Below are 55,362 nucleotides of genomic sequence, written 5' to 3'. Positions count from 1 at the left end.
CAGTCCGCCGATGCGGGTTCGATGCAGTGCTTCGACATGGTTGCCGACCGCGGCGAACATGCGGCGCACCTGGTGGTAGCGGCCTTCGGTGAGCGTCAGCTGCGCATGGCGCGGATCGACGGCGTGCAGGTGGGCCGGCGCAAGCGGCGTCTGCTCCGATTCCAGCATCAGCGTGCCGCTGGCGAAGAGCGCGCCTTCATCGCCGCGCAGATCCTGCGCCAGCGTGGCGTCGTAGACCTTGGGCAGGTTGGCCTTGGGCGAAATGATCCGGTGCAGCAGGCCCCCGTCGTCGGTCAGCAGCAGCAGGCCACTCGTCTCGCGGTCCAGTCGTCCCACCGTGGACAGCACCGGCGAACGCTCGCGGAAACGGGGCGGGAACAGGTCGTAGACGATACGGCCGGTGTCCTTGGTGGAGCAGGTGTAGCCCACCGGCTTGTGCAGCAGCAGCGTCAGGCCGGGCGCGGGATCGAGCGGCTCGCCGTCCACGCGGATGTTGTCGTGGTCCACCGGATCGTCGGCATACAACACCTCGCCGGCGGCGTCGGTGATGCGGCCTTCGCGGAACATCCACTGCACGTCCTTGCGGCTGCCATAGCCGAGGTTGGCGATGTGCTTGACGATCTTCATGCGCTCACCGCCTCGCCTTCACCGCAGCGATGACCTTGAAGCCGTCGCGTTCCCCGGCCACGCGCACGTCGCCGAAGCGCTCGTTCAAGGTCTGCTCGTACGGCAGGTGGCGGTTGGCCACCAGCCACAGGCGCCCGCCCGGCTTGAGCGCGGCGGCCGCGGCAGTGATGAAGCGCTGACCGATGTCCGGACGGTCCGCACGACTTTGCGTGTGGAACGGCGGATTGCTGACGATGAAGTCGTAGCGCTGCGGCAATCCCGCGGTGACGTCGTGCCAGTGGAAATCGAGCGCCGCGGACGCGCCGGCGTCCGCCAGGTTCGCCTTCGCCAACGACAATGCCCGCGCCTCGGCTTCGTACAGGTCCAGCGCGGTGATGGCGGGATTGCGCGCCAGCAGCGACAGCGACAGGAATCCCCATCCCGCGCCCAGGTCGGCGCCGTGTCCGGCGATGTCCGTCGGCAGGCATTCGACCAGCAGCGCAGAGGCCGGATCGATCCGGTTCCAGGCGAACACGCCAGGACGGCTGAGATAGCGGCCGTTCTCGATCCGGCGCGGCGCATCCAGCGAGGACCACTGCGCGAGCAGCGCGTCATCGACGCTGTCCGCGCGCTTGCGCGTCCAGAACGTGCGGCAATGGAACTTGGTCAGCGTGCCGGCCAGGCCCGCGAGCTGCTTCAGGTCGGTTTCGCCCGACTTGGCGCCCTCGTTGTTGGTCATCGCGGCGACCACGATCCCGTCGGGCGCCGCCAGCTGCACCGCGCGCGCAAGCAGTGCGCGCGCTTCTTCGCGCTGGCGCGGCGGCAACACCAGCACCAGGGCATAGCGCGCCGCATCGGCCGCCGCATCGGCGACGACGCGCAGACCGGCGCGTTCCAGCAGTTCGGCGTCCGGGCGGAAACTCTGCTCGCATACCAGCTGCGACAGCGGGAACTGGCGCAGCGCAGCGCCATCGCGCGCGCGCAGGAACAGCACCGGCCCGGACGGCCAGGCGAGCACGCCCTGCGCGAAGGGCAGCATCAAGGCATCAAGAGCGGGATCGGAGAAAGGAGAGGCCACGATGCGACGCGCAGGCAGGGAATGAGGCGCCATTCTAACGGCAGCCACTCGCGACCGATTCCATCGCCGCCGGTCGGGCCTCGAAAATAAAATGAAAAAAGTGTTGCGCATCGCAAACAAGCGGCGTATCGTGCGCGCCCGTCGGCCACGTGGCCGTTTTTTCAGCAATCGAATTCTTCCCATGAAGCCCGCCTATTCCTTCGACAGCAAGCCCGCCCTGCAGCCATCGCGCTGCGGCCTGGCGCTGCGTGCGAACGGCTGCGACCTGCGCGATATCGAACGCGCACGGCACCTGGACTTCTGACATCCGGCTGACTCCCTGGGAGATCGGCCACCCCGATCTCCCGAGGAACGCGAACGCCCTCGGGTCGCCATACCCGGGGGCGTTTTGTTTTCAGCGTTCGCGGAGGATGCGCATGCATCGAGGTTCGTTTCTTTCCACCACGGAAATTCCTTTCCGCCCTGGGGCATCCGGGTAGCGCGCGTGCGCGCCCCGATGTAGGGGCGCGGCTGCGACTGGCGCATGTGCGCTGCGTCGTGATGCCCCGACGCGGGCTGCATGTGGAGAGAACACCAGCAAGGGCGCGTCGCGCCCGAACGGATTGCCGGTTGGCGACAGCCGGCAATGGGGGATATCGATCGAACACGCTACAGCGGTACGGGCTAGCGTCCCGTCCGGTGCGCGCGGCGTTGCCGTGGCGTATGCCGAAGCGTGGAAGACGGTGTTCCTCGAGCGGACGGAAGCTCAGAGGCAGAGCAGCGGCGTATGCCGTTGGCCACCGGTTCGAATCCGGTTCGTCCACCCCTGGATAGCTCAGATGGGTAGAGCATCGGACTACTAATCCTACGGTCGCGGGTTCGATTCCCGCTCCAACACCAGACTGTAAATCTGGAACCAGGGACGCACGTCCCACCCAGGAAACGCCCCGTGCGGCGTGTCGTTCTTCTGCGATGGATTGCGGTTAGACGACGCACGCAGCGGGGTCGAAGCCGGCACCGCGCCCTCGACGCGGAGGCGCGCGGCGTTCGATGCGATCTTCGGATCGCCTCGTCGCTGCCATGCCTCCGCCGGCAGCGCCGGTTGTCCGCATCGCCTCCGTGCAAGGGCGTTTCCACCTTCTTCCGCTGATCGCGAATCGCGATGGGCACCCTTCGTCGCGGGATTCGATCCACCGCGACGATCCGTTGGATCCGGATCGAACCACCAGAGCCAACAAGGAGAACAACGCCATGTTCTGGACCAAGAGGGTCGTGATCGGTGACGGCGAGCGCGGCCTGGTGTATCGCAACCGTCGGTTCGAGCAACGGCTCGCACCCGGCGTGTACCGTTGGTTCGACCCGATGGGTCGGATCGAGGTGCGCACCTTCAACATCGCAGCACCGGAATACGCCGGCCACGACGTCGACGCGCTGATCGCGCGCCTGGGCGAGCGGCTGGGCGACACCTTCGTGCTCGCCGACATCGGCGTGGAGGAGGTGGGCCTGGTGCTGAAGAACGGCAAGCTGGAAGACGTGCTGCCGCCCGGCACGCGGCGCCTGTACTGGATCGGCCTGGTGAAGGTCGAGGTGCAGGCGGTGACGCTCGCCACGCCGGACGTGGACGCCGCCGTCGCGCGACGCCTGCGCCAGCTGGGTGCGTTGTCGAAGCTGGCCATGGTGGCCGATGTGCCGGCGGAGTTCGCCGGCCTGGTGTTCATCGACGGCAAGCTCGAGCGCACGCTCGCCCCGGGCAGCTACGCCTTCTGGAATTTCCAGAAGAACGTGGTCGTGGACATCGTCGACCTGCGCGTGCAGGCGATCGAGGTCTCGGGCCAGGAGCTTCTGACCCGCGACAAGGTCAGCCTGCGCGTGAACCTGGCCGCCAGCACCCGCGTCACCGACGTGGTGGCGGCGCGCACCAAGGTCGCGAAGGTCGGCGACTTCGTCTACCGCGAACTGCAGTACGGCCTGCGCAAGGCAGTCTCCGCCAAGACGCTGGACGAGCTGCTGGGCGACAAGGCCTCGCTGGACGCCGACATCTTCGCCTACGTGCGCGGCCAGATGGCCGGGCTCGGCGTCGAGGTGCTGGGCGTGGGTGTGAAGGACGTGATCCTGCCGGGCGAGATGAAGGAGATCCTCAACGGGGTGGTGCAGGCGGAGAAGACGGCGCAAGCCAACGTGATCCGCCGCCGCGAGGAGGCGAACGCCACGCGTTCCCTGCTCAACACCGCGAAGCTGATCGACGAGTCGCCGGTGCTGATGCGCCTGAAGGAGCTCGAGGCGCTGGAGAAGGTCACCGAGAAGATCGACAAGCTCACCGTGTTCGGCGGCCTGGATGGCGTGCTGAAGCAGCTGGTGACATTGAAGTAGCAAACCGTGGCGGCCGCATGGACGCGGCCGTCGCGGTCCACAAGGATGAAAGGACGACACATGCGCAACGACATGTTCAAGGTCATCGTGGAGCGGCCGCGACGCGGAGGAAGTTACGCCCGCGAGCGTGCGCCGCACGCCAAGGACGAGGGCGCGCCGATGCAGGAAAGCCTGCGCTGGCGCCACCGGCGCCGGAAATGGCTCAACGAGAATCTGCGACCGCTGGAACGCTACCTGGACGGACAGGTCGGCAAGCCCTGGGACAAGGTGTATTCGGAGATCTGTGCCGGCATCGATCGGCGAAGCACCGTGCAGCAGCACATCCACCAGCACCTGGCCGATTTCGTGGCGATGCGGCTGTCGATCATCGATGGCCGGTTGCACTGGCTCAAGGGCTGGGGACGACCGACGCCGTTGGCCGACCGCTGGGCACCGAAGCTCTACGTGGATCCCGCGACGGGACTGCTGCGCCGCAATCGCGAACGCGAGCGGCTTCGTCGGCAGGAACGGGTAACGTGGTCGATGCTGGAGCAGACGCCGGACCGCATCGACCTGGGGCCGCTGCATCAGCTGCACCGCCTGCAGGGCATCTGGTACGAGGTCGAGTTGGCCTTGATCCCGCCCGCCGGTCGTGGCCGAGGCGTCACCGACGTGGTGCGAAGCTGCACCGTCGTGGCCTACGGCCATCGCGGCGCAGGGCGGCACGTCGTCCAGGGCGACCGGGCGCTCTATGGCAACGACGAGGTCTACGCGCGCCACAAGCGACAGCTCGGCACACGCGAACTGCGCGTGCATCGACTCCACAACACGCAATGAAGAAGATCCGTCCGGGGCGCAGATGCTCGCGGACGAAAGGAAAAGGAACATGAGCACTACGTTTGAACTGCTGCACGCCGAGGGCAGCACCACGCCGATCAAGGGCTGGGTGCGCGGCGTGCCCCTGGACCAGGGCGCCCACGAGCAGCTGCGGAACATCGCGGCCGTCCCGTTCGTCGGCCCGTGGGTCGCGGTGATGCCCGACGTGCACCTGGGCAAGGGCGCGACGGTGGGCTCGGTGATCCCGACGCGCGGCGCCATCATCCCGGCGGCGGTCGGCGTGGATATCGGCTGCGGCATGGCCGCGGTGCGGACCACGCTGCGCGCGAAGGACCTGCCCGACAACCTGGCGCAACTGCGTTCGAGCATCGAGCGCAGCGTGCCGGTCGGCAACGGGCGCGGTGGCGAGCACTGGAAACTGCCGGACAGCATCCGCACGCGCATCACCCAGTCGGGACTGGAACCACGCCTGGAGGCGATCAAGCAGAAGCACCGCAAGATCCGTACCGACAAGCTGGACCGCCAGATCGGCACGCTGGGCGGCGGCAACCACTTCATCGAGATCTGCCTGGACGAGGCCGATGCGGTGTGGGTGATGCTGCACAGCGGTTCGCGCGGCACCGGCAACCTGATCGGCAACTACTTCATCGAGCGGGCGCGCGAGCAACTGGCGCACCGCGTGCTGGGCTTCCACCTGCCGGACAAGGACTTGGCCTTCTTCATGGAAGGCGAGCCCTTGTTCGACGACTACGTGGAAGCGGTCTCGTGGGCGCAGGACTACGCCCGCGAGAACCGTGAAGCGATGATGTCGCGTGTACTGGCGGAGATGCGCCACCGCCTGCCGAAGTTCCAGTTGGAGAAGATGGCGGTGAACTGCCACCACAACTACGTGAAGAAGGAAACGCACGGCGGCGTGGACCTGCTGGTGACCCGCAAGGGCGCGGTGAGCGCGCGCGCAGGCGAGCTGGGGATCATCCCCGGCAGCATGGGCGCGAAGAGCTTCATCGTGCGCGGCAAGGGCAATGCGGACAGCTTCCACAGCTGCAGCCACGGGGCCGGCCGCGTGTTGAGCCGTACCGCGGCGCGCCAGCAGATCACCCTGTCGCAGCACCGCGAGGCGACGGCGCACGTCGAATGCCGCAAGGATGCCGGCGTGATCGACGAATCGCCGGCCGCTTACAAGGACATCGACGCGGTGATGTCGGCGCAGAGCGATTTGGTGGAAGTCGTCCACACGCTGCGCCAGGTGGTGTGCATCAAGGGGTGAGCTTCGGCTCGCCCCTTTTTTTATGACCGCTCTTGTGGGAGTGGTGCCGGCATTGCCGGCACCACTCCCACACCAGCCATACGCTTCAGCCCTGCAACTCGCGCAGCGTCACCGACGGTGGCGCATCCAGCACCTTGCGCGTGGCGAACAGGCCCGCGCCCAGCGCCGCCAGCATGCCCAGGCCGCCGCCGATCGCAGCGAGCTGCCAGTTGGCCTTCCACGGCAGGTCGAACACCTGGGTGGCGACCACACCGGACAAGACCGAGGCCGCGATGGCGGCGACCAGACCCGCCAACAGACCGATGGCAGCGAACTCCGAGGCCTGTGCCAGCCGCAGCTGGCGCCGGCTGCCGCCGAGCACGCGCATCACCCCGCCTTCCAGCAGCCGCTCGTCCTGGCTGGCGCTCACCGCGGCCATCAGCACCAGCAGGCCGGCCGCGAGCGAGAACCAGAACACCACCTGCACCACCTGCGAGACCTGCTCGGCCGTGCTGCGCACCTGGTTGAGCACCGCCTCCACGTCGATCACCGAGAGGTTCGGGAACTGGCCCACCAGCTCGCGCGTGAAAGCGGCATCGCCGGTCGGCACGCTGACGGCGGTGATGTAGCTGGCGGAATAGCCATCGAGCGCGCCCGGCGACGCGATGACGAAGAAGTTGGGACGGAAGCTCTCCCAGTCCACGCTGCGCAGGCTGGTGACGCGGCCTTCGAAACGCTGGCCGGCGATGTCGAACGCCACCTGGTCACCGAGTTTCCATCCCAGCGCCTCGGCGAAGTCCTCTTCCACCGACAGTTCCGGCGAGGACGGCGTGCGGTCGGTCCAGAATTCACCGGCAGTCACCTTGTTGTCGTCGCGCAGCGTCGCGGCCATCGACAGGTTGAACTCGCGCTCGGCACGGCGCTGCGTGCGCTCGTCGGCGTCCTCGTAGTCGGCACCGCTGGTGGGCTTGCCATTGAGTTCGACCAGGCGGCCGCGGATCATCGGGTAGAGATCGACCGCCGACAGTCCGCGCGCCTGCATGAAGGTCTTCACCGGATCCACCTGGTCCGGCTGCACGTTGATGATGAAGCGGTTGGGCACATTGGCCGACAGCGCCAGCTGCCAGCGATCGAGCAGGTCGGTGCGCACGAAGGTCAGCAGCAGCAACGCCATCAGGCCGAGGCCCAGCGCGGATACCTGCGCGATCGACGTGCCCGCACGCCGGCTGACATTGGCCAGCCCGTAGCGCAGGCTGCCGCGCAGCCGCGAGCGCAGGCGCCGCACCAGCAGGATCAGCAGCCACGCCAGCAGGGCAAGCACGGCGAGCGTACCGACGATGCCGACCAGCATCGCGGTGCCGAGCGTCGGCGAGCCCGCCTTCCACCACAGCAGCGCGCCCAGGCCGACGAAGCCCGTCAGCGCGACCAGCCAGGCGCTGGGCTCCGTGCGGTCGAGGTCGCGACGCAGCACGCGCAGCGCCGGCACCCGCCGCAGCGCCAGCACCGGCGGCGCGCCGAACGCGAGCAGCACGATCATGCCCACGCCATACCCCTGCAACGCGGGCAACAGGCCCGCCGGCGGAATGTCGATCTTCAGCGATTGCTGCAGCCAGCTGCCGATGCCCCACTGCAGACCGAAGGCGATCAGCACGCCCACCGTGCACGCGGCCAGGCCCAGCAGCACCAGCTCGCCGACATGGATGCCCACCAGCGTGCGTTGCTGCGCGCCGAGGCAACGCATCACCGCGGTGCCGGAAAGGTGGCGTTCGCTATGGCGGCGCGCCGCCATCGCGACCGCGACGGCGGCGAGCACCACGGAGACCAGGGCCGCCAATCCCAGGAAGCGACTGGCGCGATCGAGCGCGGAACGCACTTCCGGGCGCGCGTCCTGGATGGTTTCCATCCGCTGGCCGCGCGCGAGCTGCGGCTTGACCTTCGCGGTGAACGTTTCGACCGCGCCGGCATCGCCAGCGACCACCAGGCGATAGCGCAGGCGGCTGCCCTCCTGGACGAGGCCGGTGGAAGGCAGGTCGGCGAGGTTGAGGAAGACTTTCGGCGCGACGTTGAAGTAGTCCAGCGCCGCATCGGGCTCCTGCGTCACCAGCGCGGCCAGGGTCAGCGTGCGCGTGCCGATGCCGATCGCATCGCCCGGTTTCGCTCCCAGCGTCTCGGCGCCGGCCTGGCTGATCCACACCGTGCCCGGGGCGGGAACGCCGACGGCATCGTGCTCCGCAGCACCGGCGCGTTCGACGATGCGGAAGCTGCCACGCAGTGGAAACCCTTCGCCCAGCGCACGCAGGTCGCCGAGCGACAGCGATTCGCCGGCGCGCACCATGCTCTGCATTTCCTGCGTCTCGGTCACGCGCAGGCCGGGTGCGTGCGCCAGCGCGCGCAACGCGGCCGTCGGCGGCGTATCGCCACGCACGACCACGTCGCCGCCCAGCAGGCGGTTCGCTTCGATGGCCAGCGCGCGCTCGGCGCGATCGGTGACGAAGCCCACCGAGGTCACCGCCACGACGGCCAGCACCAGCGCGGCGAACAGGATGCGGATGTCGCCCGCCACCAGGTCGCGGCGCAACTGGCGCCAGGCCAGCGCGAGCGTCCTCATGCGGCGTCGCCCTGCAGGCGCCCGGCATCCAGGCGCAGGAGGCGCTGGCAACGCTCGGCGAGATGGTCGTCGTGGGTGACCAGGATCAGCGTGGTGCCGGCATCCGCATTCAGCGCGAACAGCAGTTCGATGATCGCCTGGCCGGTGTGCGTGTCGAGGTTGCCGGTGGGCTCGTCGGCGAACAGCAGCGAGGGACGGGTGACGAACGCGCGCGCCAGCGCCACGCGCTGCTGTTCGCCGCCGGACAGCTGGCGCGGGTAATGGCCCAGTCGCTGGCCCAGCCCGACCTTTTCCAGGATCTGCCGCGCGGGCCCGTCCACGTCCGCATCGCCGCGCAGTTCCAGCGGCAGCATGACGTTCTCCAGCGCGGTCAGCGACGGCAGCAGCTGGAAGCTCTGGAACACGAAGCCGACCTTGTCGCCACGCACGCGCGCACGACCGTCCTCGTCCATGTCGGAGATGCGTTCGCCATCCAGGGTGACGGTGCCGGCGCTGGGAACATCCAACCCTGCCAGCAACGACAACAGCGTGCTCTTGCCCGAACCCGATGCGCCGACGATCGCCACCGTATCGCCGTGACCGATGCGGAAGCCGATGTCGTCGAGTATCGTCAGTTCGCCGCCGGGCAGCGGTACATGCTTGCCCAGCCCCTGCACGTCGAGGACGGCGCGTTCGGTGGTGCGGGCTTCAGTGTGCAGTCTGCTGGCGTCGGCCATGATCGTCTCGTCGGTCATTTCGTGAATCATCGGGAGCACGGATTAAATGTTTCTTAATTCAAGCAGGTATGGGGCCGAGCGCGCGGGCATGCAATGGGTCATGGGCGTGGCCCTGCTTCTGCTCGTCGCATTATTCGCACGGCCCGGCGCAGCGCAGAATGCGCAGGCCGCACCCGCGAAGGGCGCGCGCACCATCCTGGTGATGGGGGATTCGCTGTCCGCCGCCTACGGGCTGGCGCCGGCGCAGGGCTGGGTGGCCCTCACCGCCGATCGTGTCGGCAAGACCCGGCCGGGTTGGCGCGTCGTCAACGCCAGCATCAGCGGCGAAACCACCGCGGGCGGTGCCGCCCGCATCGCAAGCGAACTGCAGCGCCATCGTCCGGCGGTGGTCGTCATCGCACTGGGTGCGAACGACGGCTTGCGCGGGCTGCCGCTGGCGCAGACCCGCGCCAACCTGGCGAAGATGATCGCGGCCGCACAGGCGGGCAAGGCCAAGGTCCTGCTGGTGGGCATGCGCATGCCGCCCAACTACGGGCCGGACTACACGCGCGGGTTCGAGCAGAACTACAGCGCACTGGCGAAGCAGTACGGCACCGCCCTGCTGCCGTTCCTGCTCGAGCCCATCGCACTGGACCGCAATGCCTACCAGGCCGACAACCTGCACCCGGTCGCCAGCGCGCAACCCACGTTGCGCGACCATGTCTGGAAGGCCCTGGACCCGTTGCTGCGCTGACTTCGCCTCGCCTTCACGCCGGCGTCTTCACGCTGGCGCGTGACTTCCTACCCACGCCCGATGCGATGAATCCCGCCACACTTGGGCGCATGTACCAGCACATCTCGGACACCGCGAACGGCTACGGACTGGCCACCTTCGTGAAGGCGCGCGCGGGTCGTCGCGAAGCGCTGGTCGGGGTGCTGACCGACATCTCCCGCCTCGTACACCAGAGCGTCGGCTGTCTCGACTACACGATCAGTCGCGTGCCGGAGAACGAGGACGCCGTCTTCATCACCGAGTACTGGAGCGGCCGCAGCGAACACCGCGCCATGCTGGAACTGCCTGGCATGTTCGAGCTGCTGGACCGGTGTGCGGAACTGATCGAACGATTCGAACAGACGACGCTGGAACCCGTCGCCTGAGGGCGGAATCTTGGCCGCGGCGTAGGATTTTTCCTACGCGAATTCGCGGCGTCCGCCGAATGTGATACCTGACACCTTCACGCACAGTAGGCCCGCCGGTTCCCTGCCCGGCGCTGCTACTGGAGTACCCCATGCCCCGCCTGCTCTTCACCATCGCCGCCGCCGCCAGTGGCTGGCAGCTCTACGAGGGTCAGTACGGCCGCAACTGGTTCGACAACCTGGGCGACGCCCGGGAGAACGCGAAGCTGCTCGCCGCCACCCTGCACCAGCACCACGGCATCCCGACCGCCGTCGTCATCGAGATGCCGAGCAACGAGGCCATCCTGCTGGCCCGGCACGGCTGATCCCGCTTACGCCGCGAGCCCCGACAGCTGCCGCAGCGCCTGTTCGAACGTCTCCGGCGGCTGTCCGCCCTGGACCAGGTGGCGCCCGTTGAAGATCACCGACGGCACCGCCTGGATGCCATGCTGCTGATAGAACCGTTCGCGCTCCCGGACCTCCGCGGCGAACCTGTCCGTCTCAACGATGCGCCGCGCCTCGTCGGCATCCAACCCCGTGCTGCCGACGATCGCGACCAGCGTATCGCGGTCGGACACGTTGCGGCCCTCGCCGTGGTACGCCTGCAGCAGCGCGCGCTTCAATGCATGTTGCTGCGTGGTGCCCAGCTCACCCGCCCAGTACAGCAAGCGGTGCGCGTCGAAGGTGTTGTAGATGCGGTCGCGCTTCTGCAGATCGAAGTGGAACCCCAGGGCCTCGCCACGCTGGCGCAAGGCTTCGCCGTTCTGCGCCAGCTGCGCAGGCGACAAGCCGTACTTGCGGCCCAGATGGTCAGCGATCGATTCGCCCTCGGGCCCCATGTCCGGGTTCAGCTCGAACGGCTCGAAATGCAGTTCCACCTGCAGGCCGTCGCCGATGCGGGTAATCGCGGTTTCGAGCGCGGCCAGGCCGATGGCGCACCAGGGGCAGGCGACGTCGGAGACGAAATCGATCTTCACGGGCTTCGACATGCGGGCGACCTCACTCGCTCGTGTTCTTGTAGACGCGGCCCTGCTTCATCACGAAGCCGACGTTTTCCAGCACGGCGACGTCCTGCAGCGGATCGCCGTCCACGGCGATCAGGTCGGCGGAATAGCCCGGCTTGAGCACGCCCACGTCCTTGTCGATGCCGAACAGGCGCGCGTTGACCACGGTCGCCGAACGGATCGCCTGCAGCGGGGTCATGCCGAACTGCACCATGCGCGAGAACTGGCGCGCATTGAGGCCGTGCGGATACACACCGCCATCGGTGCCGAAGCCCATGGTCGCGCCTGCCTGGTGCGCCTTGCGGAAATTCTCGCGCTGGGTGGCGCCCACGCGGCGCTCCTTCTCCAGCGATTCGGGCAGGAAGCCGGCTTTCTCGCCCTCGCCGAGGATGTATTCGGTGTTGTAGATGTCCATCACCAGCACGGCGCCGTTCTTCTTCGCCAGCGCGATGCCTTCGTCGTCGATGAAGCTGGCATGCTCGATGGAATCCACGCCGGCGAGCAGCGCATTGCGGATGCCGGTGGCGCCGTGCGCGTGCGAGGCGACCTTGCGGCCCAGCGCATGCGCCTCGTCGACCAGCGCCTTCAGCTCTTCCAGCGAATACTGCGGCGCGCCGACCTCGGTGCCCTTGGACAGCACGCCGCCGGTGGAGCAGGTCTTGATGAAGTCGGCACCGAACTTGACGTTCTGCCGCACCTTCTGCCGCGCGGCCCACGGACCGTCGGCCACGCCCTCGCCCACGGCCTTGTATTCGGCCGGCAGCAGGTTGTTGTCGCTGCAGTGCCCGCCGGTGATGCCGATGGACACGCCGCCCGCCAGGATGCGCGGACCTTCGACTTCGCCCGTGGCGATCGCATCGCGCAGGGCGACATCGGCGTAACCCGGCGAACCGGGCACGCGCACCGTGGTGAAGCCGGCCAGCAGCGTGGTGCGCGCATTCTTCGCGCCCTTGATGGCGGCGGCCGGCAGCGAGATCGCCAGGCGCCGGTAACCCTGCAGGTCGGCATCGCCGTGCAGGTGCACGTGCGCGTCCATCAGGCCCGGCAGCACGGTCTTGCCGGACAGGTCGTGCACGGTCGCACCGGCCGGCACGGGTGTCGTCGCGGCGGGACCGATGACGGTGATGCGCGCGTCCTCGATGACGATGGCCTGGTCGGTCAGCGTCCGACCGGATTCCACATCCAGCAGGCGTCCCGCCTTGATGTAAGTGGTGGCCGCGAACGCGGGCGCGCAGGCAACGGACAGGGCGGCGGCGAGGACACTCACCATACGAGCGTGCAGGCGCATCGGGACTCCGGACAGGAAAGGGGCCGCGCGACTCTAGCAGCCGCACGCATTCGATGACGAAGCAGGGCGGGCGATCCCGCCCTGCGCGCGGACCTCAGACCGGCGTGGGGTTGCGGTAGGCGAAGCCCGCCTGGTGCCAGTACGGATACGGCTTCGGCCGCTGGCTTGCCGCGTCCAGCTTCGCCACCTGTTCGGCCGTGAGATTCCAACCCACCGCGCCCAGGTTCTGCTTCAGCTGCTCCTCGTTGCGCGCCCCGATCACCACGGTGCTGACGGTGGGCCGCTGCAGCAGCCAGTTCAACGCGACCTGCGGGATCGACTTGCCGGTTTCCTGCGCGACCTCGTCCAGCGCATCGACCACGTCGTACAGATACTCGAGGTCGACCTGCGGCCCGGCATCGTTCGCGGTCTGCGACTGCAGGCGGCTGTTCTCGGGCAGCGGCTGGCCGCGGCGGATCTTGCCGGTCAGGCGACCCCAGCCCAGCGGACTCCACACCACCGCACCCACGCCCTGATCGGCGGCGAGCGGCATCAGCTCCCATTCGTAGTCGCGGCCGACCAGCGAGTAATACGCCTGGTGCGCCACGTAGCGCGTCCAGCCATGGCGATCGGCGGCGGCCAGCGACTTCATCAGATGCCAGCCGGAGAAGTTCGACACGCCGAGGTAGCGGATCTTGCCCGCCTTCACCAGTGTGTCGAGCGTGGACAGCACCTCTTCCACCGGCGGACGCGCGTCGAAGCCATGCAACTGGAACAGGTCGATGTAGTCGGTGCCCAGCCGCTTCAGCGCGGCATCGACGGCGTTGATCAGATGATGGCGCGAAGACCCGACCTGGTTCTCGCCCTCGCCGAAGCGGAAGGTGGCCTTGGTGGAGATGAGCAGGGAGTCGCGCGGGCGGCCCTTGATGGCCTCGCCGAGGATTTCCTCCGCGGCGCCCTTCGAATAGACGTCGGCGCTGTCGAACATGGTCAGGCCGGCGTCGAGGCAGATGTCGACCAGGCGGCGCGCTTCGGCCACGTCGGTGCTGCCCCAGGCGCTGAACAAGGCGCCCTGGCCGCCGAAAGTGCCGGTACCGAAGGACAGGACGGGGACGCGCAGGCCGGACGCGCCGAGGTAACGGTATTCCATGAGGGGGAGTTCCTGAAGCGGGGGAGTGCGCCATTGCACTCCCCCGCTCCGCCAGCGGCAACCCCTGGCGGTGGAAAACTTTGTTGCTTGCCGACGAAGACTCAGTTCGGGCTGGCGGCAGGCCGCACGATGACTTCGCTGACGTCCACGTCGTCGGGCTGGTCCACCGCGTAAGCGATGGCGCGCGCAACGGCCTCGGCGGGAATCGCGACCTGGCGGAAATCCTCGAGCCACGCCTTGATGCCGGCGTCGCTGGTGGTTTCGGCCAGTTCGCTGGTAGTCACGCCGGGCGACACCACGGTGACGCGCAGCTTGTCGTGTTCCTGGCGCAGGCCTTCGGAAATGGCCAGCACTGCATGCTTGGTGGCGCAGTACACCGACGCGCTGGGCCACACGCGATGGCCGGCCGTGGAGGCGACATTGATCACCTGGCCACCGCCCTGCGCCTGCATGACCGGCAACGCGGCGGCGATGCCATGCAGTACGCCGCGGATGTTGACGTCGATCATGGCGTTCCATTCGTCGATCTTCAGCGCGGCCAGCGGCGACAGCGGCATGACACCGGCGTTGTTGACGATCACGTCGAGCCGACCGTACTCGGCCTGGGCGAACGCCACGAACGCTTGCACGTCCCCGAGGCGGGTGACGTCGAGCGCACGGCAGCGCGCGCTGCCGCCCGCAGCGGTGATCTCGCCGACCAGCCGCTCCAGCCGATCGGTGCGGCGTGCACCGAGCACGACGTGGGCGCCGCGGCGGGCGAGTTCGCGGGCGGCCGCTTCGCCGATGCCGCTGCTGGCACCGGTGATGGCGATGACTTTTCCTTCGATTCCGGACATGGGGGTGACCTCGTTTGGGGGAAGCGCGGCACGGGCGTGCCGCAACGGGGCGCAGTCTCCGCCCGCCGGTCGCGGCGCCGATATCCGGTTCCTCCGCGATCCTTGCCTGATCCTGCCGACGCCCCGTTGGAGGCATTCCATCCCGCGGCACGCTGCGTAGACTCGCCTGCATCCCCCAAGCCCGTAGCGACGGCCCCTCCCATGACCGACACCGCTTCCGCCCATGCCGACCGCCTGCGCGAACTCGCCGGCCTGATTGAACGATCCACCGGCGGCGACGGCCTCCACGCGACCGCGATCCCGGCGCTGCAGTTCTCCCGCCTCAGTGCGCCGATGCCGCTCCCGATGCGGGGCGTGCAGGAGGCCGCGCTGTGCCTGATCGTCCAGGGCGCCAAGCGCGCCATCCTCGCCGACGAGGTGTACGAGTACGACGCCAGTCGTTTCGTCGTCGCCTCGGTCGACCTGCCGGTCACCGGCCAGGTCACCCAGGCCTCCGCCGACGCGCCTTACCTGTGCCTGATCCTGAAGCTGTCGCCGTCCACCATCGCCGAACTGGTGACCGAAGCCGAATCGGCACGGGCGCCGTTGCCGCCGCCGTCGCGCGGCCTGTTCCTGCAGCCCAGCAGCGTGGAGATGCTGGACGCCGCGATCCGCCTGGTGAAACTGCTCGACACCCCGCACGACATCCCGTTACTCGGCCCGCTGATCGAACGCGAGATCCTGTATCGCGTGCTGTGCAGCCCGCAGGGCGCGATGCTGCGCCACATCGGGATCGCCGACAGCCAGGGCCAGCGCGTGGCCAAGGCGATCCACTGGCTGCGGCAGCACTATGCGCAGCCATTGCGCATCGACCACATCGCGCGCGAAGTGCACATGAGCGCGTCGGCGCTCCACCACCACTTCAAGGCGGTCACCGCGATGAGCCCGCTGCAGTACCAGAAGCAGTTGCGCCTGCAGGAGGCCCGCCGCCTGATGCTGAGCGAAGTCATGGACGCCGCCAGCGCCGGCCATCGGGTCGGCTACGAAAGCCCGTCGCAGTTCAGCCGCGAATACAGCCGGATGTTCGGCGCGCCGCCGGTACGCGACGTGGAGCGTCTGCGCAGCCTCTGAACCGGGTGGAAACCTGCGCTGAACAGCCGTAAGCCCTGCCTGACATAGCGTTGCCGCCTTTCCCGGCGCGGGCGCACAATCGTGCTGGATACCTCCCGAGGAATGGCCATGAAAGCCCCCGCCCTGCTGCTCACCGCCCTCGTTGCGCTCGCCGCCGCGCTGCCCGGCCAGGCGCGGCAGAAGAACGTCACCGATCCGGACATCCCCCGCAACCTGCCTGCCGAAGGCGGTGCCGTCAGCGTCAGCTGGACCGATCCCGCGCAGTTCAGCGAGATCAAGTTCGGCGGCAACCGCTGGGAATCCAAACGAGGGAACTGGGTCACCGAACTGGCGAAATACCTGCGCGATGAAGCCGGACAGCGCCTCGCACGCGGCCAGACGCTGGACGTCACCATCACCGACATCGACCTTGCCGGGCAGTACGAGCCCATGGTGCGGCATGGCATGGACGACATCCGCATCGTGAAAGACATCTACCCACCGCGGATGACGCTGAATTTCGTCGTCAAGGGTGCGGATGGGCAGGTGGTCGCCGAAGGCGAGCGCAAGCTGGTCGACCACGGCTTCCTGATGGGTCCCAACCTCAACAACACCGACAACCTGCGCTACGAGAAGCGACTGATCGACGACTGGCTGCGTCGCGAGTTCAAGGGCAATGCGGCGCTGACGGCCACGCCCTGATCCACTGGCTCAAGGTGCCGGCGCCGCATCGCGCGACGCCGGTTCGTGCGGATAGACCGCCGACACCGAACACTGCACGCGGATCCCGCGGCGCGACCAGCGCCGCTCGTCGTCGGCGAACATCATCCCCGCATCGCCCGAATCGAACAGGCTGCCATCGCCGCTGTCCTGCGCGACCACGCGATCACCCGGATTGCCGCAGATGAGCCCGATGCCGACGCCGGACCGGAAGGTGATGGCGGGCGAGGAATCCAGATCCGGGCAGCCGTGCGCGAGCTCGACACGGTAATAGCGGTGCCCACCCGAGCGGCGGGGCGACAGTTCCACCAACATGCCTTCGCTGTCTTCCGACCACGCGCGCATGTACCGCGGATTGAAGCAGAAGCTCGAGGAACCGGCGAAGCCTCGCCGTTGCGGCGCCCGCACTTCCACCGTCTCCAGCGTGGTCACGCCATCTTCCGTCTGCGCCGACGCGGCACGCGCTATCGCGGCGTACTGGCGGGCGTCGATCGCCGCGATGCCGGTCACGGCGCAGGTCGCCTCGCCAATGCGCACGTATTCCTGGCCGGTCCCGCACACCCAGCCCTCGCGTGCCAGCAGGACGGCATCGGCCCGGCCGGCACCCGGACACCCTTCGGAGAGGGCGATGCGGAAGCGCTGCCCGTCGCGACCCTGCACGGCAAGCTCCGTGGACGAGGCCTGGCGAACCTCGCTCATTTGCCGGGCATCCAGGCAGCCGGGGGCCGGCGGAACACGGGGCGGCGCGTCGGGCGCCTGCGCGCGCGCCGCCTGGGACAGCGCCAGCGTCGTCAACAAAACCAGCGTCAGTCGCATCCGTGCCATCTCCTCGGGAACGCCGCGATGGTAAACCAGGGTTGTGGCACGCGGGGTGCGGCACCATATCGACGGCACCCCCTTCCGGAGCACTTCCATGACGGCCTTCGACCTCAGCCCGCCTACCGATGCGCAACGCACGGCGCTGATCGCCGGCCTGAGCGAAGACGAGCGCCGGGTGCTGCTGCAGCACGGTACCGAGGCGCCGTTCTGCGGCGTGTTCCTGGACAACAAACAGGACGGCACCTATACCTGCCGCCTGTGCGGCCTGCCGCTGTTCCGCTCCAGCGCGAAATTCGACTCCGGCACCGGGTGGCCGAGCTTCTTCCAGCCGGTGGACGAAGCGCACGTCGGCCGTATCCACGACAGCAGCTACGGCATGATCCGCACCGAAATCGTCTGCGCCCGCTGCCACAGCCACCTGGGCCATGTGTTCCCGGACGGCCCACCGCCGACCGGCGAGCGCCACTGCCTGAACTCGGTCTCCCTGGCCTTCACGCCCCAAGGCGCAGCCCTGCCCGACCCGCTGCAACGCGGGGGCGCAGAGGCGCAACCGGCCGGGTGACACCGGCCGCCTGTCACGAGACGGGCACATGACGGCGGTAGCCTGACCGTCACCCAACCGTCGCCGGGCTGTCATACATGGCCGCACTCTCCGCTGCCCACACGCCTGCGCCAACCGCTGCCGGACTGCCGGGCGCCCTATGGCTGTACCGGTTCGATGCCGATGGACGCGCGCACGCGCTCGACGATGCCGCGCGCGGCGCGGGCACGCTGCAGGACGCCGATGGCGAGGACTGGCACTGGCTGCACCTGGACCTGAGCGATGTCCGCAGCGCGCAGATCGTTGCGATGCTGCCGCTCCCCGAGGAGGCGCATGCAACGCTGTTGTCGCCCGATTCCCACGTCAACCTGCAGTTCGAGGACGAAGTGGCGCACGGCGTGTTCGTCGACTGGGTGCACCAGCGCGGCGTCGATCTCGCCGCCGAAGGCCAGCTGCGCGGCGACGACGGCATCGGCTGGCTGCATTTCGCGATGACGGACCGCCTGCTCGTCACCGCGCGGCGGCAGCCGCTGCGCTCGCTGGAGGCGGCCCGCCGGGCCGTGATCGCCGGTGCGCTGGCCGATGCGCCGGTCCGCTTGCTGGAGCTGGTGGCCGGACGCTTCGCCGATACGGTCGGGCGCAGCAGCGACGGACTCTCCGCGCGGCTGGACCGCATCGAGGACCGTGTACTGGCGGACAGCATCGGCGAGGAGCGTCGCGACCTCGCGCAATTGCGCCACCAGACCGTGCGCCTGCATCGGCCGCTCACCGCGATGCGGCGCGTGCTGAAGCCGTTCGAGCAGCGCCATGCCGGCGACACCGACCACGAACTGCTGCCCGCGGTCGCGCGGCTCAACCAGCGCTTCGACGATCTCGATGGCGACGTGGGCACGCTGCAGGAACGCGCACGCCTGCTGCAGGACGAGGTGGCCGCCAAGCTCGCCGAACGCACCAACCGCCATCTGTACGTGCTGTCGATGATCACCGCCCTGCTGCTGCCGCCCAGCCTGGTCGCCGGCCTGTTCGGCATGAACCTGCCTGGCCTGCCGTTCGCGCACAGTTCGCACGGACTGGCGTTCGCACTGCTGCTCGGCGCGGCCTCGAGCGTGGTGGTCTATCTGTTGCTGCGGCGGATGGGCGTGGCACGCTCGACCTGATCGCGACGCGGCGCCGCGTTATCCTAGCGGCCTGATGACGCTTCCTTCCCGCACCGCCACCCGCTACGTCACCCCGCTGCGCGAAGGCGGCTCCATGCCCGCCGTGGTCGAGGCCGATGACGACGGCCTGTATGTGCTGAAGTTCCGCGGCGCCGGCCAGGGGCCGAAGGCGCTGGTGGCGGAGGTGATCGCCGGCGGCCTGGCCAAGGCGCTGCAGCTGCCGATGCCGGACCTGGCCCTGATCGAACTCGACGCGGACCTCGCCCGCACCGAAGGCGATCCGGAGATCCAGGACCTCATCAAGGCCAGCGCCGGCATCAATCTGGCGATGGACTACCTGCCGGGCGCGGTGAACTTCGACCCCGTGGCCGAACAACCCGATGCGGACCTGGCGTCGCGCATCGTCTGGTTCGATGCCTTCATCAGCAATGTCGACCGCACCGCGCGCAATACCAACCTGCTGATGTGGCACCGCAGGCTGTACCTGATCGACCACGGCGCGGCGCTGTACTTCCACCATGGCTGGGACGGCGATGCGTCCGGCGCCGGCAAGCCGTTCGCGCTGATCCGCGATCACGTGCTGCTGCGCTGGGCGTCGCGCGTGGCCGACGTCGATGACGGAATGGCGGCCAGGCTGACGGAAGCGACGATCGGCGGCATCGTCGCCGACGTGCCCGATGCCTGGCTGCAGGGCCCCGATGGTTTCGGCGATCCCGCGACGCAGCGCGCCGCGTATGTCGAGTACCTCGTCCGCCGCGTGGCGCAGCGCGACGCCTTCGTGCAGGAGGCGATCCGTGCGCGCGCATGACACCTACGACTACGCGGTGATCCGCGTCGTCCCGCGCGTGGAGCGCGAGGAGTTCGTCAACGTCGGCATCATCCTGTCGTGCGAGCGCGCGGGTTTCCTCGAAGCGCGGATCGAACTGGACGAAGCGCGCCTGCGCATGCTCGACCCCACGCTGGACATCGAATCGCTGCGCCGCCACCTGGACACCATTCCCGCGATCTGCCGCGGTGGCGAGTCCGCTGCGCCGATCGGTCTGTTGCCGTCGCGCGCGCGCTTCCATTGGCTCACCGCCAAGCGCAGTTCGATCATCCAGACCTCGCCGGTGCACATGGGCCGCTGTGGCGACCTGCCGGCGACGCTGGACCACCTGATGGACCGCATGGTGCGGCCGCCGAAGGCCACCGCCCCGCGATGAGCGTCTACGTGGACGATGCCGTCACGCTCTGGCGCGGCCGTCGCTGGGCCCACATGATGGCCGACACGCTGGACGAGCTGCATGCGATGGCCGCGCGCCTGGGCATGCCGCGGCGCGCCTATCAGGACAAACGCAGCGGCGCGCACTACGACCTGACCGAAGAACTCCGCGAGCAGGCCCTGCGGTTCGGTGCCGTCGCGATCTCGCGCCACCGCGACCGCGACCAGGTCCGCGCCATCATCCGCATCGCCCGCTCGCAGTGGAGCGGGCTGCACGCGGACGGGTGAGCCCCGCTCAGAGGCGCTGGGCCTTGCCGTTGCGGATGGAGTCGTCCAGCAGGCGACCCACGTCGTGACGCATCTGCACGACGGCAGCCTCCTGGCGGCGGGCAAGGACTTCCTGCTGCCGTGCGAGCGGATCCTGCTGGCGGGCCAGCACATCCTGCTGCTTGGCCAAGGCATCCTGTTCGCGCGCCAGGGCCTCCATCTTGCGATCGAGTTCGGCCTGGCGCCCCTGTCCGCCGCGCATCGCGGCCGACGCCTGCTCGCTGGCGATGGCCGCCATCTTCTCGCCCAGTTCGCCCTGTTTTTCGCCCAGCGCACCCTGGCGTTCGCCGAGCGCGCCCTGCGCTTCGCCGAGCTTGCCCTGTTGCGCACCGAGCGCTTCCATCGGCGCATGCGCGGCCTTGAAGCGCTGCAACGTGGCGCTGTCGCGCACGACGTACTGCTTGCCGTCCTGACGCACCCACAGCACCGGCGCGTTGCCCTGCTGCAGCTTGCGGGCAGTGGTGATGTCGTCGCTGCGGCCCGCCATCGTGACGTCATTGCCTTCGATCAGGACGTAGGCATCACCGTTGCTCTCACTGTCGATGTTGATCACATGCCTGCTGCTGTGGCCAGGATGTTTCGGAGGTGCGGGAGGCGCGGGCGGCGCCACCTTGGGTACAGCCGGGACGGCCGGCGCGGGCGGCGGCGGCGGAGGCGGTGCAGGCACGGCGTACGGACTGGCAGCGGCGACGGCGCGCGGCGCGACGGCCGGGCGCGCCTGCGGCGTCGCGGTGGCGGTCGCTGCCGCGACGGGCGCGAGGGCAGCGGTCGGGGCAACGGCGGGCGTCGGTGCGACGGGCGCAACGGGGGCGCTGGCGGTGACCTGGTACGGCACGGCGCCCAGCAGGACCAGGCCGATGGTCAGGGCCAGGGCGCTGCTGCGCAGGGGCGATGCGGTGTGCTGGAGCATGAGCAGTCTCCTCTTGAGGATACGGAACGTGGGGGAGGCGCCGGCGAGCGCCGGCGACGGTGCGGTGGAAACGCCCAGCTTCACCAGCAGGCGTCCGTAGTCGTGGGGTGCGTGGCGCTCGTCGGCCAGCACGGCGGCATCGCAAGCGACTTCGCGGGCCAGGCCGTACTCGCGCGCGGCGAGATGGGCAACGGGATGGAAGAAGAACAGGTGCTGCGCCAACGCCGGCATCCATGCCCACCAGAGGTCGCGACGCTGCAGGTGCGCGAGTTCGTGATGCAGCGCCATGCGCAGGTCGTCGCCGCGCATCCGCGCCAGGCCGGCCGCGGGCAGCAGCAGCACCGGGCGCCACGGGCCGGCGAGCATCGGCGAATCGATCTCGTCGCTGACGCGCAGCGTCGGCAAGGTGGAGAGGCCGAGGTGGCGACCCAGCGCGGCGTATTCCTCGTTCGCACGCAGGTCCGTGCAGGGTCGCGCGCGCTTCAGCTGTCCGCGCAGACGAAGCGCGTGGCGAGCGGAATTCACCAGCATCACCGCCACGCCCGCGAGCCAGGCCGCGAGCAACCAGACGGACCAGGCGATCGGCGTGCCCGCGTCCTGCGCCGACACCGTATCCACGGCGTCGATCGTCGCCGGAACCGTCGTGAGGTACGTGGCTGCATCGGCGGCAGCCGGAGCGGCCTGCATGGCGGCGACGGCGGCGGGTTCCGTAGGCAGCAGCGGCAGCGCGATCGGCGCATGCCAGAGCAGGCCCACCACCAACTGCGTGGCGACCAACCACCACAGCCAGGCACGCGTGCGCGCATCCAGGCGCGGCAGGAAGCGGCACAGCGCCCAGACCAGGGCGGCGAGCAGGATGGCCTGTCCGCCGACAGCGAACAGGCGCGATGCGATCAGATCCGCGAAAGCTTCCAGGCCCATCTCAGCTCTCCTTGCGCTTGGATTGCAGATTGGCGACCAGCGCTTCGAGTTCGGCGAGTTCGTCGTCGCTCACTTCCGAGCGCTGCGACATCCACGCGACGAACGGGGACAGCGACCCCTGCAGGGTTTTCTCCACGAAACTGCCGACCGCCGTGCGCATGACGTCATCGGACTGGGCTACCGGCGCATAGCGGTACACGCCATCCACCGGCCGGCGGCGCAGGTAAGCCTTGGCCCGCAGCCGCTCCATCATCGTCAGCACGGTGGAGCGCGCCAGGCCGCGCGGTTCGCCGAACGCAGCAGCCACCTCGCCAACGCTGGCCTCGCCGTGCTCGGACAGGTGCTGCAGCAGCGCCAGTTCCTGGTCGCCAATGGACTTGCGGGCCTTGCCGGGCATGGGATCGCCTTGTGACTACAGTTGTCGTCAACATGCCCGTGACGACAACTGTAGTCAACCCTGCCGAAGGTCACTCCCGGGCCAGTCCCGACGAACGGTCGGCGCTCAAGAAACCGGTGGACGGGCCGATCCAGAGGAAACCCCACCCCTGCGTCCCGTCGCCATGCTCATCATCGTCGGCTTCATCATCGTCACCTTGAGCGTGATCGGCGGCTACCTCGGCTCGCACGGCAAGCTCGGCGCCCTGTGGCAGCCCTTCGAGCTGGTCATCATCGGCGGCGCTGCGTTGGGCGCCTTCATGGCCAGCAATCCGACCAAGGTGGTGAAGAGCACGATCTCGGCGACGCTGTCGGTCTTCAAGGGCGCGAAGTACAAGTCGTCCGACTACCTGGACGTGCTGACGCTGATCCACGAGATGCTCAACAAGGCGCGCCGCGATGGCTTCATGTCGCTGGAAGAGCACATCGAGAACCCGACCAACAGCCCGCTGTTCCAGAAGTACCCCAAGATCCTCGCCGACCACCATCTGCTCGACTTCCTGACCGAGTGCCTGCGCCTGATGGTGGGCAGCAACATCGAACCGCACGAACTGGAGCCGCTGCTCGAGCTGGAGCTGGAGAAGCACCACCACGAAGCGATGGCGCCGGCGCATGCGCTGCAGAAGGTGTCCGACGGCCTGCCTGGCTTCGGCATCGTGGCCGCGGTGCTCGGCATCATCGTGACGATGGGCTCGATCGGCGGCGACATCGCCGCGGTCGGTGCGCACGTGGCCGCCGCGCTGGTCGGCACCTTCCTCGGCATCCTGCTGGCCTACGGCTTCGTCTCGCCGCTGGCCGCCGCGATCGAGGCGCAGGTGGAACAGGACAGCCGCATGTACGAATCGGTGAAGACCGCCCTGCTCGCCTGCCTGCGCGGCTACAACCCGGCCGTCGCGCTGGAGTTCGCCCGCAAGACGCTGCCCTCGGACGTGCGCCCGCCGTTCGCCGAGTTCGAAGCGCACCTGAAGGCCAACAAGTAAGCCACGGCGATGAGCGAGCAGCGCCCCACCATCATCGTTCGCCGGGTCAAGAAGGTCGCCGGCGGCGGCCACCACGGCGGCTCGTGGAAAGTCGCCTATGCGGACTTCGTCACCGCGATGATGGCGTTCTTCCTGGTGATGTGGCTGATGGGCGCCACGACCAACAAGGATCGTGCGGCGATCTCGGAGTACTTCCGCAATCCCAGCCCGCTGAGCGGCAAGAGCTTCTCGCCCGCACCCGGCCCGGCTGGTCCAGGCGGCGCCAGCACCTCGATGATCAAGCTCGGCGGCACGATGGACCTGCCCAAGGGCGAGAGCGACAACCCGTTCGCCAAGCCGCCGGGCGATGCGCAGCAGGTGTCCGAAGAACAGCAGAAGGCGCAGGAGAAGCAGCGCCTCGAAACCCTGATGCAGGCGCTGCAGGAAGCCATCGGCAAGAGCCAGGCGCTGGAACCGTTCAAGGACCAGCTGTTGCTCGACCTGACGCCGGAAGGCCTGCGCATCCAGATCGTCGACCAGCAGAACCGGCCGATGTTCGACCTCGGCGGCACGGTGTTGAAGCCTTACACGCAGGCGATCCTGGCCGAGCTGGCGACCTTCATCAACCAGGTGCCGAACCACATCAGCATCACCGGGCACACCGATACCACGCAGTACACGACGAACCGCGGCTACACCAACTGGGAACTCAGCGCCGAGCGCGCCAATGCCGCGCGCCGCGCCCTGGTGGTCGGCGGCATGCACGAGGACAAGGTCTCGCGCGTCGTCGGCCTGTCGTCATCGGTGCTGTTCGACAAGCAGAATCCGCAGAACCCCATCAACCGCCGCATCAGCATCGTGGTGATGACCAAGGCCGCGGAAGAGGCGTTGCAGGGCGAAGGCCAGCTGCTCGCCCCCGGCGCACCGAAGCCGGACGCCGACACCGCCATGCCGGATGCGCCGGTGCAGGCGACAGCGACGCCGGCGGCCACCGCGCCCTGATCCGAAGCGGGTGCGATGTTCTTTCTGACGCTGGCACTCTTGCTGCCGCGCCTCCAAAGCGTCGAGGCGCCCCCTCACGTAAATGCGAATACTTCTCATTAGTATTGACTCACTGCAATCATAGAGCTATATCGTGTCCGCCGGGAGCGCAAACACGCGCCTCGCGCAATCTCCCCATTCCAAGGAGTAAGGATGAAGACGCTGGTGCTCCCCTTCGCAATCGCAGGATTGGTCACTCTGTTGCCCATCACGTCGTCTGGGCAAGAGAGCGACCCGTTCTACAATCATCTTCAGTACGACATCAATTCTGACATCGCGCACAAGTGCTATGCGGACTCAGTGCTGTCCGTGCGCCTGGAGAATTTCTTCCAGGACGTCACTAGCGCATGCTTGCCAGACCATAACGGTTACAGCGCCCACATCGAGCTGCAGACCTCGTCCGAGAAGAACGAGGCCCTCGATGTTGTGGCGGATTCGCCAGCGAACGAATACTTCCTCTGTAATGAACTTGTTGGCGGTTGTTTCGGTGCCCACTACCAGTAAGAGGAAGACATCATTAACCGTTGCCGCCATCTTGGCGGCATCTTTTTGCTTGTACTCCTGCATAGGCGCGGATGGGATCCTAACGAGGGCGGCAATGGAACGGCCCGAAGGAGAGGCAGAGCGCGGCACCGTCCGCTCGCCGGAACCGAGGGCACTGCCGAACAGCCACCACGCCAAGGCAACGTCCTTGGACGTCGATCTTCCTTGTGCGCAGAAGGCACAGGAACATGGCCTGGAGTCTGCCTGGACTGAACTGGCCACCATCGAGTTTCCGAAGCCGGCGGAGTGCTGCAACTACGACAGACAAGAGCTCGACGCACTTCTCGACGCATGCAGCGCATACCACGACTCCATCAACGAGCACATACGCGCCCAATCCACGTGGCCCGATCAGAAGAACTACCTGCTCATCTCCAACACATTCAACACCTGCAGGAAAGCGAGGAACACCCTCCGGGCGACAATCGGCACTTCCGAAGAAGTGGCTCGTCATCGCTCCCTGTACATGCAGGTGGTCGACGACTTCAAAGAGTCAAGGTGGAGCGCGCTGCTGGCGAAGATACAGGACGGATACCCATTGGAACTCGACGACGGAAGGGAGGAGCCGGGGTACCCTAAGAACATCATGCAACTGGCAGCGCTCTACAGTGCGCCTCCGGAGGTCATGAAGAGGATCATGGCGACCGGAGTCGCGATACCCGACTATACGATTCCGTTGGCCCTGAAGCATGGCAACGTAGCCGTGTATGAGGCATTCAACAAGAAGAACAAGAACATCAATTCCATATCGTTCCACGGAGCGCCCTATTGGGCCCCATCATTTTTCTCGGGAAAGAACGATGCTTACGGCGCAATGCTGCTCGAACGGGGCGCGGACTACTCGGTGAAGTACATGGACAACGGAGAGTACGGAGACATCCTTCACCACTTCCTGAGAAGTAGAGCGCTGGCCAATGACCCTGCATATGGGAGAGCCGCCGTGCTCTCCATGATCGCCGGTGGCGCAAAAGTGGAGAGGAGCATGCTAGACATGGAAGTGCCGATCGAAGTGCGAGATCTCCTCGTCACGCACTTTGCAAAGTGCGGGGATCAATAGCGTACCCGTGTGGGGTGAGGCATCGAACGACAACCATCGACGTACAGTGTCTTGGCGCTGGATCGGCGTCACAGAGGATTGGACATAGAGCAGATTCGATAGCGTCTGTGCCCGCTCTAGACCCAGGCGCGCTGCATGAACTGCCACAGCGGGCCCGCGCTGACCGACAATCGCTTCCACAACCTCGGCCTGCATTTCTACGGCCGGTCGAAGGAGGACCTGGGCCGCTACCGGGTGACCGGCGACCCTGCCGACAGTGGGAAATTCCGCACGCCGACGCTGCGCAACGTCGGCAAGACGGGCCCGTACATGCACAGCGGCGGCTTCATGGAGCTGCGTGGCGTGGTGAACATGTACAACGTCGGCATGCCTAGGCCGCAGCGCAAGCCGGAGCAACTCGACGATCCGTTGTTCCCGCAGGTCGATCCGTTGCTCAAGCCGCTCGACCTGCACAAGACCGAACTCGAGGCCATCACCGAATTCCTGCGGACGCTGTGACGCGTTCGCCCTAGAACGCGTCGCTGCCCGGGCGGATTTCCACGCCCATCACCGCGGCGAGCTGCTGCATGCCTTCGTCGTCGCGGCGCAGCGCCATCCAGCCGGCATAGGCGTCGCCGCCGGTATTCCAGTTCCACAGCGTGTAGCCGTGTTCGCGCAGGCGGTCGTAGGCCGTCGCCATCAGCACCGGCACCTCCGCGTCGTCCATGAAGTCCTCATCGCTGGTGTCGCCGCCCCAGTCGATCTCGATGGCATAGCGCGCGGCGAGCTGGTTGACGCAATCGACGAAGGATTCCGCATCTTTCCAGTCCACGTAGAACCCCGACGTCCAGTCGATCGCATCCTTCAGCGTCCACAGCACCTGGTCCGGTTCCATGGCTTCCTCGCCGGTGGCGTCGCGATAGGCCGCGAACTGGCGAAGCGCGGTCTCCTCATCGCCCGGGTTGATCAGGACCAACAGGTTCCACACCAGTGCCTCGGTGTCGTCCAGATCCATGTCGTCGTCATCCTCGAAGGCATGGCGGAAGTTGTCGTCGGGGTCGAAGTCGTTGTCGGGCTGCATGGCAGGTACGCAAGGCGTGGGAACGGGCGTGATGGTACGCGCTGGCGATGGCGGCGTCGTGGCCGGCGGACCAGCGGCATGCCATCCGTCCGCGAGGCGTTCTATCGTGGCCCCGCCGGCGCGGGCCGGCCTGCCGGGAGTCGCGATGTTCAACCCTCGTCCCGTGGTCAGGGCGCTGCCCATCGGCGACGGTCACGCGTGCGTCGTGATCGATGACGCGCTGGTCGGCCCCGAGCGACTGCCCGCCTTCGCCTATGCCTATCGCGAGGACTTCCAGCAGGCCCCGGCCGGCCAGTTCCCCGGGCAGCAGCTGCGCATGCCCGAGGAATTCACCCATTTGCTGGGCGATGTCTTCCGCGAGCATGCCCGGCAGGCGCTCGGCGTACGGCGCACGCAGTTCGGCGCCAGCCGGCTGGCGCTGGTCACATCAGCGCCGCAGGCGTTGGCGCCCGTCCACTGGAATCCGCAGCGCGTGCGCGCGTTCGAGCCGGAGCAGCGTGTCGTGCTTGCGGAGCTGTTCCTGTTCCACGACGAGATGCTGGGTGGCCTGCAGTTCTTCGTGCCGCGCGTGTCGCCGCAGCAGATCGAACAGATGGAGCACGATGCCGGAGCCTTGGCGCCCGACGAGTTCTCGCGCCGCCACGGCGTGGCCGCCGCCTATCCGCGGGGCGGCAGCGCCTGCTTCGCCGAGGCACTGGCCATTCCGGCGCGGTGGAACCGCCTGGTCTTCCACGACGGCGCCAGCTTCCATGCGCCCGCCATCGGCGACCCCGCGCGACTGGTGGCGGATCCGCGCGCCGGCCGCCTGAGCCTGACGGCAGCGTTCACCTGCAGCCGTCCGCGCGTGCCGTGGTGAGGCGCCGCTTCGGGTATTCTTGCGCTCCCGAAGCACGCACGACGCACCGCCATGTCCGACACGCCTCCCGACCACCTGTCCTCCGATCCGCGCAGCCCGTTCCACAACGCCGAGGCGATGGACCGTGGCGTGGGCATCCGCTTCAACGGCGTCGAACGCGACAACGTGGAGGAATACTGCATCAGCGAGGGCTGGGTGCGCGTGCCGGTGGGCAAGTCGAAGGACCGTCGCGGCAATCCGATGACGATGAAGGTCAAGGGCACCGTGGAAGCCTGGTTCCGCTCGCCCGCGGCCGAGTAAACGCAGGCGAGGCGCGTCACGTCGCCGGAACATCGGCCGCCACGCCCCCGTGGCACAATCCCGGCCTGCATGGCACGCCGGGAGGGCGCATGAAGTTCCTGCTGATGGTCTACACGGACGATTCCCTGATCGACGCGCTGCCCGAGGGCGCGTTCGACCGGATGATGCACGGTTGCATCACCCACGCCGACGAACTGAAAGCCGGCGGCACGCTGATCGAATCCCAGCAGTTGGAACATGGCAGCACCGCGCGCACGGTCCGCGTGCGCGATGGCAAGACCACGGTCGTCGACGGGCCCTTCGCCGAGACCAAGGAAATCCTCGGCGGCTACAACCTGATCGAAGCCGACAGTCTCGAAGAAGCGGTGAAGATCGCGCAGGAATTCCCCTGGATCGGCACCGGCAGCATCGAAGTGCGGCCGGTGCGCGATTTCGAGGCGGTACGCAGGCGCGTCGGCGCCTGATCCCGCCCTACTTCGCTTTCGCGCCGCCAAGGTGGCGCGAAAGGAAGCCCAACAACTGCGTGTAATAGGTGCGTCGGTTGGCTTCGGCATAGAAGCCATGGCCCTCGGTGCGCACGTACAGCGTCTCCACCGGCACGCCCGCCGCCTTCAGTGCCTTCTCCATCCGCTCCGTGTGCGCCTGCGGGGCGATCTCGTCCTTGCCCCCCGCAGCCAGGAACACCGGCACGCGGATCTTCGCCGCCAACGCGGTAGGCGAAATGTCGGCCAGCGCGGTGCGATCGTCGCCCACCCAGTCGTTCATGTAGTTGCCGATCCACTTGGCGTTGCGCGACTTCTGCCGGTGCATCAGCTCAAGGTCGTACACACCCACGTAGCCGGCCGCGCAGCGATACATCGCCGGCTCCTTGGCGACGCCCATCAGGGCCGCATAGCCGCCGTAGCTTGCTCCGTACAGGCAGACCCGCTGCGGGTCGGCGATCTTCTGCTCGATCGCCCAGCGCGTGGCATCGGTGAGGTCGTCCTGCATCGCACCACCCCACTCGCGCGCGCCGGCCTGCATGTGCGCGCGCCCGTAATTGCCTGAGCCTCGGAAATTGAGCCGCAGCACGGCGTATCCCGCGCGCGCCAGCATCTGCGCCTCGTCGTCGACCTCCCAGCGATCGAAGACGCCGATCGGTCCGCCATGCGGCATCACCACCAGCGGCAACGGACCTTGGCTGCCGCGCGGGCGCGTCAGGTAGCCGTGCAGCGGCAGGCCGTCGCGCGCCTTCAGCGAGACCGATTCGCTGGGCGCCAGGCTCGCCGGATCCAACCACTTGCGTCGGCTGAAGATCAGGTCGGCGGCATTCGTCTCGGTATTGAAGAGGTAGAAATCGCCCGGGCTGGTGTCGTTCCAGATGTGGACGATCTTCAGCTTGCCGTCGCGCGTGCCGGAGGTGATCAGGATCGAGTGGCCGGGAAACGACCGCTCCAGCTTGCGGTACAGGCGCGCCGTCTCCGACTTGTCGTCGAAGAACACCGTGCGGAGCTTGTCGTGCATGAAGAAACTGCCCACCGGCGTGCGACCGCCCGGCGCGCGGATGATCCGGTAGGGGTCGACCACCGCATCGCGCAGCAGTTGCGTGCGTTCGCCGGTCACCGTATCCAGCGCCATGATCGCGTCCGGTCCTTCGCGCTGCTCGACCTGCAGGTAGGCCGTGCGACCGTCGGGCGCGAAGCCCAACGGCACTTCGACGCGCCGCGTCGCGTTCTCGTCGTTGATCAGCGCCCAGGGCGTGTCGCTGCCCGCGCGGTGGTAGAGCTTGCTGGCATTGTCCTCGCCGGCACCGAGCGCGAAGCGGACCTGGCCCGTCGCATCCACGACGAAATCCGCACGACGCACGGGTGCAGTGGCGAGCGTATCCAGGTTGCCATTGAAGGCGTCCAGACTCATCAGCCGGGTGTTCGGCATCGACGTGTCCAGCGCATACATGCTGATCAGCACCTTGCGCGGATCGTTCGGCATCGGATCGACCAGCTCGGCCGCGCGCGGCTGCAGTTCATTGCCATCCAGGCCATAGCGGCCGAAGATCTGGCGACGCACGGTGCCGTCGACATTGGTGGCGTACAACTCGCCGGTGGCATAGGGCTGGTCGCGCGAACCATATTTCTTCGCGACCGAGACGACGACACGCTCATCGCTGACCCACCAGACGTCGTCGATGATGCTGTCGCTGCCGGCGGTGATCTTGGCGGTGATCTGCCGGTCGCTGCGCCGCTGCACGGCAAGGATCGTCTGGTCCTCCAGCGGCACGGTCAGCGCGTAGTACTCGCCGGTAGGCGAAATCTTCAGGGTTTCCAGCACGTCCTGCTTCAGGAACGGCTCCAGGTCCACCTGCGCGTGCGCCCACGGCGCCAACAGGCATCCCAGCAAGATGCCCACACTCCTTGTTCCCCATCCCATGGATGCCTCCCGTGGCATCGTTGTCCCCGTGCGGATTAAACCGCACGCCGACGGGACGCGACAAGCACGGGTTCAGCGCGCGAGCGCGGCGGGCTCTCGCTGCGGTTCCGCTGGCGGCGCGTGGACGGCCGGCCGGAGTTCCTGCAAGCGCTGCTCCCCGCCCCGCAGCCACGCCTGTCCTTGTTCGCGATGCAGGTGGTCGCGTCCGATCCGGTCGATGGCGGCGCCATCGCCCGTTGGGCCTGCGGCGGCCTCGTTTCCTGCGCCATCGCCATACTCTGGCATCCCGTGCTCAGGACAATCGATGCGATCGGCCCCATGATCGAATTCTGACCACCACCTTTGTTCTCGCGTCGCGCACTTTGGTCATCGTTTGGCCTCCTGCCAGAACGAGTCATGGATTCATCTGTATGGCACCGCGCCACACTGTGCAAGACGCGACACCCTGATGTGAGCAATGTCATGCGCTGTGTGCATTCGCATCAAGCCGCTGCTGTCGGCATTACTCGGCTGGCACGCCACTCTCGTCCATGCGCACGACTTCCCACAGATGGCCATCGAGATCTTCGAAGCCGCGCTGGTACATGAAACCGTAGTCTTTCGCCTCCATCGGCTCGCGGCCGCCGGCTGCCAGCGCCTTGGCGACCATCGCATCCACCTCGCTGCGACTCGCGACCGAGAAGCAGATCAGCACCTCGGTGTGCGTGCGCGCATCGCAAAGGGACTTGCGGGTGAAACCCTGGAAGAACGGCTCCACCAGCAGCATCACATAGATGCTGTCGCTGATGACCACGCAGGCGGCGTTCTCATCGGTGAACTGGGGGTTCGAGGCGTAACCCAGCGCGCTGAAGAAGGCCTTGGCCTTGTCCAGGTCGCGCACGGGCAGATTGACGAAGATCTGGGTGCTCATGTCCTGCGCCTCACTGCGGGTTGCGGGATTGAAGGTCGGCCGCCAGGCGCGCTTCCTGTTCGCGCAGTTCCGGCGTCAGCGCATCGCCGAAGTCGTCGGCTTCGAACACAGGGCGCAGTTCGATCTCGGCACCACCATCGAAGGGCGCGCGCTTGATCCACTCGATCGCTTCGTCCAGGTTGCGGACCTGCCACAGCCAGAAGCCGGCGATGAGCTCCTTGGTCTCGCCGAAAGGCCCGTCGATGACAGTGCGCTGCTTGCCGTCGAACCGCACCCGCGCGCTGCGCGAGGTGGGATGCAGGCCCTCGCCCGCCAGCATGATGCCGGCCCTGACCAGCGCTTCATTGAACTTGCCCATCTCGGCCAGCAACGCGGTGCTGGGCATTGCACCGGCCTCGGACTCCGGGCTGGCCTTCACGATGACCATCACTTTCATGGCGCTCTCCTGTCTTCCGGACCGGACCATCCGGCCGCTCTTGTCCATGACGACGAACGGGCCGGGCGGAGATCGACACCCGTCGGGGAAAGAATGCAGCGGGGTTACGGCAGCCGCAGCTTCAGGTCGCGGCGGCCCTGTGCCTCGTTGCCGCTGTGGTCGCGCGCGGAGACGCGCAACAGGTAATCGCCTGGCGGTAGCTCGCCCGCCTGCCAGGTACCCTCGGCCCACATGCCGTCGCGCACCGTGTTGGTCACGCTGTAGCGGAACCGGGTCACGGCGCTGCCGTGCACGGTGATGCCACTGCCGGGCGCGTAAGCGACCTGCACCGCATCATCGGAAGGCAGGCGCTGGAAATCGATGTTCATGCGCGGCGCTTCGTAGCCCGCCACCGGCGTGCCGTCGCCGTGCAACAGCTGATAGCCGAGCGCGTACAGGCCCAGGCGACGGCGCGGCAGGTTACGGTCCACCTGGTCCCAGGCCTCCACCACGATGCGCACGCCCTGCAGGTCACGCGACACCACCACGCGACCGTCCTGCTTCGCGTCGATCGGCTGGTCCAGCGTGTCGAACAACGTCACGTCATCGATGCGCGGCGCGTAGGCATCGGTGAAACCGGTGAAGCCGAGGCCGATGGCATTGCGCTCGTAACCGGATGGGCCGATCGAAAGGTGCACATGCGCCATGCGGTTCACCGTGCCCAGCGGATCGCCCGCGGCGAAGCGGGTGCCGCGACGCACACGGATGCGGCCCGGATCGCCACTGAGATCGTGCAGCAGTTGGAAGCGCGTCGGATCCAGCAGATCGCCGCGCGACGTGCGCCCCACCCGCATGTGGATGTAGTCCAGCGCACCCAGGCCCAGGCCTTCGCCCAGACCGTCGAAGCCCCATGCCGCGCTGGGGCTGCTGACCTTGCCGTCCGCGATGGCGAGCACGGTCGCGCCGACATCGCCACGGATGTCGAGCCCGCCATGCAGGTGGTGGCGACTCTCGCCTGAGTAGTCGCCACGGACTTCGCCCAGCGTACCCACGACTTCGTGCCACCCGTCCTGCGGCGCGAGTGGCCAGCGGCCGGCGGTGGCGGGCAACGGATCTTCCGGCGAAGGCCCCACGGGCGATACCGCAGGCGCCGTGCCGACCGCCAGGGGCGCAAGCCGATGCACGCGATGGCTGCCCGCATCAGTGAAGTGCACGCGCCCGGCCGCATCCACCGCCAGGCCCGCGGGGCGCGACAGGCGCTGGCCAGGCAGATGACCCGCCAGCACGTGCCAGCGGCCATCGCGCATCACCTGCATCACGCGCCCGGTGTACAGCTCGCCGACGTAGAGGTGGCCGTCGTGGGTGAGCGCGAGGGCGAGCGGGCGACGCGGCCCCATGGTCGTGTCCGTGTCGGGCCGCAATGGCAGCGTGCTGACGCCGCCGTGCGGTTCGATGCGGCGGATCGCATCGTTGCGCAGGTCCGCGACCCAGACGATGCCGGTCGCATCCACCGCCACCGCGGTAGGCGTGTCGAAGCGCGCGTCGCTGCCGGTGCCGTCGAGGAAGCCCGGCGCATCGCCACCCGCCAGGGTCGTCACCTGGCCATCGCGGTCGATCATGCGGATGCGGTCGTTGTAGGTGTCTGCAACGAAGACGCGCCCACGCCCATCCACCGCCACGCCGACCGGTCCGTTGAACTGGGCTTGCGCGCCCGGGCCGTCTCGGTACCCCGCTTGGCCGGTGCCGGCGACGGTGGTCACCACGCCTTCCGGTGTAATCCTGCGGATGGCGTGATTGCCGGTGTCGGCGACGTACAGGTTGTCGTCGAGGTCGCGCGCAAGGGCGGAAGGCGTATTGAACGCGGCAGCGCTGCCGGTGCCGTCGGCGAAGCCTTCAACGCCGCCGGCCAGCGTGCTTACCAGGCCGTCGGGTGCGATGCGGCGGATGCGATTGTTGTCGCCCGCGTCGGCGACGTAACGCGTGCCGTCCTCCATGACGACGATGCCCCAGGGGTCGTCGAAGCGCGCCTGCGCGCCCGCGCCGTCCTGCGCGCCGCGCACGCCGTCACCGGCCGCGAGCGTCCGCTCCGCCGCCCAGCCGAACGGCGTCAGCGGCGGACCGGCATCGGGGACGGGCACGGGGAATCGGGGCGTGAACAGGAAGGTGGCGGCGATCGCCACGGTGGTCATCACCACGACCACCCACATCCATGCGGTACGGCTCATCGAATCGGTGCGGCGAAGAAGGTCGCCGCACGATAGTCACTGAGCGCGGGGAAAGGAAGCGCCTCCGCGACACGCCCCGGGGGCGCGACGCGGCGTCCCGGTCAGGGCTGTCCGGTAGCGGTCACGCGGCAGGGCACCAGGAAGGTGACGGTACCGCCGGACGGCAGCGCGGGGATCGCCACGCCACTGCCCACCAGACCGGCCAGTGCGCCGGTACCCGGGCATTGCGCGCCACCGCCAGCACTGCAGGTGATCGGGTTGCCGGCCGGCGGGCAGGTCAATCCGGCCCCGGGCGCATCGGTGACGACGGCGCCATCGGCCGCCTCGGGGCCCGCGTTCGAGACCAGGACGGTGAACGTGCGCAGGTCGCCGGACACGGCGGAACCCGCACCCGTCGTCTTGCTCACCGACAGATCCACCAGGCGCGCGGTGTTGGTGATGGTGCAGACGATATCCAGGCCGGTGTGCGCGGCCGTCAGCGTCAGGGTGCTCCCACTGAGGTTGCCGCCCGTGCAGCTCCACGCGCTGGCGTTGTAGTTGCGCGCATTCCCCGCGCCCAACGTCTCGCCCAGGGTGATGACGTTGCCGGCAGCCACCGCGACCGCCGCACCGGTGTCGGTTTCGGACGCGGTGTTGGCCGTGGACGCCAGGCTGGCCGCATTGGTGCCGCCCGTCGCCGACAACGCGGCGGTATCGTTGATGGCCGCGTTCACCCAGCGCTTGGCCAGCGCCAGCGTCGACTGTCGCGTGTTGGTCAGCGTGCAGGTCAGGGTCTGGTTGGCGCGGTAGTTCGCGGTCGGGATCACCACCTGGCGCGTGGTGGCGTTGACCGTGGCCGATACCGTGGCGCCGCTCTGGTCGACGCAGGTGGCGCTGGTCAGCAGGTAGCCGGCCACCTGGGACTCGGTGAGCGTGATCGGGGCGGCGTGGTTGGCGATCGCGTAGGTGCTCGAGGCCACCGGCGTGTTCACCGCCGTCGTGGTCAGGTTGAACGTCTGCGACAGCGCATCGCTGGCGGTGAAGGCGAACGTGCCGGTGCCGCCGACGGTCTGCTTGCGCACGATCACCTTGGAGCCGTCGAAGCTCCAGCGCATCTCCAGTTCGTCGCCACCGGTCGGACCGGTGAGGTCGATGCTGAAGGTCAGGCTGGTGACGCCGGTGCCGTTGAACTGCACCGAACCGCAAGCCGTGCCGCGTGCGACCGAGTTGGCGTTGCCGGTGCGGCATTCCGCATCGGCGTCGCCCGAGAACGCACCCAATTGACGGAAGAAGCGGTTCTGCGCCGGCTGCACCATGAACTGCGCGTTCCCGCTCAGGCGGGTCATCGTGACCGAGCCGCCCTGCGACGCTGAGCCCGTCAGCGTCCAGCGCGAGCTGTTGGGATCACTGTCGATCGCGCCGCCCAGGCGGTCGATATGCAGCACCGGGTTGTCGACCGGCTTGCTGAAGGTGGCGGTGTAGGTGCGGGTACCGGTGTCGTGCAGGATCACCAGCGAGGTGCCGTTGTTGACGGTGCCGCCGTACGGATCGGTCCACCAGCTGTTGTTGGTCGCGTTGAACGTGCCGTTGGCGTAGTTCTGGTTGGCGGTGCCGGTCCAGGTCACGCTGATGCCGCTGACACTCGTCGTGGCGGAACTGGACCCGTTGGTCGTCCAGGTGCCGGTCAGCAGGGCGAACGCCGAACCGGCCGCGAACAGTCCCGCAACGACCAGCCCGGCCTGCCCCAGCAGGCGCGACAGCCGGCGTCGCGGCGGCCGGGCCGTGCGACGGATCGAGGTCATGGGAGGAGATACACACGAAGCGCCCCGCAGGCGCAGACCAGCCAAGAAATTGCGCGACATCGACGAACGGATCCCCTACGACCTTCCGGAAAGACAACGCCTTCCTGGCTGGCGCCCACCGCGGCCCGGCAGCACGCTGCGGAACCGGTCGGGTACACCCCCTGTAGTGCCGCGGGGACCGGGGCCCGGCCTGCCTGCAGCACTAATGTGATCCGTATCTTAGCTTACAGACCGGGGTTGTGAGAGTTTCGTCACATAACAATTGAGGTGTCGCGCACGGGTCGGCTCCCGGGGTACCAGCCACGGGTGAGGCGCGATCAGCCGGTGGACAGCGGCTTGAAGGGGGAATCCAGCACGACCGGGGTCATGGGGTCGTCCTGCTGCCCGGCAGCGGCAGCACATTCAGGCGACCGGGCGTCCAGCGTCCTCGGATCGGGGGACGACGCGGTGCGGGTCTCGAAGAAGAACGCCACCGGAAAGCGCAGCTGGGTCTCGATGGGATGTCCGTCCACGACTTCCGGCTGGTAGCGGATCGAGTCCACCCACGCCTCCATGGCATGCCGGAAGTCGCCCACCGACCCGCGCCGGGTCTTGACCGAGGCCAGGGATGCCCGGCCGTCCCGCCCCACCCGCACCGTGAGCTCGAAGCTGCCCTCCGCGCCGGCCCGCGCCGCCAGCGGCGGATAGGGCAGCGGGGGCAGCCGCAGGGCGTCATCGGCGTAGCCCGGCCCATTCGCCGCGTAGTCCATGCCAATGCGCATGCCCCCATCGGCCTGCGGTATCGCGCAGGCTTTCAGGCGGACATGGGTGATACCCGGCTTGGGTACCCCGTTCACGCGCGCCGGCTCGAAGCGCCATCGGGCGATCCGCTCCTCGACCGCATGGCGCACCACCGACGGCAGCTTCGGATTCGCCTGCACCTGCTGGGGCACGCCTTCGGCGTCCAGCACCACGCGGGCCGTCGCCGGGAAACGCACAGGCTCCCCGGCTTCGCCCGCCTGCAACGACGCGCTGGCCAGCAGCAGACCCATCGCGATTCCCGCCTTCATCGCAGCGCTCCTCGTGGCCATGGACACAGGGCTAACCGGTCGTCACGGGCTTGAAGGGGGAATCGAGCACCATCGGACGCGGCGGCCCTTCTTCCGTTTCCTTGCCCATCGCCGCCATGCACTCGGGAGACCGCTGCCTGGCCTCGCGCTCCTGGCGCACGTACTGGCGCATGCTGAGCGAGCCGCCGCCCATCGAGAAATCCACCGGGATCGCGACCCGGGTGGTGACCGGCGTGCCGTCGATCTCCTCAGGCACATAGCGCAGCGTGGCCACCCAGGTGCGCAACGCCTGCTCGAACAGGGGCAGTTGGCCTTCCTGGGTTTCGATCGTCTCGACCGCCGCACGTCCATCGGTGCCGATCTGCAGCACCACGCGGAACACACCCCCCTTGTTCCGCTGCGCAGCCTCGACCGGATAACGCGGCGCCGGATGGAAATAGCGTCCATCGGCGTAGCCCGGGCCATTCCAGCCGTAGTCCACCGCCAGTCGCATGTCGCCATTCGCCGCCGGGACAGCGCAGGCATCGACGAATACCGTGGTGGCGCCGGCGCGCGGCTGGTCGCCCTCCCGGGCCGGCTCGAAGCGCCATTGCGCCACGCGCTGCGCGATCGCATTGCGGATCACGGCCGGCAGCTTCTGGTCCACGTCGACCTGTTGCGGCACGCCCTGCGCATCCAGCGCGACGCGCGCATGCGCACGGAAATGGATCGGCTTGGCTGTCGGCTCTGCCGACGACGCGTTGAGGGCCACCAGCAGCAGCCCGATTCCCCACACCTTGCGCATGGCTTCGTCTCTCCCCGAGGACAGACGAAGCATAGCGCCATCCCGGCTCAGCGCGCGGGCAGCGGATCTTCCTTGTAGATCGCCACGTGCGGCACGCCATCGCTGCCGATCCAGCCGCGGTACATGCCCTCGGTGTTGAACGGGAAGGCGATCGTGCCGTCGGCGCCCAGGGCGATCGCGCCGCCGTCGCCACCCGCCTTCGGGATATCGCGGTTGATCACGCCGTCTGCGGCACGGACCAGGCCCTGTCCGGACAGGCGCACGCGCGCGCAGATTTCGTGTGCGGCGGCGGCGCGGATGTAGTACTCGCCCCAGCCGGTACCGGACACCGCGCAGCGGTCGTCAGCCCAGGTGCCCGCGCCGATGATCGGCGAATCGCCCACCCGGCCGTAGCGCTTGTTGGTCATGCCGCCGGTGGACGTGCCGGCGGCCAGCAAGCCCTTCGCGTCGAGCGCCAGCGCGCCGACCGTGCCGAAGTAGGCCTTGCCCGGCAGCTCCAGTGGCGTGTTGCTGGCCTGGGCCTGCTTCTCTTCCTTCAGCGCATTCTGCAGTTGCTGCCAGCGCTTCTCGGTACGGAAGTACGACGGATCGACCAGGGTGATGCCCTGCTCCTTGGCGAACGCCTCGGCGCCGCCGCCGACCATCATCACGTGGCGCGACTTGTCCATCACCGCGCGCGCCAGGGTGATCGGGTTCTTGACGCGATGCACACCGGCGACCGCGCCCGCCTTGCCGGTCGCGCCGTCCATGATCGAGGAATCGAGTTCATTCTTGCCATCGTGGGTGAACACCGCGCCGCGACCCGCGTTGAACTGCGGCGCATCCTCCAGCACGGTGATCGCCGCGGCGACCGCGTCCAACGCGGGCTTGCCGGCTTTCAACTGCGCGTGGCCGGCACGCAGCGCCGCTTCCAGCGCCGCACGGGCGGCGGCTTCGTCGGCCGGCGTCATGCCGGCACGCTCAACGCCCGCGCCCCCGTGGATCACCAGCACCGGCGCATCCACCGCCACCAGCACGCCGTTGCGCACGGCATAGCGGCGCTCGGCGGCAGGCTTGTCCACGCGACCGCTCGGCAGGTGCAGCACGGAATCGACACCGGCGATCACGGTATCGACGCGATCCAGGTTCATCGCTTCGTCTTCCACCTGCTTCTGCGCGAAGCCGCCCTTCACCACCGTAGCGCCCGCGCCCGGCGCCGTCGCATAGACGCGCGCGCTGCCGTCGCCTTCGACGGCCACGGCGGCGTCTTCATCCACGCCCAGGCCCAGGATCGGGCGACCGGCCATCGACTCGGCCTTGGCCACGAACGCGATCAGGCGCCCCAGGCGGTTGCGCTCGCTGAAGTGCGTGTCGGTCAGCACGCCCTTCAGCAACGCCAGTTGCAGGAAGCCGGTTTCGATCGTGTTGTCCGGGCCGAGCGGGTCGGCCAGCGCACGCGGGCTGATCTGGCTGCCGCCATCCATCGCGCCGTAGAGGTATTCGCCCTGCATGGCCAGGCCGGCGCTGGTACCGCCCAGCGGCTTGCCCGCGCGCACGTGCGCATCGAGCGCCGCACCCACCGGCGTGCCGCGCCAGTAGCGCACATAGCGCGACTGGTCGCCGCCCGCCAGGAAGATGCCGTCTGCGTGCTTCAGGCTGCGCAGCACGGCGGGGTCGCTCGCACTTTCGCGGTCGCTGAACACGTAGGTCTCCACCGAGGCGATGCCGCCGACCTCGTTGAAGAATTCCTCGCCGATCTCGCCCGCCTGCGAGGCGCGGAGCACGACGATGTGGCCGTTGCCGGCCTTCTTCATGAACCAGTGCATGGCGTCGAAGTTGCGATCGCCGCCGCCCATCAACAGCAGGCCCGGCTCGACCTTGCCCGGCGTCTTGGCCGACACGTCGCCCAGCACGTAATGGGCGGGCTTGGCCGCGAACGCCGGCAGCGCCAGCATGAGCACCAGCATGCCGAGCGCGCTGCGCCGCACTGCACCAAGGACAGACACCATGCCATTCACTCCACGTCGAAGGTCGCGGCAGGATGCCACGCACCGATGACTTGTGGAGACGAAGCGGCGGCGCGCTTCCCCCATGCAGGATCGCGCGCGCTTGGGCTAGAGTGCGGGCATGCCCACCGAACTCGATGCATGGTTCGTCCACGAGGTGCTCGTCCATGAACGGGCGCTGGCGCTGTTCCTGCAACGCCACTGGCCGCACCGCGACGAGTGGCACGATCTGCGCCAGGAGGTGTACGCGCGGGTCTACGAGGCCGCCGGGCGCGTGCGCCCGGACGCGCCCAAGGCCTTCCTGTTCACCACCGCGCGCCACCTGATGACCGACCGCCTGCGGCGCAGCCGGGTGGTGTCGATCGAGCCGGTGGGTGATTTCGAGTCCTCGAACGTCTACCTGATCGACGAGGTGTCGCCCGAGCGCTGGGCCGGGACCCGCCAGGCGCTCAAGCGCCTGGTCGAGGCCCTGGACCGACTCCCCGACCGTTGCCGCGAAGTGGTGTGGCTGCGGCGCGTGGAGGAGTTGCCGCAGAAGGCGGTCGCCGCGCGCCTGGGCATCAGCGAGAAGACCGTGGAAAAACATCTGGCCAAGGGGATGCGCCTGCTCGCCGACCATCTGTATGGCGGCGACGAGGCGTATGCGCCGGGCGGGCGCAGGAATGCCCGCCTCGTCATGGACGAGGACGACGGACATGACCGACAGCAGGCAGATTGAACAACAGGCGGCCGACTGGCTGGTCCGCCGCGACGCAGGAGACTGGACCGCGCACGACCAGCAGGTACTGGACGCGTGGCTGTCGGCGTCGGCGCGCCACAAGGTCGCCTTCCTGCGGCTGGAATCGGCATGGTCCGAAGCCGGTCGCCTGCAAGCCTTCGCCGCAGGCCTGCCGACCGGTGGCCCGCCACCGCGCGCGGCGACCGATACGCCTGCGCTGCCCGACCTGCGCAGCATCCGCTTCGCGCCGCGTCGCGTGGTCGCGCCCCGCGGCCGCTGGCGGCACGGCATCGCCGCCACGCTGGCGCTGCTGGCCGTCGGCTCCGCCGCCTGGGGCGGCTGGCAGCTGACCGGACGCGAGGAAGCGCACTACGTGAGCGCCGTCGGCCAGGTGCAGACGGTGACCCTGCCGGACGGCTCCACCGCCACGCTCAGCAGCGACAGCCAGCTCGACGTGCGGATCAGTCGGCAGGAACGCAGCATCGCGCTGGCGCGTGGCGAAGCCTTCTTCGACGTGGCCCACGACACGCGGCGTCCCTTCGTGGTGGAAGCGCAGGGCCGGCGGGTCGCCGCCGTGGGCACGCGCTTCTCCGTGCGCCGCAACACCGACGAGCTGCGCGTGGTGGTGACCGAAGGCAAGGTGCGCCTGGACAGCGGCCCGGCCGCCGATGGCCGCGCCCAGCCCGTCGCCCTGCTGCCGGCCGGCAGCGTGGCCACCGCCGGGCGCAACGGCGTGCTGGTGCGCTCGGTCCCGGTGGCCGACGCCGAGCGCTATCTCGAATGGCGCGACGGCTTCCTGACCTTCGACGATACCTCGCTGGCCGACGCGGCCGCCGAGTTCAACCGCTTCAACACGCGCAAGCTCGAGCTGGGGGACGCCACGGTGGCCGACCTGCGCGTGGGCGGCAATTTCCGCTGGTCCAATGCCGACGGCTTCGTGCGCCTGCTCGAACAGGGGTTCCCGGTGCGCGCCGAGCGGCACGAGGATCGCATCGTGCTGCACGCGCGCTAGGCCGCCGCCCGGCTGACGAAAGTCACGGGGGGATTTGTCCGGTTCGTTCGTCCTGATGTCCAGAAGGTGCCATCCCGAGCACCTCCGGGGAGAGTCGTCCATGCGGTATCCAATGCGAGTCCTGCTGTTGAGCATGGCCTGTAGCGCGGCCTTGGCTGCGCAGGCCCAGGCGGCCCCCGGCCGCATCGACCTGCCTGCGGGCGAACTGGCGACGGCGCTGAACACGCTGGCCAAGCAGTCCGGCACGCAGTTGGTATATCGCGCCGACCAGATGAAGGGCCGCCGCACCACCGGCGTGCAGGGCGCGGCAACCACCGACCAGGCGCTGGAGCGCCTGCTCAAGGGCAGCGGCTTCGAAGCCAAGCGCGATGCCTCCGGCGCGGTCCTGATCGTGCAAGCCGACGCGACGCCGCGTCGCGCACCGGCGCCGCGGCCCGCGCCTCAGGAGGCGCCTCCCGGCGGCGGCGGCGCACAGGCGGAAGCACCCGTAACCCAGCTGGAGACCCTGCAGGTCACCGGCTCGCGCATCCCGCGCGCGCAGATCGAAGGCCCCGCGCCGATCACCGTGGTGACCGCCGAGCAGATCCAGTCCGCCGGCCTGACCACCGTCGCTGAAGTGCTGCGCTCGCTGAGCCAGAACAGCGGCAGCGTGCAGGGCCAGCAGAACACCACCAGCGCGCAGTCCACGCCCGGCGCACAGGCCGTCGACCTGCGCGGCCTTGGCCCCAACCACACCCTGGTGCTGGTCAACGGCCGCCGCATCGCCGACTTCCCGCTGCCGCTCAACGGCCGCAGCAACTTCACCGACATCGGCAACATCCCGCTGGGCATGATCGACCGCATCGAAGTGCTGACCGGTAGCGCCTCGGCGGTCTACGGCTCCGACGCCATGGCCGGCGTGATCAACTTCATCCTGAAGAAGTCCACCGACGGCACCACCATCGACTACCGCTACGGCGACACCGAACGCGGCGGCGGCGAATCCCACAAGCTGACGCTGACCACCGGCTTCGAGCGCGATGCGTTCAGCGGCATCGTCGGCCTGGAACTGATCGACAAGCGCCCGCTGTGGGGCTACGAGCGCAGCAACCAGGACTCCACCCTCGACGCGCCGACCTCGCGTCGCCGCCTGCCGCGCCTGACCGCCCAGCTCTACGACTGGGACGACGACGTCAACATCGCGCCCGCCGACGGCTGCGCCGCGATGGCGAGCCTGAACGACGGCACCACCGTGCTGGCCGAGGACCGCTTCGGCGAGCCCTACTGCGGCAGCGAGCGCGCCATCGCGTACCGGACCATCCAGAACGAACGCAAGGGCTTCAACGCCTATGGTTCGTTCGAGTACCGCTTCTCCGACAACCTGTCGTGGTTCGCCGATGTCCAGCTGGGCCGCCAGGAGGTGAAGCTGCTCACCGGCACCAACGGCAACGACGTGGTGAGCGACGTCATGGGCTGGGAGTTCCACGACCCCGACTCCACCGACAACAACGACAAGGTGTTCTACAACGCCGTCACCGGCCACTACGAAACGTGGTCGCGCCAGTTCACGCCCGAGGAAATGGGCGGCCTGCGCAACCGCATGAACACCACCACCCAGAAGACGTTCGCGGTGACGACGGGCCTGCAGGGTGCGTTCGGCGACAACTGGAACTGGGAAGCGGCCTACAACCATTCGCAGTACAAGGCCGACGTGGGCATGCCCCGCATCCGCGCCGCCGCTGCGAACGAACTCTTCCTCGGTCCGCAACAGGGTTACGACGCCGACGGCTACGCGATCTACAGCCCGGATCCGGCGCGCCTGTTCACGCCGCTGACACCGGCCGAGTTCGCGACCATCGCGGCGATGTCCACCTTCCACCCGAAGGCCGACAACGACAACCTCAGCTTCACCCTCGACACACCGGCGCTGTTCACGCTGCCGGCCGGCGACGTCGGCTTCGCCGCCGCGATCGAGTACGGCCAGCAGTCGTACGAAATCAATCCCGACCCGCTCGCCCTGACCGCCGATGCCTACTACGGCCCGCGCTACGGCGACGGCAAGGGCGACCGCGACCGCTGGAGCGTGGCCGGCGAGTTCCGCCTGCCGCTGCTGTCCTCGCTGCAGGCCAGCCTGGCCGGCCGCTACGACCGCTACGAATACGGCAACAAGAACCCGGGCAAGTTCACCTACAGCGCAGGCCTGGAATGGCGCCCGGTCGACACGCTGCTGGTGCGCGGCTCCTACGGCACCGGCTTCCGCGCGCCGGACATGCATTACCTGTTCGCGGGCGACGATTACTACCGCACCCTGTCGACCGACTACTACCAGTGCCGCACCGACGAGCCGGGCTTCACCGACGGCGACTGCTACGACGACGGCACGTGGGACATCAACACGTTCGACGTCTACACCGGCAACATGGACCTGGACGTGGAGACGAGCAAGTCGTTCTCGGCGGGCTTCGTGTGGTCGCCCTTCGCCAACTTCGACCTGGCGGTGGACTACTACCGCATCCGCGTGTCGAACCAGGTGCAGTCGCAGAGCCGCGAGCAGCTGCGCATCGACGAGGCCAACTGCCGCCTTGGCGTCACCGACAGCGGCGCCACCGTGGACGTCAATTCGCCGACCTGCGTCGATGCCCTCGCCCGCGTGATCCGTGATGCCGACGGCTACATCACCAGCGTCCACTTCGCGCCGATCAACATCGCCAACGAGGAAACCTCCGGCGTCGACGTCACCGCGAACTACCGCCTGCAGACGGCGAGCGCGGGCGACTTCCGCTTCACCGGCAGCTACACCTGGACCGACAAGCACACGCGCCAGCAGTACCCGGGCGATCCGGAAGAAGACATGCTGGACGTCAGCTTCAGCGCCACCACGCTGCCGCGCCAGAAGGGCAACCTGGGCGTGAGCTGGGATCGCAATGCATGGGGCGCCAGCGTGTTCGGCAACTATCTGGGCCGCGTCGCCAACTACGACAACGACGCGTGGACGAAGGCGACCTGGCGCTTCAACGCCGGTGCACGCTACGACGTCAACGACCACCTGCGCGTGTCGCTGACCGTCAACAACCTGCTCGACGACATGCCGCCGAAGGACGCGACCTGGGCGAACTACCCGTACTACGACACCTCGTGGTTCGACTCCACCGGCCGCAGCTACTTCCTGCAGGTCACCTGGAAGCTGGGCGGCGCGCCGCTGTAACGCGAATCTCCACGGAAAGGTACAGGGCCCGCCGCAAGGCGGGCCTTTTCTTTCCGGCTACCCCGCGGGTGCAAGCTCATCAGCCATGCCGCGGGCGCAAGCACGACGGAAACTTGCCCCTCGTCGTCCCAGCGCATGCTGGGATCCATTTCGCTCCCGCTCTATTGCATGGGCGCGATGCGTTCTGGCTGCACTTCGCCGACGGTCGGCGACTCAAGCCAGAAGCAGGATCAAGATGGGTCCCAGCGTTCACTGGGACGACGGCTCTTTCGCTTCATCGCAGAGACGCGGACTCGCGACTCGCGACTCGCATCCAGGGCTTCCACGTTCGTGTGCCGGATGATCCGGCCCAAGACCTCACACCGTCCCGCGGTTCTTCCCCTGCCACGGCTGGTACCACGCGCGGATCGCGGCCATGTCGGTGTCCATGTCGCCGGTCGGGTAGTACACGTCGCCGATGCCGACGACCTTGTCGGGGTAGTGGAAGTACGCCATCAGGATCGGCACCTGCGCCTGCTGGGCGATCTTCAGGAAGCCGCCCTTCCACTTGTCCACGCGCCTGCGGGTACCTTCGGGCGTCAGCGCGAACCACATCTTCTCTGACTGGCGGATCATCCGCACCGCCTGCTCCACCGTGCCCTGCGGCGAGCTGCGGTCCACCGGGACCACGCCCAGCTTGCGCAGCAGCGGCGACAGCGGCCACCAGAACAGCTGCGCCTTGCCCAGCACGCGCACCTGGAAGCCCATCGCGATCTTCGCCGCCATGCCCCAGATGCCGTCCCAGTTGGACGAGTGCGGGGCCACGATCATCACCAGCTTCGGAATGTCCGGCAGCGTGCCGACGATCCTCCAGCCGAACACGCGCAGGAAGGTGCGGCCCATCCAGCGGGTGAAGCGGTTCGGCGGCACCTGCGGCATGTTCGGCGGGATGCGCGGGACGATGTCGTGGCTCAAACGGTTACTCCCATTGGTTCTTCTGCGAACGGCCGCGCTTGACCTGGCTGCGCTCGCGCTTGGCGTCCAGCCGGCGTGCCTTGGCGGCGCGCGAGGGCTTGGTCGCGATGCGTTTCTTCGGCACCACCAGCGCGGCGGCGATCAATGCGGCCAGGCGCTCACGCGCATCCTGACGGTTGCGGTCCTGCGTGCGGAAGCGCTGGGCGTCGATCACCAGCACGCCCTCGTCGGTGAGCCGGCGGTCGCGCTTGGCCAACAGGCGCTCGCGCAACGCATCGGGCAATGACGGCGACGCGGCCACGTCGAAGCGCAACTCCACCGCCGTGGCGACCTTGTTGACGTTCTGCCCGCCCGCGCCGCTCGCGCGCACGAACCGTTCGACGAGTTCGTCGTCCGGTATCGACAGCGTGGGCGTGATCTCGAGTGCGGTGCTCCCCATCCGCGGATTGTAGTCAGGATGTGGGTCCGTTCGCAGCGCGCTGGCGCCCCGATCGCCGCCGATTAACACCAGATTTACTCCGGGGCAGGCACCCTACGACCCCATTCCATGCCGCCACGCCGCATGCCCAAGCTCCCGTCGATCACGGCCCGCGCCCTGCTGCGCCTGCTGCTCGCCCTCGCCCTGGTGGCGTCCGCACCGACCTTCGCTGCGGAACCCACCGATGCGGACATCGACCGCCTGCTCAAGGCATCGCGCGCCGAAAGCCTGCTGGCAGGCGTGGTGCCGCAGATGGAGGCGGTGCAGCAGCAGGAGTTCGACAAGCACTTCGCCGGCCGCGAAATGACCGACGAGCAGAAAGCCGAGGTCGCCCGCATCCAGGCCAAGACCCAGGAGATCGTCCGCACGGCGCTGTCGTGGGAAGAGATGCGGCCGGTGTACCTGGACGTCTACAAGAAGACCTACACGCGCGAAGACGTGCGCGCGATCACGAAGTTCTACGAGAGTGCCGCCGGCCAGCGCATGCTCGACAAGAACCCCGCCCTGATGCAGAACATCATGTCGGCCGTGCAGCAGAAGATGGTGCCGATGCTGGAAGCCTTGCAGGCGGAGATCAGGAACATCCCGGTGACCCCGCCCCCGCCGGTGTCGCCGCCGCAGAAGCGGCGCCGCACGCGCTGAGCGAGGGCCGTGGATAACGGCACTGTGGGAGCGACCTCAGTCGCGATGGCCTGCCGGTAGCGCCTCATCGCGACTGACGTCGCTCCCACGCCACCCCCTTCAAAGCACCAACTGCTCACGCGGCGGCAGCCGCCAGTCGATCGGCGCGTGGCCGCGCTGGGCCAGATACTGGTTGGTCGCGGAGAAATGCCCGCAGCCCAGGAAGCCCCGGTGCGCCGACAGCGGCGACGGATGCGGCGCGCGCAGCACGCGATGGCGGCGCGCGTCGATCACCTTGCCCTTGGCCTGCGCGTAGCTGCCCCACAGCAGGAACACCAGGCCTTCGCGCTCGCGTGCCAGCGTTTCGATGGCGTGGTCGGTGAAGCCTTCCCACCCCTTGCCCTGGTGGGCGCCCGCGCGAGCTTCCTCGACCGTCAGCACCGCATTGAGCAGCAGCACACCCTGTCGCGCCCACGGCAGCAGGCAACCGTGGTCGGGCGGCGGGATGCCGAGGTCGGCGTTGATTTCCTTGTAGATATTGAGCAGCGACGGCGGCACCGGCACGCCCGGCAGCACCGAAAAGCACAGACCATGCGCCTGGCCGGGGCCGTGGTAGGGGTCCTGTCCCAGGATCACGACCTTCACTGCGTCGAACGGCGTGGCATCGAAGGCGGCGAAGATCTGCGGCCCCGGCGGATAGATGCGCGCGCCGGCGGCCTTGCGCTGGCGCAGGAACGCGGACAGCTCGCGCATCTCCGGCCGCTGCAGCCAGTCGCCGATGTGCGCCTTCCAGGAGGGCTCCAGCCGGATGCGGTCTTCTTCGGTCATACCGGACGCGGGCGCCTCAGACGAGGGCGCGGGATTCGTCCATGCGCGCCAGGCGCAGCTGGAACAACACCTTCGTCACCAGCAGGCGTTCCTCGATCGGCTTCAGCACAAGGTCGTTCGCACCGGCCTGCAACAGCTCCGCCTGGTTGTCGCGGTTGCTGTCGCCGGTCATCACCAGGATCGGCAGACGGCGCTTGCCATAGACGAAATCCACGCGGATCCGCTGCACGATGTCGCGGCCGCTCAGTTCGCCCTTCAGGATCACGTCGGTCAGCACCAGGTCGAACTTGTGCGTGGACAGCCCCAGCGATTCGGCAGTGAGCAGGGCGAAGGCATCCTCGGCCTTCAGCACATGCACCACCTTCAACGACTGCCGCTCCAGCATGCGCCGGGTGGTCTCGGCGACCACGCGGCTGTCCTCGATGAAGAGAACGGTCGCCCCCACCACGGGCTCGGGCTGCACGTAGCCACGGATGAACGTCGCCAGCGCCTCGTGGCCCAGCGACTTGTCGAAGTAGTCGGTCACGAACTCGGTGAAGCGCCGCTCTTCCAGGTGCTGCTGCGCATCGCCGGACACCACGATCACCGGCACATAGGCCTGCCCGGCGGCTTCGCGCACGGTCCGCGCGATCTCCAGGCCGTCACCGTCGGGCAACGCCAGCGCGGTGGTGACCAGGTGCACTTCGCCCTGCTCCAGCGCGGTGCGCGCCTCGGCGATGCTGGAACAGCCGATGACCTGCACGCCGGGCACTTCGCGCCGCAGGACGTCCGCGATCAGCTTGCGCACCAGCTTGGAGCCGTCCACCACCATCACGCGGGGGGCGTCACTGATCAGGTGCCGGAGTTCCTGGGCCATGAAGGAGACGAGTCTCAGGTTTCTGTGGGGCGAGTCTGACGCAAGAAATGCCCCGTCACCAGCCATGCGCCCAGCCAGCCGATCGCCGTCGCGGCCGCGACCACGGCGACCGCGCCCACGGCATCCAGCCCCACCAGGGCGAACGCACTGCCATAACTGCGCGCGAGCGTCGCCAGCGGGTCGCGCAGCGCCAGGGCGGCCAGGGTCAGCAGGCCGAGCGCCAGCGCACCGGCCGCCAGGCCGTACCACGCGCCGAGGTAGATGAAGGGCCGGCGGATGAAGCCGTCGCTGGCGCCGAGCAACTGGAGCACGCCGATTTCCTCGCGCCTCGACTGGATATCCAGCCGCACGGTGTTGCCCACCACCAGCAGCGCACCCAGGCCGAACAGCGCCGCCAGCACCCATGCCAGCCGGCGACCGAAGCCCATCCACCCCGCCAGGCGATCGCGCCAGGCGGCGTCGTGTTGCAGCAGGTCGGTTTCCGGCAGCGCCTGGAGGGCGGCGACCAGGCGTGCGTCGTCGCCTTCCGGCACCACGATCAGCAGGCTGGGCAAGGGGTTGCCTTCCAGCGTGTCGAGCGAGGCGCCCAACCCGCTGCGTTCGCGGAACTCGGCCATGCCCTGCTCCGGCGTGCGCAGTTCCACATCGGCCACGTCGTCGCGGCCGCGCAGCTCGAGCGCCAGCGCCTGCGCACGCGCGACCGGCGTATCGGGCTTGAGGAACAGGTCGATTTCGCGCGACTGCTGCACATCGCCGGCGAAATGGCCGACGTTCTGCAGCGCCAGCCAGAGGCCGAGCGGCAGCGCCAGCGCGATCGCCATCACGCCGATCGTCAGCAGCGTCGCCCACGGGCGACGCGCCGCACGCCCCAGGCTGGAGACGAAGCTGTAGAGATGCTGGTCCAGCCAGATGCCGATGCCGGAGCGGGCCTGCGTCCGGACGTTCTTCGCGTCGCTCATTCGGCCAGGTCCGCGGGAGAGATGTCGTCGGCCAGTTTGCCGTGGTCGAGGATCAGCACGCGCTTCTTCATACGCTTGAGCAGCGAGAGGTCGTGGCTGACCACCAGCACGCTGGTGCCGCGCTCGGGCATCGACGCGAACAGCGACATGATCTCCGCCGCCAGGGTGGGATCGAGATTGCCGGTGGGTTCGTCCGCCACCAGCAGGCGCGGCTCGGCGACGATCGCGCGGGCGATACCCACGCGCTGCTGTTCGCCCGCCGAGAGCTGGGTGGGCAGCGCGTTCTCGCGGTGGCCCAGGCCGAGTCGCGCCAGCACCTCGCGCACGCGCTTGCCGATGTCGCCGCGACGGTCGCCGCGCAGGATCAACGGCAGCGATACGTTTTCCATCACCGTGCGATCGGTCAGCAGGCGGTGGTCCTGGTAGACCGCGCCCACGTCACGGCGATGCAGCGGAATGCGACCGCCGCGCACCTTGAGCAGGTTGCGCCCGCCGAACAGCACCGCGCCCCGCGAGGGGCGCTCGCTGAGGTGGATCAGCTTCAGCAGCGTGCTCTTGCCGGCGCCGGAATGACCGGTGACGAAGAGCATCTCGCCTTCCGCCACCTCGAAGCTGACGTCGACCAGTGCCGGATGGCCGCCGGGATATTGCTTGCTGACGTTTTCGAATCGAAGGACGCTCATGTCCGTCGATTATGCCGGAGCGGCCGAGACGCTGGCGATGCCGTGCGGGCAAAAAAGAAGCCGGGACATGCCCGGCTTCTCGTCGACCCTTCTCTCGGGCGGCTCAGCCGCCGACCAGCGAACGGATCTTGCGGCCGAGGCGCGTCAGGAAGCCTGCGTTCTCGTCGGCCGCCTTGGCGGTCGCCTTCGGTGCTGCCGGCGCGGCCACGCTCGCCACGACGCCCTCGGCCCCTTCCAGCGGGCGGCCATGGCGACGGCGACGGCGCTTGCGCGGCTTGCGATCGCCTTCCGGCGCGCCGGCGCCTTCCGGACGCACGTCGTTCGCGGGCTGCGGTGCCTGGGGCTTCGCGGCGGCCTCGCCTTCCGGACGCGGCGCGCGCGGCGGGCGCGGCTTGCCGTCGGCCGAGCGCGGGCCTTCGCGGCGTCCACCCTCGCGACGACCGCCTTCGCGGCGGGCTCCGCCGGTACCGGTCTTGCGACCACCACCGCGACGCTCTTCGTCGGCCGCCTTCTGTTCGCGGGCCTCGCGGAAGATCTGGCCGATGCTCTCTTCTTCTTCGTCGCCTTCAACGGCTTCCGGCTTCGGGCGTTCCGGCCGCGGCAGCGCGGTCAGCAACTCCGCGGTGACCGGCTCGGACGGGATCTTCTGCTCGATGTAGGCCTCGATGTCCGGCAGCGACATCGCATAGCGCTCGCACGCGAAGCTGATCGCATCGCCTTCGGCGCCGAGGCGCGCGGTGCGGCCGATGCGATGCACATAGTCTTCAGCGTCGAACGGCAGGTCGTAGTTGAACACGTGCGACACGCCGTCGATGTGCAGGCCGCGTGCGGCCACGTCGGTGGCGACCAGCAATTCCAGCTGGCCCGCCTGGAAGCGCTTCAGCAACGACTCGCGCTTCTTCTGCGGCACGTCGCCGGAGAGCACGCCGACACGGTAGCCGGCGCGTTCCAGCGCGCGCGCCACGCGCTCGACGAAGGCCTTCGTGTTGACGAACACCATCGTGCGGGCGCCTTCGCTGCGCGACAGCAGGCCGATCAGCAGCGGGATCTTCTCGTCGTCGGCGGGGTAGTACAGCTTCTGCCGCACCTTCGCCGCGGTGATGAACTCGGTCTCGACGACGAGCTTCTCCGGCTCGTTCATGTGCTCGTAGGCCAGCTCCAGCACGCGATGGGACAGCGTGGCCGAGAACAGCAACGTCTGCCGCGTGGTGCGCTCCGGCATGCGGCGCAGCAGGAAGCGGATGTCCTTGATGAAGCCCAGGTCGAACATGCGGTCGGCTTCGTCCAGCACGCACATCTCGCAGGCGTGCAGGCTGACCACCTTGTGCTGCTTGACGTAGTCGATCAGGCGCCCGGGCGTGGCGATGATGACGTCCACGCCCTTCTGCAGCAGCTCGCGCTGCTTGTCGTAGTCCACGCCGCCGTAGACCAGCGCGAAGCGCAGGCCGAGGTCGGCGCCGAACTTCACCGCGTCCTTGTGGATCTGGATGGCCAGCTCGCGGGTCGGCGCGAGGATCAGCGCGCGCGGATCCTCCGGCTTGCGTTCGGCCAGCGCCGGACGGCTCAGCAGGCGGTTCATCACCGCGACCAGGAACGCCAGCGTCTTGCCGGTGCCGGTCTGCGCCTGTCCGGCGACGTCGCCGCCCGCCAGGGCGACCGGCAGCGTCATGGCCTGGATCGGCGTGCAACGGGAAAAACCCGCGCCTTCAAGGCCTGCGAGCAGGGCCGGATGCAGGTCGAACGAGGAAAAAGTAATGTCGGTTAAAGGTTTGTCGCTCATGCCATCTTCTTTGCGCCGCAGTGTTCTGCGTGCGGCTGTGTGAATGCGGGTCGCTGTGCTTGCAACGGGGGGTCCGGCGTCGCACACTGCGCCCCCTGTGCCGGGCTGCGCGGCCGCCCAGGAGCTTCTTGAAATGGCCGCGGAACGCCCCAGTTTACCCTAAACAGACGGCCGACCCGGCCCGAACCCGTCCGCGGGGCTCCGCGGACTCCGCAGGAGACCCCAGTGAGCGATAAAGTTTCCCACGTCGGCGATGCCGATTTCGATGCCGCCGTGCTGCAGTCCGGCGAGCCGGTGTTGGTGGATTTCTGGGCCGAATGGTGTGGCCCGTGCAAGATGATCTCGCCGGTGTTGGACGAGCTGGCCCAGGCCTACGACGGCAAGCTCAAGGTGGCCAAGGTGAACGTGGACGAGAACCGCGCGACCGCCATCAAGTACCACGTGCGCTCGATCCCGATGCTGCTGCTGTTCAAGGACGGCCAGATCCAGGCGACCCAGATCGGTGCCGTCGGCAAGGGTCAGCTGACCCAGATGATCGACAAGGCCCTGGGCACCCAGGCGGCCTGATCCCCTTTCGTCCCTGGCCGCCGCCGGGGGCGTTGGCTGAATCCGCTTGAACCCGCCCTGGCGGCCCGGCTTGCCGGCGCCGCAGGCCGGTGATAGTGTCGAATCCGATCCGGCGCAGGGGATGCGCCGCACCCATCTGAAGCTCCACCTCCCTTTAGTCACCCGCCGCCGCAACGCCGGCGCTCGCCACCTAGCGAGGAATCGCAACTTGTCCGACAGCAGCAACGAAACCGGCGCCCCAGCCGAGAAGCGCGTGCGCAAAGCGCGCGTCCCGAAGACCCCGACCGCCGACGCCCCCCCCGCCGCGCCCGAAGCGCCGCAGCTCCCGCTGCCGCCGGTCGCGACCGAGCGCGCGCCTGCACCGTCCCATGAGGGCGGCGGTGAAGCCCCGGCCTCCCAGGCCCAGGGCGGTCACTCGAACGACGGCCACCCGAACGAAGGCGGCGATCGCAACGAACAGCGCGACGGCAATCGCTTCGGCAACAACAATCGCCGCGACCGTTTCCGCAACCGTCGCGAGCGCAACCGCGACCGGCAGGGGAACGACGGCATGCCGCAGGATGGCAACGGCGGCGGCCAGGAAGCCTTCGTGCCGCGCCAGCAGCCGAACGTGCCGGAAGGGTTCCCGCAGTATTCGCTGGGCGACCTCAAGCGCATGCCCGCCCCGCGCCTGCTGGACATCGCTGAACAGCTGAACATCCAGGAAGGCGTGGCCCGCGCCCGCAAGCAGGACGTGATCTTCGCCCTGCTGAAGGTGCTGACCCGCCACGGCGAAGGCGTCGCCGCCGACGGCGTACTGGAAATCCTGCCGGATGGCTTCGGTTTCCTGCGCGCCGCGGAAGCCAGCTACCTGGCCGGCCCGGACGACGTCTACATCAGCCCCAGCCAGATCCGCCGCTTCAACCTGCGCACCGGCGACCATCTGGCCGGCCGCATCCGCTGGCCGAAGGACGGCGAGCGCTACTTCGCGCTGTCGACGATCGACACGATCAACGGCGAGCCGCTGGAAGCGTCGAAGAACAAGGTGCTGTTCGAGAACCTGACCCCGCTGTTCCCGCGTCGCCGCTTCACCCTGGAGCGCGGCAACGGTTCCTCGGAAGACATCGCCGGCCGCATCCTCGACCTGATGGCGCCGCAGGGCAAGGGCCAGCGCGCGCTGATCGTGTCGCCGCCCAAGGCGGGCAAGACGATCATGATGCAGCAGATCGCCACCGCGATCACGACCAACCACCCGGACGTGCACCTCATCGTGCTGCTGGTGGACGAGCGTCCGGAAGAAGTGACCGAAATGCAGCGCACCGTGCGCGGCGAAGTGGTCAGCTCGACCTTCGACGAGCCCGCCGCGCGCCACGTGCAGGTCGCTGAAATGGTGATCGAGCGCGCCAAGCGCCTGGTCGAGCACAAGAAGGACGTGGTGATCATGCTGGACTCGATCACCCGCCTCGCACGCGCCTACAACAACGTCGTGCCCAGCTCCGGCAAGGTGCTGACCGGCGGCGTGGACGCCAACGCCCTGCACCGCCCGAAGCGCTTCTTCGGCGCCGCGCGCAACGTGGAGGAAGGCGGTTCGCTGACCATCATCGCCACTGCGCTGGTCGAGACCGGCAGCAAGATGGACGAGGTGATCTACGAAGAATTCAAGGGCACCGGCAACAGCGAAGTGCACCTGAACCGTCGCATCACCGAGAAGCGCGTCTACCCGGCCATCGACATCAACCGCTCCGGCACGCGCCGCGAGGACCTGCTGATCGAACCGGAGCTGCTGCAGAAGATCTGGATCCTGCGCAAGCTGCTGCATCCGATGGACGAGATCGCGGCGATGGAGTTCCTGCTGGACAAGATGAAGAACACCAAGTCCAACGACGAGTTCTTCAGCTCGATGAAGCGCTGAGTACCGGAAACCCCGGGAAACAGTGCCCAGAGGGCCCTCCGGTTGAGCCGGGGGGCCTTTTGTCTATCAGGCGTCCGAGGCCGGGTTTGACCACCGACCTTGACCACCGCGCAGCCGAAACCCCACCACCACGGCGGGGCATATGCGCAAAACCCAGTATCTCCAGCAACTCGGGCACTCTTGGTACCTGAGGGTCAAGGTTCCCACTACCCTTCAGGGCCGCGTGGGCAGCACTCACATCCGCCGCGCGCTGGGTACCCGTGACCTTGATGAAGCCGTGCGCCGCAAGTGGGCGGCTCTGGCTCAGGTCCGCACCTATCTGGACCAGCTGCGAACCGCAGCACCCCACCTCCAAACCTCGCTCCCCACCACGTTTGCAATTAGTTGCACGCAATCGGCGGGGAACCCGGGGTAATCCCCCCGCTTTTAGCGGACAGCAGAAGTGGAGCTAGGCAGCGAGTGCCAGTTTCTGCATGGGGGTGATGCCCCCGAGCGCCATGTTGGGGCGC

General features: G+C 68.2%; 55 protein-coding genes, 1 tRNA gene and 2 pseudogenes (1 of these 58 only partly in view). 30 read left to right on the top strand and 28 right to left on the bottom strand.

Annotated elements, in window-relative coordinates:
* Positions 1 to 627, bottom strand: the 5' portion of a protein-coding gene (locus ASD72_RS15030) for a pseudouridine synthase (RefSeq protein ID WP_056880775.1). 81 nt of this gene lie to the left of the window's left edge; only the first 627 of its 708 coding nucleotides appear in the window; its start codon is at positions 625 to 627; its stop codon lies beyond the left edge, outside the window.
* Between the two features lie 4 nt (positions 628 to 631).
* Positions 632 to 1,717 (bottom strand): class I SAM-dependent methyltransferase, encoded by a 1,086-nt coding sequence (locus ASD72_RS15025; protein ID WP_155944675.1) that lies wholly within the window; start codon positions 1,715 to 1,717, stop codon positions 632 to 634.
* 148 nt (positions 1,718 to 1,865) lie between these two features.
* On the opposite strand from ASD72_RS15025, the gene ASD72_RS21670 reads away from it, so the two are divergent.
* From ASD72_RS21670 to ASD72_RS15000, 5 genes are all read left to right on the top strand, one after another.
* Positions 1,866 to 1,988: a hypothetical protein gene (locus tag ASD72_RS21670; protein ID WP_255357658.1), complete on the top strand. Its 123-nt coding sequence runs from the start codon at positions 1,866 to 1,868 to the stop codon at positions 1,986 to 1,988.
* Between the two features lie 430 nt (positions 1,989 to 2,418).
* Positions 2,419 to 2,487: transfer RNA gene (locus ASD72_RS15020), tRNA-OTHER, on the top strand.
* A 427-nt stretch (positions 2,488 to 2,914) separates the two neighbouring features.
* A complete protein-coding gene (locus ASD72_RS15010; protein ID WP_056881059.1) occupies positions 2,915 to 4,033 on the top strand; it encodes a slipin family protein in 1,119 nt (372 codons plus the stop codon).
* Between the two features lie 60 nt (positions 4,034 to 4,093).
* The gene (locus ASD72_RS15005) at positions 4,094 to 4,849 is read left to right on the top strand and encodes a hypothetical protein (protein WP_056880774.1); all 756 of its coding nucleotides are present in this window, start codon (positions 4,094 to 4,096) and stop codon (positions 4,847 to 4,849) included.
* A gap of 49 nt (positions 4,850 to 4,898) precedes the next feature.
* A complete protein-coding gene (locus ASD72_RS15000) occupies positions 4,899 to 6,116 on the top strand; it encodes an RtcB family protein (RefSeq protein ID WP_056880773.1) in 1,218 nt (405 codons plus the stop codon).
* 85 nt (positions 6,117 to 6,201) lie between these two features.
* On the opposite strand, the gene ASD72_RS14995 is transcribed toward ASD72_RS15000, so the two are convergent.
* Positions 6,202 to 8,703: an FtsX-like permease family protein gene (locus tag ASD72_RS14995; RefSeq protein ID WP_056880772.1), complete on the bottom strand. Its 2,502-nt coding sequence runs from the start codon at positions 8,701 to 8,703 to the stop codon at positions 6,202 to 6,204.
* On the bottom strand, positions 8,700 to 9,419 hold the full coding sequence (locus ASD72_RS14990) for an ABC transporter ATP-binding protein (protein ID WP_056881058.1): 720 nt from the start codon (positions 9,417 to 9,419) through the stop codon (positions 8,700 to 8,702). The genes ASD72_RS14995 and ASD72_RS14990 overlap by 4 nt, the downstream gene beginning before the upstream one ends.
* A gap of 88 nt (positions 9,420 to 9,507) precedes the next feature.
* On the opposite strand from ASD72_RS14990, the gene ASD72_RS14985 reads away from it, so the two are divergent.
* From ASD72_RS14985 to ASD72_RS14975, 3 genes are all read left to right on the top strand, one after another.
* On the top strand, positions 9,508 to 10,152 hold the full coding sequence (locus tag ASD72_RS14985; protein WP_081420368.1) for an arylesterase: 645 nt from the start codon (positions 9,508 to 9,510) through the stop codon (positions 10,150 to 10,152).
* An 89-nt stretch (positions 10,153 to 10,241) separates the two neighbouring features.
* Positions 10,242 to 10,556, top strand: coding sequence for an antibiotic biosynthesis monooxygenase (locus ASD72_RS14980; protein WP_056880771.1), 315 nt, complete (start codon positions 10,242 to 10,244; stop codon positions 10,554 to 10,556).
* Positions 10,557 to 10,687: 131 nt separating this feature from the next.
* Positions 10,688 to 10,900: a hypothetical protein gene (locus tag ASD72_RS14975; RefSeq protein WP_056880770.1), complete on the top strand. Its 213-nt coding sequence runs from the start codon at positions 10,688 to 10,690 to the stop codon at positions 10,898 to 10,900.
* A 6-nt stretch (positions 10,901 to 10,906) separates the two neighbouring features.
* Here the strand turns inward: ASD72_RS14975 and ASD72_RS14970 are convergent, their stop codons facing one another.
* The 4 genes from ASD72_RS14970 to ASD72_RS14955 form a co-directional block, all read right to left on the bottom strand.
* Positions 10,907 to 11,563, bottom strand: a complete 657-nt coding sequence (locus tag ASD72_RS14970) for a DsbA family oxidoreductase (RefSeq protein ID WP_056880769.1) — start codon at positions 11,561 to 11,563, stop codon at positions 10,907 to 10,909.
* 10 nt (positions 11,564 to 11,573) lie between these two features.
* Complete coding sequence (locus ASD72_RS14965; RefSeq protein WP_081420367.1) at positions 11,574 to 12,866, bottom strand: amidohydrolase family protein; 1,293 nt, start codon at positions 12,864 to 12,866, stop codon at positions 11,574 to 11,576.
* Between the two features lie 94 nt (positions 12,867 to 12,960).
* Positions 12,961 to 13,995, bottom strand: coding sequence for an aldo/keto reductase (locus ASD72_RS14960; RefSeq protein ID WP_056880767.1), 1,035 nt, complete (start codon positions 13,993 to 13,995; stop codon positions 12,961 to 12,963).
* Positions 13,996 to 14,096: 101 nt separating this feature from the next.
* Complete coding sequence (locus ASD72_RS14955) at positions 14,097 to 14,831, bottom strand: SDR family oxidoreductase (protein ID WP_056880766.1); 735 nt, start codon at positions 14,829 to 14,831, stop codon at positions 14,097 to 14,099.
* A gap of 201 nt (positions 14,832 to 15,032) precedes the next feature.
* Here ASD72_RS14955 and ASD72_RS14950 point away from each other — a divergent pair, with 201 nt between their 5' ends.
* Entirely contained in the window at positions 15,033 to 15,941 is a 909-nt protein-coding gene (locus tag ASD72_RS14950) for an AraC family transcriptional regulator (RefSeq protein ID WP_056880765.1), read from the top strand.
* A 108-nt stretch (positions 15,942 to 16,049) separates the two neighbouring features.
* Entirely contained in the window at positions 16,050 to 16,622 is a 573-nt protein-coding gene (locus ASD72_RS14945) for a DUF3016 domain-containing protein (RefSeq protein WP_081420408.1), read from the top strand.
* A 9-nt stretch (positions 16,623 to 16,631) separates the two neighbouring features.
* Here ASD72_RS14945 and ASD72_RS14940 read toward each other — a convergent pair whose 3' ends face one another.
* Positions 16,632 to 17,555: a hypothetical protein gene (locus ASD72_RS14940; RefSeq protein WP_155944673.1), complete on the bottom strand. Its 924-nt coding sequence runs from the start codon at positions 17,553 to 17,555 to the stop codon at positions 16,632 to 16,634.
* On the opposite strand from ASD72_RS14940, the gene msrB reads away from it, so the two are divergent.
* From msrB to ASD72_RS14915, 5 genes are all read left to right on the top strand, one after another.
* Positions 17,554 to 18,021, top strand: a complete 468-nt coding sequence (gene msrB, locus ASD72_RS14935; RefSeq protein WP_056880762.1) for a peptide-methionine (R)-S-oxide reductase MsrB — start codon at positions 17,554 to 17,556, stop codon at positions 18,019 to 18,021. The genes ASD72_RS14940 and msrB overlap by 2 nt on opposite strands.
* Before the next feature lie 77 nt (positions 18,022 to 18,098).
* Complete coding sequence (locus ASD72_RS14930) at positions 18,099 to 19,157, top strand: CorA family divalent cation transporter (protein WP_056880761.1); 1,059 nt, start codon at positions 18,099 to 18,101, stop codon at positions 19,155 to 19,157.
* Positions 19,158 to 19,191: 34 nt separating this feature from the next.
* Positions 19,192 to 19,965 carry a HipA family kinase gene (locus tag ASD72_RS14925; protein ID WP_056880760.1) on the top strand — a complete coding sequence of 258 codons (774 nt, stop codon included), beginning with the start codon at positions 19,192 to 19,194 and terminating at the stop codon, positions 19,963 to 19,965.
* Positions 19,952 to 20,359, top strand: coding sequence for a DUF3037 domain-containing protein (locus tag ASD72_RS14920; protein WP_056880759.1), 408 nt, complete (start codon positions 19,952 to 19,954; stop codon positions 20,357 to 20,359). The genes ASD72_RS14925 and ASD72_RS14920 overlap by 14 nt, the downstream gene beginning before the upstream one ends.
* Positions 20,356 to 20,646 carry a DUF4031 domain-containing protein gene (locus ASD72_RS14915; RefSeq protein WP_056880758.1) on the top strand — a complete coding sequence of 97 codons (291 nt, stop codon included), beginning with the start codon at positions 20,356 to 20,358 and terminating at the stop codon, positions 20,644 to 20,646. The genes ASD72_RS14920 and ASD72_RS14915 overlap by 4 nt, the downstream gene beginning before the upstream one ends.
* Positions 20,647 to 20,653: 7 nt before the next feature.
* Here ASD72_RS14915 and ASD72_RS14910 read toward each other — a convergent pair whose 3' ends face one another.
* Complete coding sequence (locus ASD72_RS14910) at positions 20,654 to 22,516, bottom strand: M56 family metallopeptidase (RefSeq protein WP_056880757.1); 1,863 nt, start codon at positions 22,514 to 22,516, stop codon at positions 20,654 to 20,656.
* Between the two features lies 1 nt (position 22,517).
* On the bottom strand, positions 22,518 to 22,913 hold the full coding sequence (locus ASD72_RS14905) for a BlaI/MecI/CopY family transcriptional regulator (protein WP_056880756.1): 396 nt from the start codon (positions 22,911 to 22,913) through the stop codon (positions 22,518 to 22,520).
* Between the two features lie 163 nt (positions 22,914 to 23,076).
* Here ASD72_RS14905 and motA point away from each other — a divergent pair, with 163 nt between their 5' ends.
* The 5 genes and pseudogenes from motA to ASD72_RS14880 all read left to right on the top strand — a co-directional run bounded on the left by motA (position 23,077) and on the right by ASD72_RS14880 (position 27,049).
* Complete coding sequence (gene motA / locus ASD72_RS14900; protein WP_056880755.1) at positions 23,077 to 23,931, top strand: flagellar motor stator protein MotA; 855 nt, start codon at positions 23,077 to 23,079, stop codon at positions 23,929 to 23,931.
* Between the two features lie 9 nt (positions 23,932 to 23,940).
* Positions 23,941 to 24,867 (top strand): annotated as a pseudogene (gene motB, locus ASD72_RS14895) (flagellar motor protein MotB); the annotation flags it as partial.
* Positions 24,868 to 25,104: 237 nt separating this feature from the next.
* The gene (locus tag ASD72_RS14890; protein WP_056880754.1) at positions 25,105 to 25,455 is read left to right on the top strand and encodes a hypothetical protein; all 351 of its coding nucleotides are present in this window, start codon (positions 25,105 to 25,107) and stop codon (positions 25,453 to 25,455) included.
* Positions 25,456 to 25,549: 94 nt separating this feature from the next.
* Complete coding sequence (locus ASD72_RS14885; RefSeq protein WP_056880753.1) at positions 25,550 to 26,551, top strand: hypothetical protein; 1,002 nt, start codon at positions 25,550 to 25,552, stop codon at positions 26,549 to 26,551.
* 135 nt (positions 26,552 to 26,686) lie between these two features.
* Positions 26,687 to 27,049, top strand: a complete 363-nt coding sequence (locus tag ASD72_RS14880) for a hypothetical protein (RefSeq protein WP_056880752.1) — start codon at positions 26,687 to 26,689, stop codon at positions 27,047 to 27,049.
* Positions 27,050 to 27,059: 10 nt separating this feature from the next.
* Here the strand turns inward: ASD72_RS14880 and ASD72_RS14875 are convergent, their stop codons facing one another.
* Positions 27,060 to 27,611 (bottom strand): hypothetical protein, encoded by a 552-nt coding sequence (locus ASD72_RS14875; protein ID WP_056880751.1) that lies wholly within the window; start codon positions 27,609 to 27,611, stop codon positions 27,060 to 27,062.
* Between the two features lie 145 nt (positions 27,612 to 27,756).
* Between ASD72_RS14875 and ASD72_RS14870 the strand changes: the two genes are divergently transcribed.
* The 3 genes from ASD72_RS14870 (at position 27,757) to ASD72_RS14860 (ending at position 29,231) form a co-directional block, all read left to right on the top strand.
* Positions 27,757 to 28,467, top strand: a complete 711-nt coding sequence (locus ASD72_RS14870) for a DUF6445 family protein (protein ID WP_155944672.1) — start codon at positions 27,757 to 27,759, stop codon at positions 28,465 to 28,467.
* 51 nt (positions 28,468 to 28,518) lie between these two features.
* The gene (locus tag ASD72_RS14865) at positions 28,519 to 28,767 is read left to right on the top strand and encodes a DUF3297 family protein (protein ID WP_056880749.1); all 249 of its coding nucleotides are present in this window, start codon (positions 28,519 to 28,521) and stop codon (positions 28,765 to 28,767) included.
* Positions 28,768 to 28,856: 89 nt separating this feature from the next.
* Entirely contained in the window at positions 28,857 to 29,231 is a 375-nt protein-coding gene (locus tag ASD72_RS14860; protein ID WP_056880748.1) for a YciI family protein, read from the top strand.
* A gap of 7 nt (positions 29,232 to 29,238) precedes the next feature.
* On the opposite strand, the gene ASD72_RS14855 is transcribed toward ASD72_RS14860, so the two are convergent.
* Positions 29,239 to 31,152 carry a S9 family peptidase gene (locus ASD72_RS14855; RefSeq protein WP_343123685.1) on the bottom strand — a complete coding sequence of 638 codons (1,914 nt, stop codon included), beginning with the start codon at positions 31,150 to 31,152 and terminating at the stop codon, positions 29,239 to 29,241.
* Between the two features lie 141 nt (positions 31,153 to 31,293).
* Between ASD72_RS14855 and ASD72_RS14850 the strand changes: the two genes are divergently transcribed.
* A complete protein-coding gene (locus ASD72_RS14850; RefSeq protein WP_056880746.1) occupies positions 31,294 to 31,506 on the top strand; it encodes a hypothetical protein in 213 nt (70 codons plus the stop codon).
* Between the two features lie 169 nt (positions 31,507 to 31,675).
* On the opposite strand, the gene ASD72_RS14845 is transcribed toward ASD72_RS14850, so the two are convergent.
* The 8 genes and pseudogenes from ASD72_RS14845 to ASD72_RS21540 form a co-directional block, all read right to left on the bottom strand.
* Positions 31,676 to 32,083, bottom strand: coding sequence for a VOC family protein (locus tag ASD72_RS14845; protein WP_056880745.1), 408 nt, complete (start codon positions 32,081 to 32,083; stop codon positions 31,676 to 31,678).
* A gap of 10 nt (positions 32,084 to 32,093) precedes the next feature.
* Positions 32,094 to 32,519 carry a YciI family protein gene (locus ASD72_RS14840; protein WP_056880744.1) on the bottom strand — a complete coding sequence of 142 codons (426 nt, stop codon included), beginning with the start codon at positions 32,517 to 32,519 and terminating at the stop codon, positions 32,094 to 32,096.
* A gap of 104 nt (positions 32,520 to 32,623) precedes the next feature.
* A complete protein-coding gene (locus ASD72_RS14835; RefSeq protein WP_056880743.1) occupies positions 32,624 to 34,723 on the bottom strand; it encodes an NHL repeat-containing protein in 2,100 nt (699 codons plus the stop codon).
* 101 nt (positions 34,724 to 34,824) lie between these two features.
* Positions 34,825 to 36,504 carry a DUF11 domain-containing protein gene (locus ASD72_RS14830; RefSeq protein ID WP_056880742.1) on the bottom strand — a complete coding sequence of 560 codons (1,680 nt, stop codon included), beginning with the start codon at positions 36,502 to 36,504 and terminating at the stop codon, positions 34,825 to 34,827.
* Positions 36,505 to 36,821: 317 nt separating this feature from the next.
* The gene (locus ASD72_RS14825) at positions 36,822 to 37,553 is read right to left on the bottom strand and encodes an energy transducer TonB (protein ID WP_056880741.1); all 732 of its coding nucleotides are present in this window, start codon (positions 37,551 to 37,553) and stop codon (positions 36,822 to 36,824) included.
* Between the two features lie 31 nt (positions 37,554 to 37,584).
* Positions 37,585 to 38,370, bottom strand: coding sequence for an energy transducer TonB (locus tag ASD72_RS14820; protein WP_081420363.1), 786 nt, complete (start codon positions 38,368 to 38,370; stop codon positions 37,585 to 37,587).
* 14 nt (positions 38,371 to 38,384) lie between these two features.
* The gene (locus tag ASD72_RS21545) at positions 38,385 to 39,365 is read right to left on the bottom strand and encodes an isoaspartyl peptidase/L-asparaginase (RefSeq protein WP_235578040.1); all 981 of its coding nucleotides are present in this window, start codon (positions 39,363 to 39,365) and stop codon (positions 38,385 to 38,387) included.
* Between the two features lie 201 nt (positions 39,366 to 39,566).
* Positions 39,567 to 40,130, bottom strand: a pseudogene (locus ASD72_RS21540) (cyanophycinase); the annotation flags it as partial.
* Between the two features lie 313 nt (positions 40,131 to 40,443).
* Between ASD72_RS21540 and ASD72_RS14810 the strand changes: the two are divergent.
* The 3 genes from ASD72_RS14810 to ASD72_RS14800 all read left to right on the top strand — a co-directional run bounded on the left by ASD72_RS14810 (position 40,444) and on the right by ASD72_RS14800 (position 45,236).
* On the top strand, positions 40,444 to 41,040 hold the full coding sequence (locus ASD72_RS14810; protein WP_056880738.1) for a sigma-70 family RNA polymerase sigma factor: 597 nt from the start codon (positions 40,444 to 40,446) through the stop codon (positions 41,038 to 41,040).
* Positions 41,018 to 42,052: a FecR domain-containing protein gene (locus ASD72_RS14805; RefSeq protein ID WP_056880737.1), complete on the top strand. Its 1,035-nt coding sequence runs from the start codon at positions 41,018 to 41,020 to the stop codon at positions 42,050 to 42,052. The genes ASD72_RS14810 and ASD72_RS14805 overlap by 23 nt, the downstream gene beginning before the upstream one ends.
* A 133-nt stretch (positions 42,053 to 42,185) precedes the next feature.
* On the top strand, positions 42,186 to 45,236 hold the full coding sequence (locus ASD72_RS14800) for a TonB-dependent receptor (RefSeq protein ID WP_235578025.1): 3,051 nt from the start codon (positions 42,186 to 42,188) through the stop codon (positions 45,234 to 45,236).
* 357 nt (positions 45,237 to 45,593) lie between these two features.
* On the opposite strand, the gene ASD72_RS14795 is transcribed toward ASD72_RS14800, so the two are convergent.
* Together ASD72_RS14795 and arfB are read right to left on the bottom strand one after the other, a co-directional pair.
* Entirely contained in the window at positions 45,594 to 46,154 is a 561-nt protein-coding gene (locus ASD72_RS14795; RefSeq protein WP_056881056.1) for a lysophospholipid acyltransferase family protein, read from the bottom strand.
* A 40-nt stretch (positions 46,155 to 46,194) separates the two neighbouring features.
* The gene (gene arfB, locus ASD72_RS14790; RefSeq protein WP_056880735.1) at positions 46,195 to 46,629 is read right to left on the bottom strand and encodes an alternative ribosome rescue aminoacyl-tRNA hydrolase ArfB; all 435 of its coding nucleotides are present in this window, start codon (positions 46,627 to 46,629) and stop codon (positions 46,195 to 46,197) included.
* 123 nt (positions 46,630 to 46,752) lie between these two features.
* Between arfB and ASD72_RS14785 the strand changes: the two genes are divergently transcribed.
* Positions 46,753 to 47,310 (top strand): DUF2059 domain-containing protein, encoded by a 558-nt coding sequence (locus ASD72_RS14785; RefSeq protein ID WP_056881055.1) that lies wholly within the window; start codon positions 46,753 to 46,755, stop codon positions 47,308 to 47,310.
* Between the two features lie 99 nt (positions 47,311 to 47,409).
* Here the strand turns inward: ASD72_RS14785 and ung are convergent, their stop codons facing one another.
* The 5 genes from ung to rhlB all read right to left on the bottom strand — a co-directional run bounded on the left by ung (position 47,410) and on the right by rhlB (position 52,395).
* Entirely contained in the window at positions 47,410 to 48,117 is a 708-nt protein-coding gene (gene ung, locus ASD72_RS14780) for a uracil-DNA glycosylase (RefSeq protein ID WP_056880734.1), read from the bottom strand.
* Between the two features lie 16 nt (positions 48,118 to 48,133).
* Positions 48,134 to 48,973: a response regulator gene (locus tag ASD72_RS14775; protein ID WP_056880733.1), complete on the bottom strand. Its 840-nt coding sequence runs from the start codon at positions 48,971 to 48,973 to the stop codon at positions 48,134 to 48,136.
* Positions 48,974 to 48,987: 14 nt separating this feature from the next.
* On the bottom strand, positions 48,988 to 49,932 hold the full coding sequence (gene ftsX, locus ASD72_RS14770) for a permease-like cell division protein FtsX (protein WP_056880732.1): 945 nt from the start codon (positions 49,930 to 49,932) through the stop codon (positions 48,988 to 48,990).
* Entirely contained in the window at positions 49,929 to 50,615 is a 687-nt protein-coding gene (ftsE, locus tag ASD72_RS14765) for a cell division ATP-binding protein FtsE (protein WP_056880731.1), read from the bottom strand. Before ftsE ends, ftsX begins: the two co-directional genes overlap by 4 nt.
* Positions 50,616 to 50,718: 103 nt before the next feature.
* Positions 50,719 to 52,395, bottom strand: coding sequence for an ATP-dependent RNA helicase RhlB (gene rhlB, locus ASD72_RS14760; protein ID WP_056880730.1), 1,677 nt, complete (start codon positions 52,393 to 52,395; stop codon positions 50,719 to 50,721).
* 225 nt (positions 52,396 to 52,620) lie between these two features.
* Between rhlB and trxA the strand changes: the two genes are divergently transcribed.
* Together trxA and rho are read left to right on the top strand one after the other, a co-directional pair.
* A complete protein-coding gene (gene trxA, locus ASD72_RS14755; RefSeq protein WP_056880729.1) occupies positions 52,621 to 52,962 on the top strand; it encodes a thioredoxin TrxA in 342 nt (113 codons plus the stop codon).
* Positions 52,963 to 53,170: 208 nt separating this feature from the next.
* Positions 53,171 to 54,853, top strand: coding sequence for a transcription termination factor Rho (gene rho / locus ASD72_RS14750; RefSeq protein WP_056880728.1), 1,683 nt, complete (start codon positions 53,171 to 53,173; stop codon positions 54,851 to 54,853).
* Positions 54,854 to 55,362 lie beyond the last annotated feature (509 nt).

It is taken from the genome of Pseudoxanthomonas sp. Root630, assembly GCF_001427585.1.
In the GTDB taxonomy this organism is placed as follows: Bacteria; Pseudomonadota; Gammaproteobacteria; order Xanthomonadales; family Xanthomonadaceae; genus Pseudoxanthomonas_A.
Note: the sequence above shows the minus strand (reverse complement) of the source record. Positions and strands in the feature narration are given on the sequence as shown.

Bases quoted from the DNA above. Each gene is read 5' to 3' on its own strand.
- ASD72_RS15025 (WP_155944675.1), bottom strand. From the start codon at position 1,717: ATGGCGCCTCATTCCCTGCCTGCGCGTCGCATCGTGGCCTCTCCTTTC.
- ASD72_RS21670 (WP_255357658.1), top strand. From the start codon at position 1,866: ATGAAGCCCGCCTATTCCTTCGACAGCAAGCCCGCCCTGCAGCCATCG.
- ASD72_RS15010 (WP_056881059.1), top strand. From the start codon at position 2,915: ATGTTCTGGACCAAGAGGGTCGTGATCGGTGACGGCGAGCGCGGCCTG.
- ASD72_RS15005 (WP_056880774.1), top strand. From the start codon at position 4,094: ATGCGCAACGACATGTTCAAGGTCATCGTGGAGCGGCCGCGACGCGGA.
- ASD72_RS15000 (WP_056880773.1), top strand. From the start codon at position 4,899: ATGAGCACTACGTTTGAACTGCTGCACGCCGAGGGCAGCACCACGCCG.
- ASD72_RS14995 (WP_056880772.1), bottom strand. From the start codon at position 8,703: ATGAGGACGCTCGCGCTGGCCTGGCGCCAGTTGCGCCGCGACCTGGTG.
- ASD72_RS14990 (WP_056881058.1), bottom strand. From the start codon at position 9,419: ATGGCCGACGCCAGCAGACTGCACACTGAAGCCCGCACCACCGAACGC.
- ASD72_RS14985 (WP_081420368.1), top strand. From the start codon at position 9,508: ATGCAATGGGTCATGGGCGTGGCCCTGCTTCTGCTCGTCGCATTATTC.
- ASD72_RS14980 (WP_056880771.1), top strand. From the start codon at position 10,242: ATGTACCAGCACATCTCGGACACCGCGAACGGCTACGGACTGGCCACC.
- ASD72_RS14975 (WP_056880770.1), top strand. From the start codon at position 10,688: ATGCCCCGCCTGCTCTTCACCATCGCCGCCGCCGCCAGTGGCTGGCAG.
- ASD72_RS14970 (WP_056880769.1), bottom strand. From the start codon at position 11,563: ATGTCGAAGCCCGTGAAGATCGATTTCGTCTCCGACGTCGCCTGCCCC.
- ASD72_RS14965 (WP_081420367.1), bottom strand. From the start codon at position 12,866: ATGCGCCTGCACGCTCGTATGGTGAGTGTCCTCGCCGCCGCCCTGTCC.
- ASD72_RS14960 (WP_056880767.1), bottom strand. From the start codon at position 13,995: ATGGAATACCGTTACCTCGGCGCGTCCGGCCTGCGCGTCCCCGTCCTG.
- ASD72_RS14955 (WP_056880766.1), bottom strand. From the start codon at position 14,831: ATGTCCGGAATCGAAGGAAAAGTCATCGCCATCACCGGTGCCAGCAGC.
- ASD72_RS14950 (WP_056880765.1), top strand. From the start codon at position 15,033: ATGACCGACACCGCTTCCGCCCATGCCGACCGCCTGCGCGAACTCGCC.
- ASD72_RS14945 (WP_081420408.1), top strand. From the start codon at position 16,050: ATGAAAGCCCCCGCCCTGCTGCTCACCGCCCTCGTTGCGCTCGCCGCC.
- msrB (WP_056880762.1), top strand. From the start codon at position 17,554: ATGACGGCCTTCGACCTCAGCCCGCCTACCGATGCGCAACGCACGGCG.
- ASD72_RS14940 (WP_155944673.1), bottom strand. From the start codon at position 17,555: ATGGAAGTGCTCCGGAAGGGGGTGCCGTCGATATGGTGCCGCACCCCG.
- ASD72_RS14930 (WP_056880761.1), top strand. From the start codon at position 18,099: ATGGCCGCACTCTCCGCTGCCCACACGCCTGCGCCAACCGCTGCCGGA.
- ASD72_RS14925 (WP_056880760.1), top strand. From the start codon at position 19,192: ATGACGCTTCCTTCCCGCACCGCCACCCGCTACGTCACCCCGCTGCGC.
- ASD72_RS14915 (WP_056880758.1), top strand. From the start codon at position 20,356: ATGAGCGTCTACGTGGACGATGCCGTCACGCTCTGGCGCGGCCGTCGC.
- ASD72_RS14910 (WP_056880757.1), bottom strand. From the start codon at position 22,516: ATGGGCCTGGAAGCTTTCGCGGATCTGATCGCATCGCGCCTGTTCGCT.
- ASD72_RS14905 (WP_056880756.1), bottom strand. From the start codon at position 22,913: ATGCCCGGCAAGGCCCGCAAGTCCATTGGCGACCAGGAACTGGCGCTG.
- motA (WP_056880755.1), top strand. From the start codon at position 23,077: ATGCTCATCATCGTCGGCTTCATCATCGTCACCTTGAGCGTGATCGGC.
- ASD72_RS14890 (WP_056880754.1), top strand. From the start codon at position 25,105: ATGAAGACGCTGGTGCTCCCCTTCGCAATCGCAGGATTGGTCACTCTG.
- ASD72_RS14885 (WP_056880753.1), top strand. From the start codon at position 25,550: ATGGAACGGCCCGAAGGAGAGGCAGAGCGCGGCACCGTCCGCTCGCCG.
- ASD72_RS14880 (WP_056880752.1), top strand. From the start codon at position 26,687: ATGAACTGCCACAGCGGGCCCGCGCTGACCGACAATCGCTTCCACAAC.
- ASD72_RS14875 (WP_056880751.1), bottom strand. From the start codon at position 27,611: ATGCAGCCCGACAACGACTTCGACCCCGACGACAACTTCCGCCATGCC.
- ASD72_RS14870 (WP_155944672.1), top strand. From the start codon at position 27,757: ATGTTCAACCCTCGTCCCGTGGTCAGGGCGCTGCCCATCGGCGACGGT.
- ASD72_RS14865 (WP_056880749.1), top strand. From the start codon at position 28,519: ATGTCCGACACGCCTCCCGACCACCTGTCCTCCGATCCGCGCAGCCCG.
- ASD72_RS14860 (WP_056880748.1), top strand. From the start codon at position 28,857: ATGAAGTTCCTGCTGATGGTCTACACGGACGATTCCCTGATCGACGCG.
- ASD72_RS14845 (WP_056880745.1), bottom strand. From the start codon at position 32,083: ATGAGCACCCAGATCTTCGTCAATCTGCCCGTGCGCGACCTGGACAAG.
- ASD72_RS14840 (WP_056880744.1), bottom strand. From the start codon at position 32,519: ATGAAAGTGATGGTCATCGTGAAGGCCAGCCCGGAGTCCGAGGCCGGT.
- ASD72_RS14835 (WP_056880743.1), bottom strand. From the start codon at position 34,723: ATGAGCCGTACCGCATGGATGTGGGTGGTCGTGGTGATGACCACCGTG.
- ASD72_RS14830 (WP_056880742.1), bottom strand. From the start codon at position 36,504: ATGACCTCGATCCGTCGCACGGCCCGGCCGCCGCGACGCCGGCTGTCG.
- ASD72_RS14825 (WP_056880741.1), bottom strand. From the start codon at position 37,553: ATGAAGGCGGGAATCGCGATGGGTCTGCTGCTGGCCAGCGCGTCGTTG.
- ASD72_RS14820 (WP_081420363.1), bottom strand. From the start codon at position 38,370: ATGCTTCGTCTGTCCTCGGGGAGAGACGAAGCCATGCGCAAGGTGTGG.
- ASD72_RS14810 (WP_056880738.1), top strand. From the start codon at position 40,444: ATGCCCACCGAACTCGATGCATGGTTCGTCCACGAGGTGCTCGTCCAT.
- ASD72_RS14805 (WP_056880737.1), top strand. From the start codon at position 41,018: ATGACCGACAGCAGGCAGATTGAACAACAGGCGGCCGACTGGCTGGTC.
- ASD72_RS14800 (WP_235578025.1), top strand. From the start codon at position 42,186: ATGGCCTGTAGCGCGGCCTTGGCTGCGCAGGCCCAGGCGGCCCCCGGC.
- ASD72_RS14795 (WP_056881056.1), bottom strand. From the start codon at position 46,154: ATGCCGCAGGTGCCGCCGAACCGCTTCACCCGCTGGATGGGCCGCACC.
- arfB (WP_056880735.1), bottom strand. From the start codon at position 46,629: ATGGGGAGCACCGCACTCGAGATCACGCCCACGCTGTCGATACCGGAC.
- ASD72_RS14785 (WP_056881055.1), top strand. From the start codon at position 46,753: ATGCCCAAGCTCCCGTCGATCACGGCCCGCGCCCTGCTGCGCCTGCTG.
- ung (WP_056880734.1), bottom strand. From the start codon at position 48,117: ATGACCGAAGAAGACCGCATCCGGCTGGAGCCCTCCTGGAAGGCGCAC.
- ASD72_RS14775 (WP_056880733.1), bottom strand. From the start codon at position 48,973: ATGGCCCAGGAACTCCGGCACCTGATCAGTGACGCCCCCCGCGTGATG.
- ftsX (WP_056880732.1), bottom strand. From the start codon at position 49,932: ATGAGCGACGCGAAGAACGTCCGGACGCAGGCCCGCTCCGGCATCGGC.
- ftsE (WP_056880731.1), bottom strand. From the start codon at position 50,615: ATGAGCGTCCTTCGATTCGAAAACGTCAGCAAGCAATATCCCGGCGGC.
- rhlB (WP_056880730.1), bottom strand. From the start codon at position 52,395: ATGAGCGACAAACCTTTAACCGACATTACTTTTTCCTCGTTCGACCTG.